We start from the raw sequence: 43,749 nt of genomic DNA on the forward strand, positions 1-43,749 counted from the left end.
TGGCGATGAATAAAAGCCACACAGCAAACATGTGCCTCTTCTGGCACACGACGCCTCAACCCTCGAATGCATGTTATATAAAACTGCATTATAGCCGTTTCAACCTGGAAGGAGCTGATCCCGGACTGACCGCCAAGCTGATCGACGGCCTGCCCGCGCTGCGGTCTTTCTAACCCGGCATCGCAGGCCGCTAGCGGGCAGGCAGGACCCGCGCCCGACTCAGGCGGACAGGTACTTCTCGTTTTCGTTGGGCGGCAGGTTGACGAAGTTTTTGTCATGTCCCGCCACGATCCGCTGCCTGATTCCTTATCAAAGGCTCTTTGAACAAGGCCGTGAGCCCACGGCTAATCTCACTGGTGTCTGCGCAGGCGGCCAAATCGAAAACCGTCTGATACCGCGGCGCGGACCATCATCATTTCTCCGATCGTCTCATGCGTCATGAGGCCGATGAGATGATCAGCACCGTCTACAACGGCGATGGCTGGCACATTTCCCTGCTGCATCAATCGTAGGCTCTCTTCCAGGCTCTTGCGATGATGGATTTTTGGAATATCGACGCGCATCGCGCTTGCGACCGGCATGTTGGGGCCTTTGTCCTTCAAGCCACGGATCATGTCGTCACGCGTCAGGAGACCTTCAAAATGGCCGGCAGAATCAACCACTGGAAATTCGCGTTGCGTTGTCGCAAGCAGCATCTCGATTGCCTCGTCGATACTCGCCGAACGATCGAGCCTTGCGAATTTGGTGACCATGACATCGCTGATCAGAACGCTGCCGGAGATCTCACGGATCTGCGCATTCTGCGCCTCTGCCGCCGCGGCGAGATAGACGAAAATACCGATAAAGATCAGCAGCGGGTTATAATAGAGACCGATGAAACCAAAGACGAACGCAAGCCCCTGGCCGATCACAGCGGCAATCTGCGTCGCACGCGACCAGGTAAGATGCGAAGCGAGAGCGGCACGCAGCACCCGTCCCCCGTCCATCGGAAAGGCGGGGATCATGTTGAAGAATACCAGAAAGATGTTGACGCCGGCGAGCCTCGTGAAGAAGCCGATCTTCGGGTCGTCGACTTCGATGATCTGCTCCACGCCCACCGATGCGCCGAGCACGAGAACGATCAGCCCGGCAATCGCCAGATTGACCAGCGGACCGGCGATGGCAATCAGCAGTTCCTGATGTGGTTCTTCGGGCATGCGCTCAAGACGGGCGACACCTCCTATTGGCAGCAAGGTAATATCCGGCGTTTTGATCCCGAAGTAGCGTGCAGCGACAATATGGCCGAACTCATGTAATACGACGCAGGCAAAGACGGATAGGATAAAGGCAATGCCCTCCCACGCCGCCGGCGCGCCGCCGACCCGATAATGCGCAAGCCATATCCAGACGAGCAGGAGCGCGAAGGTGATATGAACGCGTATCATCGTGCCGCCGACCGTCCCGATCTTGAAGGACCAACCCATCAGGCACTTCCTTCCGTTCTCACCCGCTGCCGGCAGCCTCGCGCGGCCATTCAAAGCCGCGAATACGCGTCCGCAGCGATGCAAGCGCCGAGATATCGCAATGTATACGAAAGTCGTTGTCAGACATCTGCAGGAAACACGCAGCGGCAGTTGAAGTTCCGCATGAAGGACATATACGACAGTCAGGCATGCCCAGTCTGGCCAGCGCAAACAGCCACATGGAGAGATAATGGAAATACTGGCCATCGCTATCTGGCGCCTCGCACATGCGATAGCCGCGTGGCCCCCCTCTCCGGACCTTAATCCCATCGAGATGGCCTTCTCCAAACTCAAGACGCTGCTGCGAAAGAAAAGGCCAGAACTTACGACGACTTGTGGAAAGCCGTCGGAAGTCTGCGGACCTGTTCACACGGAACGACTGCTGGATCTATTTCAAAGAAGCAGGGTGCGTTGCTTGTTAATCGCCCGATGCTCTAGTTGGTGTGTCCGTCCTGGCGGCCAGGAGATGAGCTAGTTCCATCGGGAAGGGGAATATAATCGTTGAGTTCCCTTCTGCGGCAATGACGTTCAATGCGCTTAAATAGCGCAACTGCATGGCCAGAGGCTGCCGGGCCAGGATTTCGGCCGCTTCCACCAGCTTCGCCGCGGCCTGCTGCTCGCCCTCGGCATTTATGACTTTCGCACGCCGCTCGCGTTCGGCCTCTGCCTGGCGGGCAATCGCACGGATCATGGACTCGTTGATGTCGACATGTTTGATCTCGACGTTGGCGACTTTGATACCCCACGCGTCAGTTTGAGTGTCGAGCATTCTCTGGATATCTTCGTTGAGCCTGTCGCGCTCCGCGAGCATCTCATCGAGATCGTGCTTGCCGAGCACCGAGCGCAACGTCGTCTGGGCAAGCTGGCTCGTGGCTGTCATGAAATCCTCGACCTGAATCGCCGACTTTTCAGGATCGATGACCCTGAAATAAATCACCGCACTGACGCGGACAGAGACGTTGTCATGAGAGATGACGTCCTGGCTGGGTACATCGAGCACGCGTGTCCGCAAATCGACCCGCACCATCTGCTGCACGTAGGGAACGAGCAGTATCAATCCGGGGCCCTTTACGCCGGTGAATCGGCCAAGTGTGAAAACAACGGCACGCTCATACTCGCGCAGGATCTTGACCGCACTCGCGATGATAACCAGCAACAGGATGATCCCGACGACATAGAAGATAAAATCTCCAAACATGGTCATGCGCTTTTCTCCCTGCCTTCCAGCGGCCGTTGATCTCCGAGCGGCTTGCGGGCAACCTCCAGCGTTAGCCCCTCTCGAGCGATGACCGTCACATCCACTCCAACTGTGAGCCGTTCGGCGGAGACCGCCCTCCAGCGCTCTCCATGGGCGACGATGTAGCCAGTGGTGTCCGTCCAATCGGAAACTTTGCCGGAAATGCCGATCATCTGCTCCGCACCCGTCACGACGGCGTGCCGGCGGGCGGTGAACGCAAGCCGAGCGACAATGAAGCTGAACGCAAGGCCTGAAATGCCGACGCCAACCAGGACTGGCCAGCTCACTTCCAAATCCGGCGCATCCGTATCGAAGAGAATTGTTGCGCCAAGAACGAGCGCGACCGCACCGCCGAGGCCGAGGATGCCGAACGTCGGCGTATGCGCTTCCGCACCGAACAGCGCGACAGCAAGAACGACGAGGCCGACTCCTGCGTAACTTACCGGCAGCATGGCCAAAGCATAAAGACCGAGTAAAAGACAGATGCCGCCGACTGTTCCAGGGATCACCGCACCGGGCGTAAGAAACTCGAAGATCAGGCCGTAGATACCAATGATCATCAGGATGAGTGCCACGTTCGGATCGGCAATGACCGAGAGCAGGCGCGTCCTCCAATCGGGCTCGACGTTTTGGACGATGAGACCGGTTGTATCGAGCTGTATGTCCGCCTCTCCCACGCGCACCGTATAACCATTGGCTTGCGCCAACAGATCATCAACTGTGGTTGCGGTGAAATCGATGACTTTTGCACGTTGGGCAGCAATCGATGAAAGGCTTGCGGCGTCGCGCACCGCCCGTTCTGCCCAGTCGGCATTGCGATTGCGAAGCTCAGCCAGCCCTCGAAGATAGGCAGCCGCGTCGTTCACTGCTTTTGCCTCTGGGGCGTTGCGCGGCTGTTGCTGCTTGCGGTCACGGTCGTCGTCACCGTCGAACCCGCTCCCACCGAAGGCAATGGGCGTTGCCGCACCCAAATTGGTGCCTGGCGCCATGGCGGCGATATGGCTGGCATATAAAATGTAAGTGCCAGCGCTGGCCGCACGTGCGCCACTCGGGGCTACGAAACTCGCGACAGGCACGGACGAGGCAAGGATTGCGCGAATGATTTCCCGCATTGACGTATCGAGGCCGCCGGGTGTGTCCATTTGCAGAACGACCAGCGTCACTCCGCGTTCGTTGGCAAGCTCAAGGCTGCGTTTCACATAGTCGGCCGACGCCGGGCTGACGGCGCCATTCAACCGCAATAACAGGGCGACGCGCTCCGAACCCGCTGTCGGTGCGGCGGAAAATAGGGATGCCGAACCCAAAATGAGTGCCAGAGCGAAGATTCGAATTGCTTGTCGGCAAAACCTCCAGGATCGCACCATCGCGCGATAACTATTCATAGTTTCAAGTATACGCCAGAATCACCAAAAGATAAGCGGAAGCGTCTTGGCCACCCGCGGCTATCGCAACGCGCGCATGAGACTTTGGAGGCCCGTCGGTCGCCACCAAAGTCTCACGCGCGTCTCGAGACCTCAGCGTGATCTTCATGTCTTCGCAATATTGATTTGAAACATCAATAAGGAGGGCGTAGACTTCGAATATCAGAGCCTGAGTAATAAAAGCGATGGTTGAATCGTGATTACTGCCGCTCAGCTGCGGGCCGCCAGGGCCCTTCTCGGTATCGACCAGCGGCAGTTGGCCGGACTGGCCGGGATTTCGGTGCCGACCATCCAGCGCATGGAGTCAAGCGCCCATGTGGTTCGCGGCAATGTGGACTCGCTCATGCGGCTGCTCGAAGCCTTGGATACCGCTGGCATCGAGGTAATCAACGAGGGCGCGGTCAGCGAAGGTGGTGGGCGCGGGGTCCGGCTGAAGGCAACCGCCAGCGTCGAGCCCATGCAGCGGAAATCCTCCAAAATACCGGGAACCGTGCGCGCACCGAGGCCCCACCCATGACGCCGGCGGTCGTCATGCTGTTATGTGCGACGGCTTTTTTGGGAACGGCGATCCTGGCGATCCTGGCTGCGCGGTCCGGCCGCACGACACAGGTGATCTATGGCGCAAGCCTTGTTGTTTCGAGTATCGCCTTTGCGACCGCGCTCGTCCAACTTGCTGCGGCGATCTCTCCCACCTCGACGTCAACGCTCACCCTCCCCATTGGCTTGCCGTGGCTGGGAGCCCATTTCCGGCTCGACGCGATTGCCGCCTTCTTCCTTGTGGTCGTCAATCTCGGGGGCGCCCTCGCCAGTCTCTACGGGCTCGGCTACGGCCGTCACGAACGTGCGCCGCAACGGGTACTGCCGTTTTTCCCGGCCTTTCTCGCTGGCATGAACCTCGTAGTTCTGGCGGACGACGCCTTTACCTTCCTGCTCTCCTGGGAATTTATGTCGTTGGCCTCCTGGGCACTGGTGATGGCGTACCATCGCGACGCCGGCAACCGGAAGGCAGGTTACCTCTATATCGTCATGGCGAGCTTCGGTACCTTGGCCCTGCTCCTCGCTTTCGGCCTGCTCGCCGGCCCCGAAGGCAGTTACGATTTCGCCGCTATGCGCGCTGCCGAGCACACGTCATCTACAGCCGGCATTGTGCTCATTCTCCTGTTGCTCGGCGCCGGCTCGAAGGCAGGGCTCGTGCCATTGCATGTCTGGCTACCGCTGGCACACCCGGCCGCGCCGAGCCATGTTTCGGCACTCATGAGCGGTGTCATGACCAAGGTCGCAGTCTACGGCTTCATCCGGGTTGTCTTCGACCTGCTCGGCACACCGACGGCGTGGTCAAGCGTTGTCGTGCTGGTTCTCGGCGGCGGGACCGCGGTGCTGGGCATCCTGCACGCACTGATGGAGAAGGACCTCAAGCGCCTTCTTGCCTACAGCACAATCGAGAATATCGGCGTTATCTTTGTCAGCCTCGGGCTTGCACTCGCCTTTGAGGCGAATGGCATGGGATTGGCGGCGGCATTGGCGCTCACCGCCGCCCTGTTTCACGTTCTCAACCACTCGTTCTTCAAGAGCCTACTCTTCTTCGGCGCCGGCGCCGTGCTGGTGGCGACGGCCGAATCGGATATGGAGAAACTGGGCGGGCTCATCCATCGGATGCCGTTTACCAGTTTTGCGTTTCTCGTCGGCTGTATGGCAATCTCAGCGTTGCCGCCATTTAACGGCTTTGTCTCGGAATGGCTGGCCTTCCAGGCCGTTCTTCAAAGCCCCGAGCTGCCGCAATGGGGGCTGAAGATCATCATCCCGGCTATCGGTGGCTTGCTGGCATTTTCGGCAGCACTCGCAGCTGCCTGTTTCGTCAAGGCATTCGGCGTGACCTTCCTTGGACGTCCAAGAACGCTGGTGGCCGGGCAAGCACGGGAGGTCGACCGCTTGTCGCTTGCCGCCATGTTCGTGCCGGCCGCATTGTGCCTTCTCGCCGGCATTCTGCCTGGGGTCGTCATGGACAGTCTCGCCCCCGTGACGCTCGCCCTGATCGGCACCAGCATGCCGGTACAGATGGGGGTCCCATGGTTGTCGATCGTACCGATCACTGAGACCCGCAGTTCCTATAATGGCCTGCTCGTTTTCCTGTTCACCGCGTTCTCGGCGTCGCTTACGGCCTATCTCGTCCACCGCTTCGCCTCGCGGGCTCTGCGGCGGGCACCCGCCTGGGACTGCGGCTTTCCCGAGGCCGATCCTGCAACGCAATATACTGCCGGCAGCTTCGCCCAGCCCATCAGGCGGGTTTTCGGGACGCTCGCCTTCCGGGCGCGCGAACAGGTTGATATGCCAGCGCCGGGCGATCTGCGGCCGGCGCGTCTTACCGTCGTATCGCGTGATCTGATTTGGGATGGGCTTTACGTGCCTATCGTAGGCGCCGTTGCGTCTATCGCAGAAAAGCTCAATCACCTGCAATTCCTCACCATCAGGCGCTATCTGAGCCTGGTCTTCCTGGCGCTCGTCTTCCTGCTCCTTGTGCTGGCGCTATGGTCGTGATCTCCGCCCTCCTCGTCCAGGCAGTCCAGATGGCAGCGGTCGTGTTGCTGGCACCGCTGCTGACCGGCTTCATCCGCAAGGTCAAGGCGCGATTGCTGCGCAGGCAGGGGCCATCCGTTGTCCAGCCCTACCGCGACATCCTGCGGCTTCTGCGCAAGGAAGTGGTACTGGCAGAGAATGCGTCCTGGCTGTTCCGGGTAGCCCCTTATCTGATTTTCGCTGTCACCTGGGTTGCTGCGGCGATCATTCCGACCTTCGCGACAGGGCTCATGTTCAGCTGGACCGCAGACCTGGTCGCCATCATTTCCCTGCTTGGCAGCGGGCGCTTCTTGCTGGCACTTGCCGGCATGGATGTCGGCACCAGCTTCGGCGGCCTCGGATCGAGCCGCGAGGTTATGATCGCGACGCTTGCCGAGCCGGCGATGCTGCTCATCATCTTTACGCTTGCGCTTGTCGCCGGCTCGAGCCAGCTTTCTACCATCGCCGCCTTCATGACCTCTCCACAGGTGGGGTTACGGGTTTCGCTTGGCATCGCGCTGATCGCTCTGATCATGGTGGCGATTGCCGAAAATGCCCGCATCCCAGTCGACAACCCGGCAACACACCTTGAACTCACCATGGTGCATGAGGCCATGGTGCTAGAATACTCCGGCCGTCATCTCGCGATGATCGAACTGGCCGCCTCTCTCAAGCTGCTGCTCTACATCTCCCTGATCGCCTGCATGTTTGTCCCCTGGAAACTCGCGGTCCCAGGGGCGGGCCCCGCCGCATATCCGGTCGGCCTGCTCGCCTACCTCGCCAAGCTTGCGGTCGGCGGCATGCTGCTTGCCCTGTTCGAAACCGCCACCGCCAAGATGAGGATCTTCCGGGTGCCGGAGTTTCTGGGTGCGGCACTCATGCTTGGCCTGCTCGCCACCCTCCTGCTGTTTGTCTCGAGGAGCCTGTGATGAGCGGTCTTGTTTTCGATATTGCCCACATGCTTGCCGGTGGTCTGGTGCTGGTCAGCATGATGATGCTGTATCAGGATCGCCTTTACGCGCTGCTCAACGTCTTTGCGCTGCATTCGCTTGTGCTGACGCTGTCGGTGGCCTGGCAAGCTTTCGTCCAGGATGCTCCACATCTCTACCTGACGGCGGCGATTGCGCTTGTCTTCAAGGCCGTCATCATCCCCGTGGCGCTCCACCGCATGATCCGGCAACTCGGCATCCACCGTGAGATCGAGACCGTCGTCGGCATCGGCCCGACAATGCTGGCCGGTATCGGACTTGTCGCACTGGCGATGGTGGTCATGCTGCGCGTCACGCCTGAAGCCAATCCTTTGGCGCGCGAAGATCTTGCCTTCGCGTTGTCAGTTCTGCTGCTCGGGCTGCTGGTGATGGTCACGCGCCGCAATGCCGTCAGCCAGGTCGTCGGGTTCATGTCGCTCGAGAACGGACTGGTGCTCGCTGCGACCGGCGCAAAGGGCATGCCGCTGGTCGTCGAGATCAGCGTCGCCTTCTCGATCCTGATCGCCTTCATCGTCATCGGCGTCTTCCTGTTTCGCATCCGCGAACGGTTCGACACCGTCGATGTCCGTGCGCTCGATGATTTCAAGGGAAGAAGGCGGAAATGAACGCTTTCTTCCCCGTTCTGGCCTTCGATGCTGTCACGGCCGTTCTTCTGATACCGGTCGTTGCGGCGGCCATGCTGGCGCTCCTGCCCGGCTATCGGCTGACGGCCCGGCTGAACGTCGTCGCGAGCCTGCTGACCCTGCTTGCTGCTCTTTCGCTGCTCGTGACCACAAGGCCGATACCGGGACTGTATCTCCTCGTCGACGATCTCAATATCGTCTTCATCGTCCTCAACGCCTTCGTCGGTTTCACCACCAGTATCTTCAGCGCCAGCTACATCGCACATGAACTGGAAACCGGCCGGCTAACGCCCGCGAACCTTCGCTTCTATCACGCCATGTATCAGACCATGATGTTCGGCATGAACCTCGCCTTCGTGTCGAACAATATCGGTCTGATGTGGGTCGCCGTCGAGCTTGCGACGCTGACGACCGTGCTGATGGTTGGCATCTACCGCACGCACGAAGCGCTTGAGGCCGCATGGAAATATTTCATTCTGGGAAGCGTCGGCATCGCCTTTGCGCTGTTCGGCACCATTCTCGTCTATATGGCGGCACAGCCAGTCGTCGGCGAAGGCTATGACGCCATGGTCTGGACCTTCCTGATCGAGCACGCTGCCGCCTTCGACCCTGCTCTCCTCAATGTCGCCTTCGTGTTTCTGCTGCTCGGCTATGGCACCAAGGTCGGTCTTGCGCCGCTGCATGCCTGGCTGCCCGACGCGCACGCCGAGGGGCCGACGCCGATCTCGGCGGTGCTCTCCGGCCTCCTTCTGAATGTCGCGCTCTATGCCGTTCTGCGCTTCAAGATACTGCTTGCCGCCAGTCCCGAGGCGATCGCCCCCGGGCCGTTGATGATGACGATGGGGCTCATATCGCTCGTCTTCGCCGCGTTCATGCTCTATCGCCGCCGCGACATCAAACGCCTGTTCGCCTATTCCTCCATTGAGCATATGGGCATCATCGTCTTTGCCTTCGGCTTGGGCGGGCCGATCGCCAATTTCGCCGGGCTGCTGCACATGGTCATGCACTCGCTCACCAAATCGGCGATCTTCTTTGCCGTCGGCCACATCGCACAGATCAAGGGAACGCAAAGGCTTTCCGGCATTCGCGGCCTCACCGAAACGCATCCGGGACTCGGCTGGGGGCTGGTGATCGGCGTCGTTGCCATTGCCGGCCTGCCGCCGCTGGGAATTTTCATGAGCGAGTTCCTCGTCGTGAGCTCCACCTTTGCCCGTCAGCCCCTGCTCGCCCTTCCGCTCGTCTTCGGCCTTCTGATCGCCTTCGGTGCTTTGTTGCTGCGGCTCACCGGCGTTGCCTTCGGACAGCCGCGCGGCAGCACCGCGCCGGCCGAGGCTTCCTACATACCGATGTATTCCCATCTGGCGCTGGTGCTGGGCGCAGGCATTTACCTGCCGCCGCCGCTGGTCGCCTGGTTCCAGCATATAGCCAACCTTCTTCGATGATAGGGAGAGCCGTTCGATGCCAGCGCTGACCGATCTCATTCTGGAAGGCCATCCGGTTCAACACCATCGCCCCTGGCAACGCGCGACCGTCGATCCAAAGGTCTGGGCATCGGCAACGGCGGCACTCGCGCAAGGGCGCTGGACCTTGCTTGGGCTTTGGGGCGAAACCGCCGCAGTCCACATGGCGCTGCTGGAAGAGCCAACGGGCATGATCGGCGTCATCACTCTGGAAGGACTGGAAGGCGGCTATCCCTCTGTCGCGCAATACCATCCGCCGGCCCTCCGGCTAGAGCGCGCCATCCACGATTTGGTTGGGTTGGTCCCGCAGGGTTTGCCCGATCCGCGCCCATGGCTCGATCACGGCCGCTGGGGCCTGCAGTTTCCACTGGGCGACCGACTTCCCCCTCCACCCGAAACCGCTCCTTATGCGTTCCTCCGCGCAGAGGGTGACAGCCTGCACCAGATCCCGGTCGGGCCGGTGCATGCCGGCATCATCGAGCCGGGGCATTTCCGCTTCACGGCCAACGGCGAGACGATCGTCCGTCTCGAAGAGCGCCTCGGATATGTCCATAAGGGAATCGAGGCGCTCATGACGGGCGCAAGCCTCGACCGGGCGGTGCAACTTGCTGGACGAACGTCAGGAGACAGCACGGTCGCCTATGCCTACGCGTTTTCGCGGGCGGTCGAGGCCGCCGTGCAGCTTGAGGTGCCACCGCGCGCCATCTGGCTGCGCGCGCTGATGGCCGAGGTCGAACGGCTGGCCAATCATCTCGGCGACATTGGCGCCATCTGCAACGACGCGGCCTTTCCACTCATGCACACGCATTGCGGTGTGCTGCGCGAGCGCTTGCTGCGCGCGGCCGACATCGCGTTTGGCCATCGCCTGATGCGGGACCGCATCACGCCCGGCGGCGTTACCGCCGATCTGGAGCACAAGGGAGCGGCTGCTCTGCGGGCTGTGGCCACCGAGATCGGGCAGACCTTCCCGGCACTGGTCGAACTCTACGACAATACCGCCTCGCTTCAGGACCGAACGGTTGGCACCGGTATCCTCAGTCCGGAACTTGCCCACCAGTACGGTGCCGGCGGCTATATCGGGCGGGCCTCCGGGCGCGGATTCGACGCCCGGCGCGCGCTTGGCTACCCGCCCTATAACAGCCTCCTCTTTGAGGTCCCGGTCCTGGGCGAGGGCGATGTCAATGCCCGGGTCTGGATCCGCATTCGCGAGGTGGAACAGTGCCTGTCGCTGATCGCGCAGATCCTGGATCAACTGCCGGCTGGTCCGGTATGCATCGATATTCCGGACATTGCTGAAACACACGAAGGTCTGGCCCTTGTGGAAGGTTTTCGCGGCGATGTGCTGGTCTGGCTCCGCCTCGCCGAAAACGGCAGGATCGACCGATGCCATCTGCGCGACCCGTCCTGGTTCCAATGGCCGCTTTTGGAAGCTGCGATCGAGGACAATATCGTCGCCGATTTTCCACTCTGCAACAAATCGTTCAACTGTTCCTATTCCGGTCATGATCTCTGAAGGCAGGCACTCATGCGCAGACTCCTCTTCGAAAGCCTGATCCGCGCGCCCCTGACCGAACGCGCTCCTTCCCGCTCGGACGCTGCTATGGAAGAGCTTGCGTCCGCCATCGACAAGGCTGCTCGCCGGCATCTCGGCCGCAGCCTGTCGATCCGCGCCGTCGACGCCGGCTCCTGCAATGGCTGCGAACTGGAGATGCACGCTCTTAGCAATGCTTTCTACGACATCGAGCGCTTCGGGATTCGCTTCGTCGCCTCGCCGCGACATGCCGATGTGCTGCTGGTCACCGGGCCGGTAACCGGGAGCATGCGCGAGGCCTTGGAGCGGACATATAACGCCACGCCTGATCCAAAATGGGTTGTCGCTTTGGGTAGCTGCGCGCGCGACGGCGGCTGCTTTGCCGATAGCTATGCCGTTGTAGGCGGGGTTTCGGCAGTCATACCGGTAGATCTCCATCTTCCAGGCTGCCCGCCATCACCGACAGACATCCTCAAAGGTTTGCTCGCGCTGCTCGAACATGTGACTATGGGAACCCGCGCTTCGTGATGGCAATCTCCATTGGTTCGACTTTTCCAAGCTGGGCTTATCGCAATAGGGGCTCGGTTCGTCGCCGCGACAATAACGGTGCTTGTGGCTGTTCGATACCGGATCAATCCACCAACTTCACGACGTCGGTCGCGCAAGAGCAGGCTCAATACCTCCGAAGAAGATCTGACTACGCGCTGGGGCGTAGACGCCGAACCGACAGTTATATCCTCCAGATTTGGCCATCTGACATCGGCGCCTTCGACTACTGGGACTCCCCCTCGCATTCGCCGCGGCCGGCTCCGTCAGCTCTTCGGAGCGGCGATGCTCTCCCTCGGGATAAGGCTGCTGCGGATGACGGTGCGCACCGCCGCCTCATTCTGCGTCTGGCCAATGGCGCCGAGCAGGAGATCCACCGCCGCGCGTCCCATCTCTTCCACCGGCTGCTTGATCGTCGAGAGCGGCGGAGAGCAGAATTCGCAGACCGGGGAGCCATCGAAGGAGACGACGGACAGATCACCGGGAATTCTCACGCCTCTCCGCTGGACACGGCTGACAAATGAAATGGCCATATCGTCGCTAGTCGCGATGACTGCCGTCGGCTTTTCGGTCAATTTGGCGAAATCGTCCGCCGCCTGGACGCCGATGTCGAAGCCGTGCTGATAATCGAGATGACCGCCCGAGCGACGCACCGAGCCCTCGGACAATCCAGCCGCCTTGAGCGCCTCGAGCACACCGCTATAACGCTCGACATCGTGATAATTGCCTTCAGGCCCTGCAAGATAGAAGAACCGTCTATGACCCAATCGGATCAGTTCGGCGGTGACGTCGCGCACAGCCTCGCGGTCGTTCGTGATGACGCTCTGCAGGCCTGCATCGCTCATGTCGAGCAGCATCGACACGATCGGCAGACCGGAATTTGCCAGCGAGCGCCCGTCGACCTCCGGAAGCTTCGATGACAGGATGATGGCCCCCCGCACGCTGCCGCCAAAGGCGAGGTCGAGAATATGCCGTTCGGAAATTTCGTCGCGATCGAGGTTGGCGATCATCAGGTTGTAGCCGCCCTGGATCAGCGACTTGTTGATGCTCTGCAGCACCTGCGGAATGATCTGGGAGGCGCCGTAGTAGAGCGATCCCGGCAGGATGATCATGATGATATTGGATTTGCCGACCCTGAGGCCGCGCGCCATAGCGTTCGGCGTGTAGCCCAGTTGCCTGGCTGCGGCATTGATCTTGGCGCGCGTCTTCTCGTTGACCCGTCCGGGATTGGCGAGCGCTCGGCTGACTGTCGATATCGCAACGCCGGCGAGCCGCGCGACATCGGCCATCAATGCACCCGATGGCTCCTCTCCCACCACATCCTTGTTTTTATTCATGTTTATTTCGGTCTCCGGATGCTTCGGTTTGCAACTCTAAGGCAGGCGACGATTTATAGCAAACGTTTGCCAAAAACCGCTTGCTTAAACAACCGGCTTGGCTATTATCTAGACATGGCAAACGATTGCCATTCCTTAATGCGATGAAAATCCATGGCTTATTGGATGCGGAACGGCTCTTCCGCACGCGGGTAGGTCATGCCTCGATAAATGGACAGGTTATGGCTACTGACAGGCTGCGCTTCGGCGTCGATCTCGTGACATTCTTCCATCCCGGCTTCTGGGGCGTCGACAGCCATGATGCGATCGTCGGCTATGCCCGCGCCGAACCGCGTGCCTTCTGGGACAAGGTTCTCGACAGCGTCCAGGCCTCCGGCGTTACCGGTGTCGAGCTGACCTTCTCTCCCTTCAACTGGCAGGACGCGATCAAGACCTACGGTTCCGTCGACGCCTTCGCAGCCGAGCTGGCACGACGCGGCCTGACGCTATGCAGCGGCTTCTTCGCGGAACTGGAGGCGGCGGGCGACTTCGCTGAGCCCGAGGCGCAGCGCGCGCTGATCGACAAGGCGGAACGATATGCCGATTTCCTGAAAGCCTGCGGCAGCGACATCATGGTGATCGGCGCCCCCTTGCGCCAGACGCTCGGCGCCCAGCCAGTGCAATTCCACGATTTCGACCGCGCCAAGGTGATAGCCGATTTCCTGAACCGGCTCGGCGCAACCCTCCATGCCAAGGGCGTACGGCTGGCGCTGCACACCGAGGCGCACTCGATCTTTGCCGCCGCACGCGATGTCGATCTGATGATGCTGCTCACCGATCCGGCCTATGTGCACATGTGCCCGGACACGGCCCACATCATCGTTGCCGGCTCCGATCCCATCCAGCTCGTCGATCGTCATCACGAGCGCATGATCATCGCCCATTGGAAGGATGCGATCGGCCCCATGCCCTCGGACACGCCGATCGACAAACACATCCATGAACGCCACCAGCCCTATTTCTGCAGCTTCGGCCTCGGACGGGTCGATTGGCCGGCCTGGATCCGGCTGCTGCGCGACCGGGCCTATGAAGGCTGGGCCATCCTCGAACTCGATGCCGCGCCCGATCCCGTCCGCGACATCGCCAACGGGCTCACGCTCGTCCGGCAGGCGCTCCTGCCGATCTATCGCTGACAGTCATCGCAAAGACAACAAAACGCCCCGCAAAGAGGGCATTTTCAAGAGGTGGAACGATGAAGAATATGATGAAGCTTTTTCTTGCCGGCGCCGCATTCGCCGGCCTCTTCGCCTCGGCCTATGCCGAGGACAAGCCGACGATCGAGATCATGTCGTCCTGGACGTCGGGAGGCGAAGCGGCTGCCCTCAACGTCATCAAAACCGAGTTCGAAAAGCGTGGCGGCGTCTGGAAGGATTCCTCGATCGCCGGCTTCGGCGCGGCCGATGCCGCCTTCCAGAACCGTATCGTCGCCGGTGACGCGCCCGGCGCCAAGCAGGGCGTCATCGGTCTCGCTGCCGCAGATTTCATCAACCAGGGACTGTTCAATCCAATTGACGACGTGGCCGCCGCCGGCAAGTGGGCCGACGCCCTGCCGAAATCGATCCACGATCTGATCTCCTATGACGGTAAGGTCTACCTTGCGCCGACCGGCGCCCATGGTGAAAGTTGGATCTTCTATTCGAAGGAAGCTTTCGAGAAGGCCGGCATTTCGCAAGAGCCGAAGACCTGGGACGAGCTCTTTGCCGATTTCGACAAGATGAAGGCTGCCGGCATCGTTCCGGTTGCCTGGGGCGGCCAGCCCTGGCAGCAAACCAAGGTTTTCAACATGATCCTGCTCTCGCAGGTGGGGATCGACGGCTTCCTGAAGATCTATGTCGATAAGGACAACAGCCCGGCATCCGTCGAAGGCGTGAAGAAGACCCTTGAGATCCTCGGCAAGCTGCGTGGCTATGTCGATGCGGGTGCAGCCGGCCGCAACTGGAACGACGCAACCGCCATGCTGATCACCGCCAAGGCTGGCGTGCAGTTCATGGGCGACTGGGCCAAGGGCGAATTCACCGTTGCCGGCAAGGAGCCGGGCAAAGACTATGGCTGCATGATCGTGCCAGAGTCGAAGGGCATGGTCTACATCGCCGACGCCCTCTGGTTCCCGAAGACCGGCAAGGCCGAGACCGACAAGGCACAGAAACTTCTCGCCGAAGTCGTCATGGACCCGGCTATCCAGGTCGAATTCGCGCTCAAGAAGGGTTCGGTTCCGATGCGCTCCGACGTCGACAAGTCGAAACTGGACGTCTGCGCCCAGAAGGGTGTCGAGCTGATGGCCGCGGGTGCGATCGTGCCGGATCAGGCGATCGTGCTGACGCCCCAGCAGGTTGGCGCGCTCGACGACTACGTCGACGAATACTGGAGTGGCGGCTCGAAAGATACGGCCTCCGCAGCCGAGAATTTCTTCGCCATCTTCGAGTAGGATAGCGCCTGTGGCGTCGGCCTGATGTCGACGCCACAGCTGCCGGCCGCCGCCTCGCGCGGCGGTGCGAGCCCTGCTTTCCACCCGTCAACGAGCTGGCCGATGTCCATCAAACGCAAGCCCAATCTTTCCGCGACCATCGCCCTTTTGCCGACATGGTCCGTCGCGGTCGTGGTCTTCATCGGCACCATGGGCTGGTCGATCCGCCTGTCCTTCACCAATTCGACGCTTTTTCCGTCCTCGACCTATGTCGGCTTGGCGCAGTATTCGAAGCTCTTCTCTTCCGCCAAGTGGCTGGCATCGCTGCAAAACGTGTTGATCTTCGGCGTCCTATACGTCGCAGGCTGTTTGCTGCTCGGCTTCCTGTTGGCCGCGGCGCTGGACCGCAAGATCCGCTTCGAAAGCGCCTTCAGGACCATATTCCTCTATCCCTACGCCATGTCCTTCGTGGTGACCGGGCTGATCTGGCAATGGATGCTCAATCCGACGCTCGGCATCCAGGCAAGCGTGCGCTCGCTCGGCTGGGAAAGCTTCGTCCTCGACTGGGTGGTCAATCGCGACATGGCAATCTATGCGCTGGTGCTTGCCGGCGTGTGGCAGGGCGCGGGGCTCGTCATGGTCATTGCGCTCGCCGGCATGCGTGGCATCGAAGGCGAGCAATGGAAGGCGGCGCGGATCGACGGCATTCCCGTCTGGCGTATCTATATCTCGATTATCCTGCCCCAGCTCGGGCCGGCGCTGGCCGCGGCCGGCATGCTGCTCGCCATGGGCGTGATCAAGACCTACGACATCGTCGTCGCCATGACCAATGGCGGCCCCGGCAATGCGACGGAGGTGCCGGCGAAATTCATCATGGACAATCTGTTCGGGCGCCAGAACCTTGGCCTCGCCACGGCTGGCGCGACGGTGCTTGTCCTCGGCGTGATCATCGCAGTCGTCCCGTTCCGCTATGCAATGCACATGCGTGGCAAAGCAAAGGGGGCCGCGTGATGACCCGTTCTCATCCGAATGGCCCGAAGCCGGCACAGATCACCGCCGGGCGCATCGGCCTCTATGCCTTCCTTGTCGTCGCAGCACTTTTCTTCCTTCTGCCGCTCTACACCATGGTCGTCACCTCGCTGAAGTCCATGGACGAAATCCGGCTCGGGCAGATCTTTGCCCTGCCAGCCACGCTCGATTTCTCCGCCTGGGCTACCGCCTGGTCGGGCGCCTGCATGGGAACGGTATGCGTCGGCATTCGCAGCGGCTTCTGGAATTCGGTGGCGATCACCCTTCCCTCGGTGGCGCTCTCGGTCTTCATCGGCGCCGTCAACGGCTATGCGCTGTCGCTTTGGCGGCCGCGCGGGGCAAACCTGCTTTTTGGCCTGCTGATGGCCGGTGGCCTCATCCCCTACCAGATTTTCCTCTATCCGATGGTCCGAGCGATGGCGAATATCGACCTCTATAATTCGCTCGCCGGTATCATTCTCGTGCATATCATCTTCGGCCTGCCGCTGGTGACGCTGCTCTTCCGCAACTATTTCGTCAGTGTGCCGGAGGAACTGTGCAAAGCGGCGCGCGTCGACGGCGCGGGCTTCTGGCGCATCTTTTTCGAGATCATGCTGCCGATTGCCGTGCCGATGGTCGTCGTGGTCTCCATGCTGCAGTTCACCGGCATCTGGAACGACTTCCTGCTCGGTCTCGTCTTTGCCGGGCGCGACAACCTGCCGATGACCGTGCAGCTCAACAATATCGTCAACACCACCATGGGCGAGCGGACCTACAACGTGAACATGGCGGCGACGATCCTCACCGCCATCGTTCCGCTTGCCATCTATTTCCTGTCCGGCCGCTGGTTCGTGCGCGGCATCGCGGCCGGCGCAGTCAAGGGGTAACGCTTCCATGCAATCTGCCGTCTCCGTCAAGGATCTGAAGATCGCCTATGGCGACCATACGGTGATCGAGAAGATGTCGATCGATATCGCGCCGCGGGAGTTCCTGGTGCTGCTCGGCCCTTCCGGCTGTGGCAAGTCCACGCTTCTGAACGCCATTGCCGGTCTCCAGGACATTACATCAGGCGAGGTCTGGATTTCAGGCAAGAATGTCAGCTGGGAGGAGCCGAAGGACCGCGGCATTGGCATGGTCTTCCAGTCCTACGCGCTCTATCCGCGTATGTCGGTCCGCAAGAACCTCTCCTTCGGACTTCGGGTCGCCGGCCTGCCGAAGGCCGAAATCGAGGCTCGTGTTTCCCGTACCGCAGCGCTTCTTCAGCTCGACAAGCTGCTCGACCGGCGTCCGGCCGAGCTTTCCGGCGGCCAGCGCCAGCGTGTCGCCATCGGACGGGCGCTGGTGCGTGAAGTGGATGTCTTCCTGTTCGACGAACCACTGTCGAACCTCGATGCCAAGCTGCGCAACGAATTGCGCGTCGAGATCAAGAAGCTGCACCAGCGCCTCGGCAACACGATGATCTACGTCACCCACGACCAGGTCGAGGCCCTGACGCTGGCCGACCGCATCGCCATCATGCGCGACGGCGTCATTCAGCAGCTCGCCTCGCCGGCCGAGATCTACCGCCGTCCGGCCAATCTCTTCGTCGCCGGCTTCATCGGCGCTCCGGCAATGAATTTCGCCGAGGGCCGGATCGAGCGCGGCAACGGCGCGCTGGTCTTCCAGAGCAAGGAGCTCACTGTCGATCTCTCCGGTTACTCCTTTCGAGCGGACGCAGCGGAAGGACCCGCTACACTCGGCTTTCGCCCGGAAAACCTTGTGCTCGATGGCGCCACGAGCGGCCTGCCCACCATTCCGGGCCGTGTGTCCGTCGTCGAGCCGATGGGTTCGGACGCCGTCGTCTGGTTCGACTGGGCAGACCAGAGCCTGTCGCTCCGGCTGATGGGCGATATCACCCTTGAGCCCGGCGATGCTCTGGCTCCCGGGCTCGATATCGCCAAGGCATCCCTCTTCGGCGCTGACGGATCGCGGCTGTAACGCGTCATCCCTTTGTTTTCCCGCAATTCCCGACGCCCTTCGCGCCGTTTTGAGGATTGCTCCAGGACAGGATTTGAAAAGACATGTCTGAGATCGTCTATGATGCGCTGGTGATCGGCTCCGGCGCGGCGGGTTCTTTTGCGGTAAAGGAACTGACGGCACAGGGACTGTCGGTGCTGCTGCTCGAGGCCGGCCCGGCTGTCGGGCCGAAGGATTTCGATCCCGCCCGCAAGAAGGCGCCGGCAAGCAGCATCAATATCTGGGAGCGCGCGCGGGCCACCCTCAAGGGCCAGCCGATCCAGGCGCGCGCAGCCTTTTTCACCGAGCGCTTCAGCCACTTCTTCGTCAACGACCGCAAGAACCCCTATACGACGCCGAAGGGCGAACCCTTTCTCTGGATCCGCGGCCGCCAGGGCGGCGGGCGCCTCCACAGTTTCGGCCGGGTGCTGCTGCGCTGGACCGAGGACGATTTCAAGATCCGCTCGCGCGCCGGAAAGGGCGTGGACTGGCCGGTCTCCTATGACGAGCTGGCGCCTTTCTACGACGAGGTCGAGGCCTATCTCGGGCTCTACGGCAACAAGGACAACGTGGCTACCCTGCCGGATGGCATCTATGCGAAGCCGGCAAGCCTGACGCCCGCCGAACAGATCTTCAAGGAGGCGGTCGAAAACCGCTGGCCGGAAAGGCACGTCGTCTCCTGGCGCTACATTGCGCCCGACGCCGACCGCATGCCGCGACCGCTGCGAGAAGCAAAGGCGACGGGTGAGCTGACCATCCGCTACGACGCCGTCGTTCGCCGCATCACCACGGATGAGAAGACCGGCCGCGCCACCGGCGCGGAATGCATCGATCGCAACACGGGCGCGGTATCGACGGCGCGCGCCGCGACGGTGGTGCTTTCGGCCTCGCCAATCGAGAGCGTGCGGCTGCTGTTGAATTCGGTTTCGGCGAAACATCCGGATGGGCTCGGCAACAGCTCGGGGGCTCTCGGTCGCTATTTCATGGACCAGCTGCCGTGCCTCGCCTTCGGCTCCTTTTCGAAGGCGAAGGGCTGGGCGCCCGACGACTCCGCGCCGACCGACCCGTTCTACAATCCGTCTGGCGGGATCTTCATTCCCCGCTTCGGCGAGGGCGACGCCGCCCGCGGCGATTTCGACTACCAGGGAAGCGTCGGCCGCGCGCCCGTCTCCGGGGACAGAGATGCACGTCTCGCCTTCTTCGGTTTCGGCCGCATGCTGCCCTATGCCGACAACCGCATCACGCTTGACGTCAGGCGCAGGGATGCCTGGAACATTCCCGTGCCGCATATCCGCTGCGTCATGCAGGAGGAGGAGCATGTACTGCTCAAAAGGCAGGAGGAGACGCTGATCGCCATGATCAGGGAGATTGGCGGCGACCTCGAATTCATCGGCTCGCCCACCGGCCTCAAGGAAATGGGCAAGGGCGCCTTTCCCGAAGCCGATGCCTTCAGCCGCTTCATGTTCCGCAAATGGTTCCGCAAGACCATGTGCATGGGCGCCGCAATCCATGAGACGGGCGGCGCGCGCATGGGCGAAAACCGGCAAGTTTCCGTGCTCAATCCCTACAACCAGGTCTGGGATGCCCCGAACCTCATCGTCACCGACGCCAGCGCCTTCCCCGGCAGCGGCATCGCCGGCACCACGCTCACCGTCATGGCCCTGACGATCCGCGCCTGCCGGAATCTTGTCGACCAGTACCGGACAGGACGGCTGTAGCCTCGCTTGGAACGAGGGACCCGGGTAAACCGTTTCAGTCTTCGATCAGTGGTCGTCATATAAACTTCGCACTGACATGCTCCTGTCAACAAAAGCAGGAAGGGAAACACATGTCGCAAACACATCAGGACCAGCTCAACCGTATAAAGGCCGAGATTGCCGATAGCTTCGATGAAGAGCTGGAAATGCAGATGGAGGAAGACCGGCTGGATGATCTGGTCGCCGAAGGAATGTCGGAATCGGCGGAGCAGACGATCGAGCGAAAGACCTACTTCCGCGAACTCTTCCGGCTGCAGCATGAACTGGTGCGATTGCAGGATTGGGTTCAGCATAAGAAGCTGAAGGTGGTGGTGCTGTTTGAAGGCCGGGATTCGGCTGGCAAGGGAGGCGCGATCAAGCGCGTAACCCAGCGGCTCAATCCGCGCGTTTGCCGGACGGTCGCGCTGCCCGCGCCTACCGAGCGGGAACGTCATCAATGGTATTTCCAGCGTTATGTCCCGCATCTTCCGACCGCCGGCGAAATGGTGCTCTTCGACCGAAGCTGGTACAATCGCGCCGGTGTCGAGCGCGTCATGGGGTTCTGCACCCCTGATGAACTCGAGGAGTTCTTCCGCTCGGTGCCTGAATTCGAACGGATGCTGGTCCGTTCCGGCATCGTGCTGATCAAGTACTGGTTTTCGATCACCGACGAGGAGCAGGAATTCCGCTTCAAGATGCGCATCCACGATCCGCTGAAGCAATGGAAGCTCTCACCGATGGATATGGAAAGCCGTGTCCATTGGGAGGAATACACCAAAGCCAAAGAAGAAATGCTGGTACGGACACACACGGAGGACGCACCCTGGTGGGTGGTACAGGCGGTGGACAAGAAACGCGCGCGTTTGAACTGCATTGCCCATCTTCTCGATCAGATCCCTTACGAGGACGTTCCGAAACCGGAGATCCAGTTGCCGGACCGCATCCGTCACGCTGATTACAACAGGGCGCCGGTTCCGCCTGAAATGCTCGTGCCGGAGCGCTATTGACAGCATAGCCCCAACGCGGCCCTAAATCGGAAATCGATTCAGGGTTGCTACGCTACGCCATGGAAGAGCGTGGCGTAGCGTTGGAACGCCGGCGGCCTTCAGGCGGCGACATCAGGCATGCGGTTCAATTCCGAGACGGCGTCATCCGGCAGCACGAGCCCGGCGGCGGCGAGGTTCTCCCTGAGATGGCCGACCGACGAAGTGCCGGGGATCAGCAGGATGTTTTCCGCGCGACGCAGCAGCCAGGCGAGTGCCACCTGCATAGGCGTGGCATTAAGGCGTGCGGCGACATCGGACAGGGTGGAAGATTGGAGCGGACTGAACCCGCCGAGCGGGAAGAACGGTACATAGGCAATGCCGTCGCGCGCGAGATCGTCGATCAGGGCATCGTCGGCCCGACGCGCCAGATTGTACTGGTTCTGCACGCAGACGATCTCGGTGATCCCACGCCCTTCGGTGATTTGCTTGGATGTGACGTTGCTCAGTCCGACGTGACGCACCAGGCCTTGCTGCTGGAGATCGGCCAGCACCGTCAGCGGCGCTTCGATCGACCCTTCGGCCGGGCCGTGCACGTCGAACATGATCCTCAGATTGACGACATCAAGCACATCGAGGCCGAGATTGCGGAGGTTGTCGTGTACTGCCTCTGTCAGCTCTTCGCGCGAGAACGCCGGAATCCACGATCCATCCGCGCCACGTCGGGCGCCGATCTTGGTGACGATAACGAGATCGTCGCGATAGGGATGCAGCGCCTCGCGGATGATCTGGTTGGTGACGTGCGGGCCATAGAAGTCGCTGGTATCGATGTGATTTACGCCGCTCGCGACCGCCTCTCGCAGCACAGCCAAGGCCGCGCCATGATCTTTGGGCGGGCCAAACACGCCGGGCCCGGCAAGCTGCATGGCGCCATAGCCGAGCCGCTTCACGCTGCGGCCGCCGAGGTTGAACGTACCGGACTGATCGATGGTGGACATGATCTAACTCCTTTCAAGAGATGACACCAAGATAGGCCCCAAGATAAGCCCAAGATAAGCATTGTCGGCCCGTGTGAAAATTGGCTACAATCCGCACGGGCTGTGCGGAGTGGCGAACAGTGAAAGCAGATCTGGGTGACCTTAATGCCTTCGTTGCCGTGGCGCGTGCCGGGGGTTTTCGCGAGGGCGCGCGCATAAGCGGCAGCAGCGCCTCCTTCCTCAGCGAAGCGGTGCGTCGCCTGGAGGCGCAGCTCGGCGTCAGGCTGCTCAACCGGACGACCCGCAGCGTTGTCCCGACCGAAGCGGGCAAGGGCTTGCTCGCGCGGCTCGGCCCTGCTTTGAGCGAGGTGGAGTCTGCCCTCGACGTCGTCAACGGATTTCGCGACAGGCCGGCCGGTGCGTTGCGCCTCAATGTGCCGGTCAGCGCGGCGCGGCTGGTGCTGCCGGCCATCGTTCCACCGTTCCTCGCCGCCTATCCCGATATTCGGCTGGAGGTGGTCACCGACGAGAGCTTTGTCGACGTGATCGCGGCCGGCTGCGACGCCGGCATCCGCTATGATGAGCGGCTGGAGCAGGACATGATCGCGATACCGATCGGGCCACGCTTCCAACGCTTTGCCATCGCAGCCTCCCCCGATTACCTCGATCGCCGTGGCCGGCCGCAACATCCGAGCGAGCTGCTTGGCCATGCCTGTCTGTTGGGTCGCTTTTCCAGCGGTGCGATGACGGCTCCGTGGGAGTTCGAGCGCGATGGTGAGATCGTGCGGGTCGATCCGACGGGCCCGCTGATCGTGCGGGTCGGCGGAGCGACCGACTTGGCCGTCGATGCAGCGATATCGGGAACAGGGATCGTCTGCCTCTTCGAGGACTGGTTGCGCCCGCATCTCAACAGCGGCGTGCTCGAGCCCATCCTCGAACCGTGGTGGCAGCGCTTCTCCGGGCCATTCCTCTACTATCCCGGACGTCGGCTGGTGCCGGCGCCGCTCCGGGCGTTCATCGATTTCGTCAAGGCATCAGCCAATCAGGCTTGATGTTTGTCGGCCAGAGGGAACGTCGTTGAGCGCTTCTATGCGTTAGAGTGTGACCTCGGCATTGTCGCCCATGTCAGGTTTGCTGTTCGAGACCGCGGCGGCGGCCATCTTGATATAACTGATGATCGTGCCCGGGCTGTCCCAATATTCGGCCGAAGACGGAGTCATCTTGAGGATGCGGATGGAAGGATCGTCGGGATTGTCCCACCACGCCTTTGCGGGCGTGGCCCATAATTCCCTGATCTTTGCCCGGTCGTTCTGCACCTCGGCCGCCCCCGATACGGAAACATATTTCTGTCCCTTGGTGTCGGCAAAGGCCAAGCAGACGTTTGGCCAGCGGGCGATCTCATCGTCCTTGTGACTGCTGACATCCGTCAGAAAATAGATCGCATTCTCGAGCTGGGCGGTATAGGCGGACATCGGGCGGGCTTTGAGATCGTCGCCGCTGCGGGTCGTCAGCATGCAAAAACCGATCTTGTCGATCAACTCCCATACCCGCGTCGCATCGTCATGCTCTGTCATCGTCATCTCCATCTGTGCAAAAGACGAAGGAACCATCTGCCGAGGCCGATGTTCCGAATGGGCGGTCTATTCAGCCAATTCCCTGAAGGTGATAGAATAACGCAGGCGGTCGACGGGCGCGATGGAATGTTCCCAGAGCGTTCTTGAAGCGCCAGCCATGAGATAGGCCGAGCCGGGTTCAAGGACGAGCGATCGCCGCTGCCATTTGGCATCGTCACGCCGCCTGAGCCTGAAGGTGCAAGACGAGAGCAAGGAGACACCGACGACCCGGCCGAAGACGAATTTGTCCTTGTGCCAGCCGATCGGAGCACCCGGGCCATACTCAGTGAGCGCCTGCACGAGCGCATCGGGCTCGATGCCGGCGAAGCGCGCCACCACTTCGCGAATGGGAAGCAGCACCGACGGCATCGCATCGGCTCTTCTGACACGCTGGCTGTCGAAGTCGTATTTCCAGCCGGAGGAAACCGTCCTGCGCTTGCCCTCAAACCCATGAAAGTCGAAGGCTTTGAAGGCAAGCGTCGGCATTGCCTCAAGAACCGTGCGCTGAAGATCCGGACGAACGATCTCAGCAGAATATCGGAACCCCTCAGGGAGCGTCCGGTCCGCCGCACGAAAGAGATCCTCCTGCACGATGATTCCCACTGCGCTCGTGCCTCAATGGACGCTTGGGGTTTTCATGACCATCGCGAAGTCTTCGGCGACCAGTTCGCTGACGGCGATGAGGATTTCCTCCCGGGAAAAGCCCGATGTCAGAGCGCGCTGGATCAGATCCTGCAGATCCGGGTCCACCACATCGCGGCAATCCTCGAGGCGTTCCTCGGAAACGGTGAGGCTATTGAGTTCGTCCATTGTCTGTCCTTTCGGGGAATGTACCCACTGAAGTCCGGCAAAAGCCGGTTGGGAATGGGTTGCTAGCGGGCAGTGGCGACCCGCTTCGGCCCGGCAAGCAGGCCTTCACGCTGCATCTTCTTGCGTGCAGCCTTGCGCTGACGGCTGATCGCCTGCGCCTTTTCCCTGACGCGCCGTTCGGACGGCTTTTCATAAGCGCGCCGTTCCTTCATTTCACGGAACAGTCCTTCGCGCTGCATTTTCTTTTTCAAGACCCTGAGCGCTTGATCGACATTATTGTCTCTGACGAGTACCTGCATTTCAAGTTCTCCTTGTTTGGGTGGTGCGACGATCGCCGCTCAGCCGAGCTGCTCGGCGATCAGAGCCCGCAATTCGCGGCGGGTGAGAAGGCAGGGAAACGGCTTCCAGCTCCCAGCAACGCGGCGGACAGCCTCGTCATTCTCACGCGGTCTCGCCGCCGCAACCGCGGTGGCTGTATTTATGTGGTTCAAAAAGAAATCCTTTGCCGATCTAGGCCGGCGTCATCGATTGTTTGTGGGATTGCCCGTCACGCAGCCATAACGGCGCGTACCGATGTACAAGCGTTTCAATCATGGGCCAGCAACGGCTTAGATTTCCGCTTGATCGGGTATTTCCGCAACATAGGTATCGGCGCGTAAAATTGCAACGGATGGCCCGGGTGGCATGGCGCGGGCATCGCTAATCGCCTTTAGATATACTCAGTGCCGTTTTATTCAAGTTAACCGGGTATAGTTTTTGTCAAATTTTCTTCAATTTGGCTTGAAAGTGACATTGATCCGCCGAAATGGAAGCAACGGGGGAGATTGGTTTTGAAATTAACCTTCTGTTAAGTAGGCCATTGACTTGTAGTATTAATGGGTTGTTAAAGGAGCCGCTCGCTGAGGTCAAAATTGACCCGCCAATAAACAATTTGAGGAGAGAGCTATGGCTTCGCCGATACATGCAACTGATGATAGTGCAACATTTAAAGAAACCGACGTTATTTCCGGAAATCTGCTTTCCAACGATTCCTCCGACAACGGCCACCTGTTCCTGCGCGCCTTCGATGGCGCGAGCGTTGGCGCCAAGGCCGGCAATAGCCAGGTCACCGAGATCCAGGGCGACTACGGCACCTTCTTCGTCAAGCCCGATGGCAGCTACACCTATGTCCTGAGCGCCGCTGCCAAGATCGGCTTCACCAATGGTGAATTGATCCAAGAGAAGGTCTCGTACAAGATCTCCGACGGCAGCGGTCATACCGATGTCGGCCTGTTCACTCTGAACATCCAGGGCGTAACCCAGGTAAAGCCGATTGCTGTCGACGACCACTACAGCTTCAACGAAGGCAGCGTCATCGGCGGCAACGTCCTGGACAACGACATTGCCGGCGACAACGGTAAGCTCTTCCTCCGTCAGTTCGATGGCACCAACGTCAGCGCCAAGAGCGGCCTCGACGCTGTTACCGACATCGTCGGGGACCATGGCGTCTTCCACGTCAAGCCGAATGGCGAATTCACCTACACGCTGACGGAAGACCTGGCTGCCGGCCAGAACGTCACGGAAACCGTCCAGTACTACAAGATCTCCGATGGCCAAGGCCACACGGATGCTGGCGTTCTGACGCTCAACATCACGGGCACCGACGCTCATCTTGCTTGATCAGCAGCAATAAATCGGTGAGACACAACGCCCGCCGCGCAATCGGCGGGCGTCTTCGTGTATCCGCTTATCACATCAGCCGGTCCGCAAAGCGGCATAATACTTTTTAGCTAGTTCTTATAAATGCCGGCGTGGCGTAGTCTCGATGTTCGGAGGACACGCCGTGACCGAACACATCGAACCCAGGCAGATCGAAACAGACGATCTGACGAAAGTCTGGTCCGTGACGGAGTTTTGTGGGCGTCACCATATAGATGCCGAGGAACAAGCGCTGCTGCTCAAACTCTTCGGGCCGTTCGCGACCGCCTCCGAGCTGATCCACAATGCCAGGCGCGCCCCAAGATTTAGATAGGGGGCGCCCGACCTGGTGGCCTGCTTGGGACCGCCCGTGGGTTCGCGACGCTAGGCTTGCTTTCCGGCCACCTCACGTCCGGCACGTATCACTGCGCCTTTGGTGATATCGAACTTCTTGTAAACGTCATCGATTTTGCCGGATGCTCCGAATTCATGCATGCCGACGAATACGCCGTCCAAGCCGAGATAGCGGTCCCAGGAATCCTGCACGCCTGCTTCGACGGCGACCCTGGCTCGGCTGTCGCCCAGCACCGATTTCTTGTAGGCGGCATTCTGCTTCTCGAACAGCAGCCTGCACGGCATCGAAACCACGGCCGTGCGAATACCCTCGCCCTGCAGCACCGAGCGGGCTTCGACCGCCAGATGCAGTTCCGAGCCGGAGGCAAGGATCGTCAGTTGCCGCTCGCCGCCTTCAGCTTCCTGGAGAACGTAGGCTCCCCTTGCTGAGCAGTTCTCGTCGGACGGGTCGCGGCGTAAAAGCGGCATTGGCTGGCGGGACAGAGCAATCAGTGCTGCCTGTCGCGGCGCATCCAAGATCGCCTCCCAGCACTCGGCCGTTTCGATTGGATCGCCCGGGCGATAGACGGCGAGCCGGGGAATGGCGCGCAATGCGCTCAGATGTTCGATCGGCTGATGTGTCGGCCCGTCCTCGCCCAATCCGATCGAGTCATGTGTCATCACGAAGATCGAACGCACTTCCATTATCGCCGCGAGCCGGATCGCCGGGCGGCAATAGTCGGAAAACGTCAGGAACGTGCCGCCATAGGGAATAAGCCCCCCATGCAGCGCCAAGCCGTTCATCGCTGCCGCCATGCCGTGCTCGCGGACACCATAGTGGAGATAGGATCCGCCATATTCGCCGGGCTTGATCTCGACCTGGCTCTTGGCCTTGGTGTTGTTCGAAGGCGTCAGATCCGCCGAGCCGCCAAGAAGCTCGGGGATCGCATCGAAGAGATGGTTGAGCACGATGCCGCTCGCCTGGCGGGTGGCGAGATCCTTTTCGGAGCCTGACAGTTCCCGCTTTGCCGCAGCAATGGCGGCGCGCCAGCCGGATGGAAGCTCTCCTTTCATCCGCCGCTCGAAATCGTCTCGCTTACCCGGCGAAGCGGTCTGGACGCGGACCGCCCAGGCCATCCGCGCCGACCGCCCTTTCGCGCCGATCTTTCGCCAGTCGCTCAAGAGCGTTTCCGGTATTTCGAAGGGCGGCGACGTCCAGCCGAGGATCTTGCGGGCGCCGGCGATCTCGTCTTCGCCGGGTGCGTCGCTATGGGCCTTCTGCGTTCCCGCCCTGGTCGGGAAACCGAAGCCGATGATGGTTTTGCAGGCAATCATAGACGGCCGATCGGTCACCTTCTGCGCTTCGATGATTGCGGCGCGGATCGCATCGGTATCGTGACCATCGATTTTCTGGACGTGCCAGTTCGCCGCCCGGAAGCGCGCCGGGTGGTCGTCGGATTCGGCAAGGCTGGTCGCGCCGTCGATCGAGATCGAGTTGTCGTCCCAGAAGGCGATGAGTTTTCCGAGTTTCAGATGTCCGGCAAGCGATATCGCCTCGTGGCTGATGCCTTCCATCAGGCAGCCGTCACCCAGAAAGACGTAGGTGTGGTGATTGACCAGGTTGTCGCCGAACGAGGCGTTCATAATCCGCTCGCCGAGTGCGAGACCGACAGAATTTGCAATCCCCTGCCCCAGCGGACCGGTCGTCGTTTCGATGCCGGCGGCATGGCGATATTCGGGGTGACCCGCGGTGCGGCTGTCGATCTGCCGGAAGCGTTTGATCTCTTCGATGGTCATGTCCTTGTAGCCCGTCAGGTAAAGCAGGCTGTAGAGCAGCATCGAGCCGTGACCGTTGGAAATGACGAAGCGATCGCGATCGAACCAATATGGATCGGCTGCATCGAACTTCAGAAACTCGGAGAAAAGCACCGCAGCGATATCGGCCATGCCCATCGGCATGCCGGGATGACCGCTCTTTGCCTGTTGAACCGCGTCCATGGAGAGGAAACGAATGCAGTCGGCGAGATCCCGGAGGCGCTGATCCTTGGGAGCTGGGAATGTCTTCGGGGCTTGTGAGGTGTCCGGCATTGGGAGAAACTCCTCGCGATACGTGGATTGTGAAGGCAGAGACCGTCTGCCTCGCTATCTCGTTCACCGTAGTGCTGTGAGCTCGCCACGGCGAATTTGATGGGTCCAGTTGAACCTAGTGCGGAGTTTCCGGTTGTGGATACCATCTGCGCCAGGAAAGACCGATTTCCGGGACCTGATCGTGTCGAGCCCCTCAATGACCTCGCAGGTCAAGGCAATATTCCTGAATTGCTCCTCACTCTTTGCACAAAATCTGCAATCCGGTCGGGCATCTCCATGCCATGAGCAAGAACGACATTCCGCCCCGCATCACACCGCCCGCTGTGCCGGACCGCCTCCGCAATGACGGATGGTGGCTGACAGAGACGGGTCGGCCTCGAGGGACTCCTTTCGAGGAGATCTCCGTAAGCATGCTCATCGTGACCGAAGGGCGGCATTTACGAGAGGACCAGCAATGGACACTACCAACATTCTGACAGCACCGATGCCCATCAGGCGCTATCCCGGCCGAATAGCCGTACTGCTTGGCCTCGTGGCGCTGGCAGATTTTCTGATCTTTGGTGAGATGCCCGGGATAAACCTTTTCCTTTTTGCGCTCGCCGTCTGCGCCGGCATTCTGCTCCCGGCCATGAAGGGGCTATCGCCTTCGACGGCGGCTCTCCTGCTGGGCTTGTCGCTCCTGGCTTCGGCACCTCTGCTCGAAACACCGTCAGTAATGGGCTTTGCCCTTTGCCTCAGCGCGCTGATGTCTGTGGCTCTCGTCAGCGGCAAGCTCATGCCTCGCAGCCTCAACGGCCTGCCTTTGGTGTTTTCCCGTTTCGCGCTCGTCATTCCCTTGCGGCTTGCCGAGGATGTCGGGAAATATCTTGCGACACCGGCGAATCGTTCCTCCCTCACCGAAGTCCGGCGGAGCGCCGGCCTCTGGGTCATGCCGCTCATTCTCGCATCGGTGTTCTTGCTCCTCTTTGCAGCGGCAAATCCCGTCATCGAGGTCACGCTGCGCAGCATCCGTTTTGACGTTCTGCTGCAGTTCCTCGATCCCTGGCGGATCGGCTTCTGGATAATGACAGCCGCTGTGGTCTGGGCTTTGCTGCGGCCACGCCTGAAGCGTCGATTTGCGAGGCTGCAAGCCGAAAGGGCGTTCATGATCGTGCCGACCAAAAATTCACCGCTCGGCCATGCCTCGCTGTTGCGCTCGCTGCTTCTCTTCAATGCGCTCTTTGCCGTGCAGACGGTTCTCGATCTCGTCTATCTCTGGGGCGGCGCGGATTTGCCCGATCACATGAGCCACGCCGAATATGCTCATCGCGGCGCGTATCCGCTGATTGCGACAGCGCTTCTTGCTGCCGGTTTCGTGCTGCTTGCCATGCGACCCAACGGCCCCGGTGATAAAAGCTCGCTGATCCGCCGCTTCGTCTATGCCTGGATCGGCCAGAACATCCTTCTCTGCCTGTCTTCGATGCTGCGGCTCGAGCTTTACGTCGAGGCCTATTCGCTGACCGAATTGCGTGTCGCCGCCGGTCTCTGGATGGGCATCGTCGCCATCGGCCTTGCCTTGATCCTGCTGCGTATCGTGCTCAACCGATCCAACGAGTGGCTGATCGCCACCAACCTCGCCTCCCTGATCGCGGTCCTCTACATCAGCGCCTTCATCGATTTCCCAGCTGTGATCGCCCGCTTCAATGTCGCCCACAGCCAGGAAATTAGCCAGGAAGGTCTGCCGCTCGACCTCAATTATCTCTCCTCGCTCGGTCCTTCCGTCATTCCGGCCCTCGATCTCTATCTCCTCAAGCTTCCGGATCAGCTGATCGACCAGAGAAGCCAAGCGGTGACAGTTCGGTACTACCTCGCCAGGAATTTTGAGATGCGCCGGCGGGACTGGCGGAACTGGACCTTCCGGGCGGCGCGGCTGGAGAGTTATCTTCTGTCTCCCATTGCAAGATAGAACGAGAACGATAACAACAGGCACGACAACCAAACGCAGGACTGGTGGATGGCGCCGCGCATTCTCGTCGTCGATGACGAACCTCACATCCGCGACGTGATCTGCTTCGCGCTCGAGCGCGCCGGCCTGGCCTGGATGGCAGCCCGCAACGGCACTGAAGCGATGACCGCCTTCCGCCGCGGCGGCATCGATCTCATCATCCTCGATATCGGCATGCCCGACATGGATGGTCTGGAAGTCTGCCGCCAGATCCGCAAGACGTCGGCATTGCCGATCCTGTTCCTTTCGGCGCGTGACGAGGAGATCGACAGGGTACTGGGTCTCGAAATCGGCGGAGACGATTATGTCACCAAACCGTTCAGCCCGCGCGAACTCGTGGCGAGGGTCAAGGCGATTTTGAAGCGTAGCGGCAATGAAGCGGGGCCTGAAAGACGCCACGCCACCCTTGTCGCCGGTGAGCTCAGCCTGGATCGGCGCGGCAGGACGGTCATGTTTGGCGAGAGCACCATCGCAATGACAGCGCTCGAATTCGCAATCCTGGACGCATTGTTGTCACGCCCTGATATGGTTTTCAGTCGCGAGCAACTGATGGAAGCGGCCTATGGCGCCGGTACCTGTGTTGCTGACCGGACGATCGACAGCCATATCCGCAACATCCGGGCCAAGTTCCTGGCGGCCGGCGGTCAGGGGATCATCGCAACCGTTCACGGTATCGGCTTCAAGCTCGGCATCAAAAGCGGGAGGAAGGCCTGATGCCGGCACCGAAAGTCAGGACGAAATGGCGACCGACGCTGGCGCTGATCGTCTACGTCGTGCTTCTAGCGGTTATGGCATTGCCGATCCTGATCGTCATCTGGTTTCGTGCCGTGGAGGCGAGTTCGAACCGGATGGCACCGGCGGAAATCGGCGCCCTCGCCGTCGTCTTCATCCTGACGCTTGGCGTTGCCTATGTGCTGACGCGCACCATCACTGGGCCTATCGACGCTTTGATCGCCCGGACGGAAGAGATCGCCCGCGGCGGCAAGGGAGCAATCCGGCCGCTGGAAAGCTATGGAACGCGCGAGATCGCCGTCCTGTCGCAAAGCTTCCTCGATCTCGCCGGAAAACTGGTCGATCGTACCGAATATGTCCGCTCCTTTGCCGCCCATGTCTCCCACGAGCTGAAATCGCCGCTGACGGCCATCCGGGGTGCCGCCGAACTTTTGCGTGACGATGACGTAGAGAGGCCCATGACGAAAGTGCAGCGTTTGCACTTTCTCGACAACATCGTCGCTGACGCAGACCGGCTCGATGCATTGTTGCAGCGGTTGAGAGAGCTTGCGCAGGCGGAAACGCCGGTGGCCGAGGGCAAAAGCAGCGTCACGGACATCATATCCTCGCTGCGCGGGCGATTTCCCGCTCTGGATATTTCCAGCGCAGGCGACACCGAAATATCGGTTGCTCTTCCACAGGAGGCAGCCGGCATCGTCTTTGCCAATCTTGCCGAAAACGCTCTTCAGCACGGCGCCACGCTCTTGGAACTCAGAGTATCGGCCGACGCCCGAACAGCCGTCATTCTCGTCCGTGACGACGGCACCGGTATTTCCGAGGCAAATCGCCAACGGATCTTTCAGCCGTTCTTCTCAACCCGCCGCGAGCAGGGCGGTACCGGCATGGGCCTCGGTATCGTCCGCGCCATGCTGAGCTCCCATGGCGGTACGATCCGCCTGCTGCAGATGACCGGCGCCGGTGCCGAGTTCGAAATCACCATCCCGGGACCGAGCTGACGTTCCAGAGACTGATCGGAGCTCTGCGCCGAAAGGCGATCCCCGGAGCAAGGCAATATCTCCAAGCGAGTGGATCAGTTTCCAGGCTCTATCGCCGTCAATGCAGCCTGCGCGATGACATCTGCAATGCGTTTGGATAGCGCCGGGTCGGAAGCCGCGCGGGCGAGGGTCACACCGCCACTGAGCATGGCGAGCAGCAAGATCGCCTGATCTTCCCGGCGCCTTTTGGATTGACCCGGTATCTCACCCTCCGGCAAGCCGACAGCAACTTCATCGATGAGACGTTTGAGCTCTGTCGTATAGGCGCTTCGTGTTTCATCGTCTGCGCGCATGACGTCGGGGGAAAGGCTCGGCAGAGCGCAGCTCTCGCCCAGATCGCAGGTTCTTTTATAGCCGAGATAGTAGCCGACGAATGTCGTCAGCCAGTCTTTCGGTTCACTGGCCTTTAGCGCCGCAATTCCTTGCCGCAGCTCTTCGAGGCCCGTCAGCACGGCGGTGCGAAAGGCTTCGCCCTTGGACTTGAAATGTCCATAGAAGGCACCGTTGGTCACGCCAGCCGCCTTGGTCAATGCATCGATGCCCGCACCGCCATAGCCTTCCTTTCTGAAAACCTGTCCAGCCGCCGCAATGACGCGCGTTCGGGTCTCCTGCTTGTGTTCGGCACTGTATCGCATGAATATCCTTTGTAAGAGTGATCACTCTTTATGCCTTGCTAAGAGAGCGATCGATGTGTACGTATAAAGAGTGATCGGTATATATCAAAAGCGGTCACGGTTCAAACAGGGAGATATACGATGCCTATCACACTCACCGTGCCTGAAGGCCTGCTTTCGCAGGAGGCTCAGGCCCAAGCCTTTGCCGGATTGACGGAGGCAGTGCTCGATGCCGCCGGCTTGACCGGCAATGACTTCATGACAGCCAATATTATCGGTACGATCAACGTGCTGCCGCGGAAGCATGTGCTTGCGGCTGGAGAGCCGGTCGCTGCAGCCTTCGTCGAGCTCAAGCTGCCCGAGATAGCGCTGGTGAGCGCTGAAGCAAGACAGTCCTTCTTCGAAAAAGCGGCCGATGTCATCGAACGGGCCGCCGAGGGCCGGCTCAAGCGCGAACACATATGGTCGAACATCGTCTACGCACCTGAAGGGGCCTGGGGTATCGCTGGCCGCAGCTACAACAACGCCGATCTCGTCGGCGCCATCCAGGGTGCGGTTGCCGCCTCGTAACGATCGCGGCGTACGCTCGGAAATCTCAGACTTGACGCAATGCCGGGCCGGCGACACCAAGGCGTCGCGGTCCGGCGCCTTGACGGAGCCAGCCATGCAGCTTGCCAACTATCTGTTCTTTTCCACCGGTTGCGAAGAGGCGCTCGCCTTCTATGCCGAATGCGGGCTTGGCCGGATCACGCAATTGAAGCGCCACGGCGCTGACGGGATGTCCGTTGCGAGCGAAGCCATGCGGGGCAAGGTGATGCACGCTCGTTTCGAAGGACCTGGTATTCTGTTCTTCGCCTCGGACAATCACGATGCCGAGCCGATGCGAGGCTCCGCCCATATCGTGATCACGGACGACCGCGACAGTACCGACAGGCTCTTCGCTCGGCTAGTCGAAGGCGGCAAAATCACGACGCCACTGGCCGTCCAGCCATGGGGGAGCTACTACGGCAAGTTCACCGATCGTTTTGGCGTCCAGTGGATGCTCGATTGCCTATAGCATGATGCCGGAAAGTGTGAGCGGTTTTCGGACGACATCATGCTCTAAGCCTCGCCCCGACCAAGCGGCCGCGAGCACCCTCCCCAATCTCGCGTTCGCGTCTCAGCGCGTCGTATAACCGCCGTCGATAACCAGCACTTCGCCGGTGACATAACTTGCCGCCGCCGAGCAGAGGAACAATGCGGCACCCGCCACCTCCTCCGGCTGCCCGACGCGTCCCATCGGGGTCATGTTGCGCCAGGTCGGAAACCAGTCGGGATTGTCGATGCCGCCGCGCGACAAATCGGTCTCGATATAGCCGGGGGCGATGGCGTTGACGCGGATGTTTTCAGCGGCAACCTCGCTAGCGAGGCTCTTGGTCATCATGTGGACCGCTGCCTTGGAGGTGTTATAGGCGACCTGGTTCTGCGGAATATTGGACACGATGCCCGACATCGAACCGATATTGAGGATGACGCCGCCGCCCTGGCGCCGCATGGGTGCGAGTGCGGCGCGGCAGGCGCGGAAGACGGCGTCGACATTGACCGTCATGATCTCGCGCCAGATGGCATCGGAAAACTCGCCGCTGTCGCCATGAATGGCGATGCCGGCATTGTTGACGAGGATGTCGAGCCGTCCTGTTCGTGAAAGGGTTTCACCGACGAGTTCGTCGGCAGCACTTTCCTTCATGAGGTCAGCGGCGATGAAATCGCAATCGACGCCGGCCTTGGAGAGCCGGCCTTCTGCCGCGGTATTGCGAGTTCGTCCCGTGATGAGGACTTTGGCGCCCGCCTCGCCGAGCGCCTCGGCGATCGCAAGCCCGATGCCGCGCGTGCCGCCGGTCACCAATGCCACCTGTCCGTTCAGGCGAAATCTGTCGAAGATCATGGCCGTTTCCTCTTGAGTAGGCGTTCCGCGATTGTTGAAGCGATAGCACTTTCGTCAGATGTCGGCGCTTTGCGGCAGAATGACAAGATCGCGGATCGTGATGTTGCGTGGGCGCGTCAGCATGAAGAGCACCGCTTCGGCCACTTCGTTCGCCTCCATCAGGCCGCCCGCGGCGAGCGCCTCATCCAGCTTCTCCTGCGGCCAGTCGCTGAGAAGGGCGGTGACCACGGGGCCTGGAGCGACGGCGCCGACGCGCAAGCCATGCTTGGCTACCTGCCGCCTCAGCGTATGGACGAATGCCTGGACCGCATGTTTCGAGGCCGTGTAGATCGGCTCCCAGACGACTGGGATCATGCCGGCAACCGAACTTGTCAGGATGATATCCCCGGTCTTGCGCTCGACCATGTGCGGCAGAACGGCATGCACCGAACGGAATGCGGCGTTGATGTTCAGATTGAGCATCCGGTCCCAGGCATCCGGATCGCCGTCCAGCACCTCGCCGCCGATATAGGAGCCGGCATTGGCGTGGAAGATGTCCAGCTGGCCGGCTTTCTCCAGAATCTCAGGCATCATCCGTGCGACGCTTTTTGGATCGGTGAGATCGATGACCAAGGGGATGGCGTTGGCGTCGAGTTTCGAGCAGATTTCCCGCAACGCTTCCTCGTTACGGTCGACCAGCACCACCCGAACGCCGGCGGCAAGCAAAGCCTTGGCGCATTCCAGGCCGATACCCGACGCCGCTCCGGTGACGGCCGCGACTTTTCCAGACAGATCCTGTCCCATTTTCTTCCTCTGTTTTCTCGGTTGCTTTAGGCTCGGCCGTGCGAAATTCGCGATCGGCGTGCCAGCGAGTCGACGATGACGGCGACGGCAAGGACAGCGCCGGTGATCATGTATCGAAGTGACGATGACAGATCGAGAAGCGTCAGCCCGCTTGCGATCGACTGAATGACGATGATGCCGAGAAGGGCTGAATAGGCACTGCCGCGCCCGCCAAACAGGCTCGTGCCGCCGATAACTGCTGCGGCGATGGCATTGAGATTGACGTCGCCCGTGCCGGCCTGCTGACTTGCCGTCGCCAGCCGTGCGGCGGAGAGCACGCCGCCGGTTGCCGCAAGCAGGGCGCACATGACGAAAGCGCTCGTATAGATGCGAGAGACGTTGATGCCGGAACGACGGGCGGCCTCCCTGTTGCCGCCGACGGCATGCATCGAGCGTCCCCATTTGGTGCGCGTCAGCGCATAATTCATCGCGGCGGTGAGCCCGACGAAAAGCCCAAACATCCACGGAATGCCGCGCGACTGGTTGAGATAAAACGCGACAGCTTCAAGAGCCAGTGTGATGATGACGGCGCGCAGAAGCAGCCCGCGAGCCGATTTCGCCGACAGGCCGGCGGCCCGCCGGCGCGCCGACGTGCGGTAGCTGGCGAAGAAGTAGGCAATTCCGGCAAGTGCCACCAGCAGATAGGCGACCGGGTCCGGCATGACCATGATCTGGCCGAAACTCACCAGCCAGGAACCATAGGGAAGATTGATCGAACCGGTCGCTCCGAGGATATAGAGCTGCAGGCCGAGAACCGCGAGCAGCCCCGACAGCGTCGACACGAAACTCGGCATGCCGAAGCGGTTGAAGACAAACGCGTAGAGCGAGCCGATCAGGGCGCCGACTACCATGGCGGCGAGGACTGCCAGGACCACTGGCCAACCCTGGTTGACCCAGAAGACGCCGACCAGTGCCGAGGCGAAGCCGCTGACGGAGCCGACGGAAAGGTCGATCTCACCCACCATCAGGATGCAGACGATACCCAGCGAGATGACGCCGACCGTCGAGCAATCGAACAGCATGTTGACGAGGTTGCTGCTCGAGAGAAACACCGGATTGAGTGCCTGGAACACCGTCCAGATGATCGCCAGGCCGACAATGACCGGAAGCGAACCGAGATCGCCGGAGCGGATGCGATCCCTAAAGGCGCGGATCGAGCCGGCAAGGCTATCGTCATGGTGCACTCTTTCGTCACTTCGGTCGAGGAGTGCCGGTGCTGCTGCCGATTCATTCTGGATCGTCTTCATCATGGCCTGCCCTCCTCGTTCTGTTGGCTTTGCGCCTTGCGGCGCATCGCGCGGCGGGAGACGGAATTGTTGGATGCGCCGGTGATGGCGCTGACAAGCTGTTCGTTGGATGCGTCAGGCGGCATGGTGCCGTTGTTGCGGCCGAGCCGAAGGACGACAATACGGTCCGCGACGGCACGAACGTCCTCCATATTGTGGCTGATCATGATGACGGCGAGGCCGCGCTCCCGAACGCGCTCGATGAGGTCAAGCACCTCGGCGGTCTGGGCAACGCCAAGTGCAGCTGTGGGTTCGTCGAGCATGATCAGTTTCGGCTCGAGCAGCAGCGATCGGGCGATCGCGACCGTCTGGCGCTGTCCGCCGGAGAGTGAGGCGACGGGTTCGCGCACGCTCGGAATGCGGGCGGAAAGCTCGTTCAAGAGCTTCCAGGCGGCGATCTCCATCGCGACCTCATCGAGCTGAAACGGACTGAGCTCCTTGCCGAGAAAGATATTCGCGACGACGTCAAGATTTTCGCAAAGCGCCAAATCCTGGAAGACGGTGGCGATGCCGAGGTCGAGAGCCGCGCTCGGGCTCGACAGGTTGACCGGTTTGTCTTCGAAGAAGATCGCACCCGAGCTTGGCTGGTGCACGCCGGCCAGGATCTTGACCAGCGTCGATTTGCCGGCGCCGTTGTCACCCACCAGCGCCACGACCTCGCCGGCATACACGTCGAGTTCGATATCGGTGAGCGCCGACACTGCCCCGAAGTTCTTCGATATTCCCCGCAGACTGAGGACAGGCCGACGGGAAGGGTCAGGAGTATGAGAGGTTTCAGACATTGCCTGGCCTTTTGAAAAAGCGAAAATCGGAAGCGCGACCGGCGGCCCAGCCGCGCTTTCCCTTGGCTCGACTACTTGGTGATGCCGAGCTTCTTGCAACCGTCGGCATAGCGGCCGGTGCACAGCTCCTCGGCAGTGTTGATCTTCTTGTCGATGATCTCCGCCTTTAAGTTTTCGGCGGTCACGACAGCCGGTACGAAGAGCTGTGCGGGCGTGTCGTAAAGCGTCATTTCTGCCTTCGGCGTTTCTCCGGCCAGGAGCTTCACGGCGACGTCGGCAGCGGCGGCGGCGACGATTTCGCTCGGCTTGGAGATCGTATTGTACTGATCCCCTGCTATGATCAGCTGCAGCGCGGCGATGGTCGCATCATTGCCGGTCACCGGCGGCACGGGATCGACACCCGCGGCCTTGAAGGCTGCGATGGCGCCGCCACCGGTGCCGTCATTGGCGGCGACCACGCCGACGATCTGTTTGCCGAAACGGGTGATCTGGCCGCCGGCCCATTGCTGGGCGTTGGCGGGCTGCCAGTTGGGCGTGTCGAATTCGGCAAGCGTCTTGTATCCACCGCTCGCCAGACCCTCGTGAATACCGTCCTTGATCAACCCGGCAGCCGCATCGGTCGGCGAGCCGTTGATCTGCAGGATGCCGCCGCCGTCGGTCGGCACGTTCTCAGCCTTCAGATGCTGGACGAGCGATTCCGCGATTGCCTTGCCGATCGCCTTGTTGTCGAAGGACACGTAGAAATCGGCCTTCCCCTTCGGGATAGGACGGTCATAGGCAATGACCTTGACGCCCTGGCTCTGTGCGAGCTGGACGAGCGATGCGGCGGCCGCCGAATCCACCGGGTCCAGCACGATGACCTTGGCGCCTTGCGTGATGGCCGAATTGAACTGTTGCTGCTGTTTTGCAATATCGGCATCGGCGTTTTGATAGAGAACCTTGCACGACGCGCAAAGCTTCTTCATTTCCGCGACGAAGCCCGGGTGATCGTGCTCCTCGTAGCGGGTCGAGCCCTGGTCGGGCATGAGGAATGCCACTGTCGCATCCGAAACGGCCGTTTGCGCAAAGGCGGAAGTACCGCCCAGCAAAGACAGGACAAATACCGCGGCGCCTGCCGCCTGTGTTGAGAATTTCATCATTTCCATCTCCTCCCGTTGAAATAATTGTGTAGGTTCGTGATTGCACTGTTTTCGCTGTGGCCGTTCGGCTGGATGAACGGTCGCGCCTGTCCCGGTGGTTTGACGTTTTTGAGGACAAGCATCTCCGGTCGCGAGCCGCTCATCGCGTGCCCGCGTTCAAGTCAGTGTCAGTTTTCGTTCCTCCTCCTCCTCCTCGTCCTCCCTCGTCCTTTGGACGTGCTCGTTCGGCTCCTCTAGGCCGCCTTTGCCACGTTGATATTGTCACCCAACAACCGCCGGAAACGGGAAGGCGTCATGCCTTTTTCCGCGAGAAACTGCCGGTTGAAGTTGGACAGATTGTTGAAGCCGACCTCGAAGCAGATATCGGTGATCGATGCGTGGTCATCGCTCATCAGGATCTGGCAGGCGAGATTGATGCGCAGGCGTTTCACATACTGTACCAGCGACATGCCGGTATGGCGGCGAAACGCGCGCGAAAAGGCGCCGGTCGACTGTTCGGCGATCGCCGCGAGATCGGCTTCGTCGAAGGATTTCGTCAGGTTCTCCCTGATATAGGCGAGCGCCTTGTTGATGCCGGCCGACATGTAGCCCGATGGATCCGGCAGATAGTTCGGGCTGGCGAGAAGCTGGGAATCCTGCGCCCGGCTGAGCAGGCCGACGATCATCATGAAGAGCTCGATGCGACGCACACCATGGGCCTGCTGCACCTCGTTCATCAGAGGCGCAACCTGCCGGCTCGTGTCGGCGCCGAAGAGCACGCCGCGGCGGCAGGCTTCAAGAACTGGATCGAACGGGCCAAGTTCGGCCAGCACCTTCATCGTGTCGCTGATAAAATTCTCGCTGAACTGGATGAGCTGACATCGAAGCGGAATGCTCGATCCTTTCGGGACATCGCTGATCCAGTTATGGGGAAGATTAGGCCCGGCAAGCACAAGGTTGCCAGGCTCGAACTCGCCGATGAAGTCGCCGACGAAATAGCGTCCCGTTGTCGCCACGACGAGATGCAGTTCGTATTCCGGGTGAAAATGCCAACGAACCGTATGATAGGGATAGCCATGCGCCTTCGTTGCGAAAGATTCGCCTGGCCTGATCTGAATGACTTCCAAGTCAGGTTCCATTGTTTCCTCCGAGGACGGTTCGAAGCCCGCCAGCCAAATTCCCTTTTTGGCTTTATTGTTGAAGCGGAGTGTAATGGGCTCGTGTCACGCCCGCCACCACGATTCCCGGTCAAAACCGATACTTTTTTGACAATTGACGCTGCGCAGCCGTCGTAAAGACGACAGCAATCCGCATTTGCACATTGCCCGGGGCCGGCCTCAAGCGGCCAAGGCTGCAATGACGTTTCTGACCAGCGCAGAAGAGGACAGCCGGCTGGTGGCGCAGCTCGGGGCACCGATTGCGCCAACACGCACGGAAACGCCGCCACGCGCATTGGCGATCGCAAACATCGACTCGTCGGTCAGATCATCGCCGATAGTAATCGGGGAGCGGTTCTTGAACGGGTCGGACTGAAAAAACCGCTCCAGCGCATCGCCCTTGCTTGATCGTGCCGGACGCAGCTCGAATACCATCTTACCGAGTTGCAATGCCCAGTTCGGGCCGGCGAGCTCCGCATAATGATGCATCCGGTCTTCGAGCACCTTTTCATATTCAGGCGCGAGCCGGTAATGGGCGGCAACGGCCGCGCCCTTGTCCTCGATCAAGACGCCAGGATAGTGCTCGGCTTCCGCGGTCAGGGCACGCTTCAGCGCCTGAAACTCAGCTGTCGCCTCGATCGTCTGCATGCCGGCGGCGTTCCTGATTTCTGCGCCGTGCAGGCCTGCTGTCGGAAATGCAAAGGGTTTGAACAGCGCGTCTGCATAGGCAAGCGATCGTCCGGTGACCAATGCCAAGGCACCGCCGAGCTTGTTCGACAGCCGATGAAGTTGTCCAGGAAGCTCCTCCGGCACCTCGATCGCATCCGGTGTAGGCGCAAGGTTGAGCAGCGTCCCGTCGATATCGAGAAACATCGCCCAGTGGTCCGGTTCCTCCAAGACCATTGAAAGCATTTCCTGAGTAGCGGTGTCGTCCTGCACGGCATTCTCCAAACTCTGCAATTATTGAAGCTAGGTCGCTAGTCGACGGGGACAAGGTGGCCTTTCAGACTCCGGAACATACAAGGCTGGTCCGCGTTGTATCTCGCCGCCCGTTCGAGCACTCGCGCCGTAGAAGGTACATTGATGGCCAAAAGCAGTTCCGATCCCCGTGATCAGGTCAATGCCCTGCTGGCACATGGCGCTTTAAATCTGCCATTGGTGACGATCGACGACTACAACAACGAACTGCGTGACAAGGATGGTTTCGTTGGCGACAACGCAAATAAAAAGACGTTCCAACAGAAGCTCGACGATTGGAGAAAACGCATCCGCAAGGTCGGAGACGACCCAATAGGCAAGACCGCGACGGAGAAACTCTCCAAGAAAAAAATCGACGCCCTTTTGAAGGGCGATGATTTGGCGGCGGCGGCGTTGGTCATGGGAGCAGTGGAGGATTTTGCGCAAGACTTTGCCGATGTGATCGGCAAGTTTCTGAAGGATAAACGTTGGGGAAAGACAGAACGCATCGTCGTTGGCGGCGGCTTCCGTCGGAGCCACTTTGGCGAACTAACTATCGCCAGGACGATGGTCATTCTCAAAGCGGCCGGGGTCGACGTCGAAGTCGTGCCGATCGTTCACCACCCCGATGAGGCCGGACTGATCGGCGCGGTCCACCTGATGCCGCGCTGGATGTTCAAAGGTCACGAGGCGATCCTCGCCGTCGATATCGGCGGCACGAATGTTCGCGCTGGCGTTGTTAAATTCGGAAAGGACGACGTGCCAAATTTTGGGGATGCAAGCGTCTGGGAATCCGCCATCTGGCGTCATGCCGACGACGAGCCGAGCCGCACCGCGACCGTCGAGAAGCTGGCCGCAATGTTAGAGGATCAAATCGGCAAGGCCGAGAAAGCCAATCTGAAGCCTGCGCCAATCATCGGCATAGCATGTCCCGGCATCATCAAAGCCGACGGCTCGATCGAACGCGGCGGACAGAACCTGCCCGGCGGAAACTGGGAGAGCGACAGCTTCAACCTTCCCGCCGCACTGATGAAGGCTATTCCTGAGATCGGCGACGACAGCACATTCGTGATGATGCACAACGACGCCGTCGTGCAGGGATTGTCGCAGATCCCTTTTATGAACGACGTGTCGAGATGGGCAGTGCTTACCATCGGCACGGGATTGGGCAACGCGCATTTTACCAATCGCGAGGGAACGAAGGCGCGTTAGTGGAATCCTTGCGCCGCGCAACCCTGCTGTCAAGGAACGCACGAGCGACCGCGATGCGGGCTCGGCCGGCGCCGTGGAGGATTATGGTAAATAGCAGGTAAACAAGAAGGAATTCCCTAGGCGGAAGCGAACTGGTCGATAAGTTCCGTTAGGAAAGATTGCCGCTTTGCGAGACATGGAGTGGGATCTGATCAATCGGGCTAGCGGCAGAACGTGTGCGACAACGGCACCTGCCGATCATACCCGCCGAGACCTGATTCGCCTAGCATGCGCTGTTGTGATCTTTGCGGTTGATGACGCATCGGGATGTCGTCAACCCTGTTCGTGCTCAACTGCCGGCATGTGATTGGACCGGTGGCAGCGGCTTGGCCTGACGATTGATCGGATCTCGGACATACGACCCCCAACTTCCTTAACGGCACCTGCCCCCTCAGCATTCCGCCGACTTAGATCGGCAAGAACATTCAGGCTGCACGCCCCCTCCCCGATGGCGCGCAGCAACAGCGCTGTCCTGGAGTAACACCCACACCGGCAGCTCGGAACTCCGATGCCGCATGATCGGAGACAGCGCCGGTTCGCCGGTGTCGGCAAAGATGTGGCCTTTCGCATGGCAGGCGGCACCTGCGCGGCGCTCTTCGATCTTTGCGCGCAGAAGAGATCCGAGACGGCGAGCGCCGCCGCCGAAGACTGCATTTCAGAGCGGCGCTTGAAAGATGGAGGTCTCCTCCCCTTTCTCGCCTCGCATCGGAAAAGATGGTGATAACGTCGACGGATGGTTCTCGGCAGATCCAAATTGCGCTTAACCTTTGCGCCTTCACGCAATCGATGCGCAGACGAAAGATGGATCATGAACTTCAAGGGAATAAGCGCTCCGCTCAATGCTGGTCGTCTCGAACAGATGCTCGGCCTTGCCCAGTCACGCCGCGATCCTGAAACACAGGACGGAAATGACAAGTCTTCCGGCAATGAACCCGTCCATGGGCTGGAAACCGAAAACTTGCACCATTCGTCCGCTTATAAATGATGATCCGGTAACGACGCTGAGTCGCATCGAAGATGTGCTGCGATACTTTATTATTGGCTTTGATGGATTCGGACACGACCGCCATTGTCAGCTGACAACTCAGCTAAGATTCCGAAATTCCAGATGATTTTTTTGTCGAATCCGGTTTGTTATCCATTGGCTAACCAAGAAATCGCTTGACGGAATCGGCAGACTCACGATCATTTGCGCAAAATGACCCGATTTATCAGGATTTGCGTGA

43 protein-coding genes and 1 pseudogene are annotated in these 43,749 nt (G+C 60.5%); 25 read left to right on the forward strand and 19 right to left on the reverse strand.

Going from position 1 to position 43,749, the window contains the following annotated elements; genetic code table 11:
* Window positions 1-350: 350 nt before the first annotated feature.
* Window positions 351-1,463: a site-2 protease family protein gene (locus N2A41_RS33070; protein ID WP_170277552.1), complete on the reverse strand. Its 1,113-nt coding sequence runs from the start codon at window positions 1,461-1,463 to the stop codon at window positions 351-353.
* Between the two features lie 283 nt (window positions 1,464-1,746).
* On the opposite strand from N2A41_RS33070, the pseudogene N2A41_RS33075 reads away from it, so the two are divergent.
* Window positions 1,747-1,924, forward strand: a pseudogene (locus N2A41_RS33075) (IS630 family transposase); the annotation flags it as partial.
* Here N2A41_RS33075 and N2A41_RS33080 read toward each other — a convergent pair.
* Window positions 1,921-2,706 carry a slipin family protein gene (locus N2A41_RS33080; RefSeq protein WP_170277473.1) on the reverse strand — a complete coding sequence of 262 codons (786 nt, stop codon included), beginning with the start codon at window positions 2,704-2,706 and terminating at the stop codon, window positions 1,921-1,923. The pseudogene N2A41_RS33075 and the gene N2A41_RS33080 sit on opposite strands and share 4 nt — an antisense overlap.
* Entirely contained in the window at window positions 2,703-4,121 is a 1,419-nt protein-coding gene (locus N2A41_RS33085; protein WP_260112071.1) for an NfeD family protein, read from the reverse strand. Before N2A41_RS33085 ends, N2A41_RS33080 begins: the two co-directional genes overlap by 4 nt.
* Window positions 4,122-4,356: 235 nt before the next feature.
* Between N2A41_RS33085 and N2A41_RS33090 the strand changes: the two genes are divergently transcribed.
* Genes N2A41_RS33090 through N2A41_RS33120 form a run of 7 tightly spaced genes read left to right on the forward strand, consistent with a single transcriptional unit; the run spans window position 4,357 to window position 11,844 of the window.
* A complete protein-coding gene (locus N2A41_RS33090) occupies window positions 4,357-4,677 on the forward strand; it encodes a helix-turn-helix domain-containing protein (protein WP_170277471.1) in 321 nt (106 codons plus the stop codon).
* Window positions 4,674-6,695, forward strand: coding sequence for a hydrogenase 4 subunit B (gene hyfB, locus N2A41_RS33095; RefSeq protein ID WP_222384923.1), 2,022 nt, complete (start codon window positions 4,674-4,676; stop codon window positions 6,693-6,695). Before N2A41_RS33090 ends, hyfB begins: the two co-directional genes overlap by 4 nt.
* On the forward strand, window positions 6,686-7,642 hold the full coding sequence (locus N2A41_RS33100; protein ID WP_017968801.1) for a respiratory chain complex I subunit 1 family protein: 957 nt from the start codon (window positions 6,686-6,688) through the stop codon (window positions 7,640-7,642). The genes hyfB and N2A41_RS33100 overlap by 10 nt, the downstream gene beginning before the upstream one ends.
* Window positions 7,642-8,307 (forward strand): hydrogenase-4 component E, encoded by a 666-nt coding sequence (locus N2A41_RS33105; protein WP_026154626.1) that lies wholly within the window; start codon window positions 7,642-7,644, stop codon window positions 8,305-8,307. Before N2A41_RS33100 ends, N2A41_RS33105 begins: the two co-directional genes overlap by 1 nt.
* Window positions 8,304-9,767 carry a hydrogenase 4 subunit F gene (locus N2A41_RS33110; protein ID WP_222384924.1) on the forward strand — a complete coding sequence of 488 codons (1,464 nt, stop codon included), beginning with the start codon at window positions 8,304-8,306 and terminating at the stop codon, window positions 9,765-9,767. Before N2A41_RS33105 ends, N2A41_RS33110 begins: the two co-directional genes overlap by 4 nt.
* A 16-nt stretch (window positions 9,768-9,783) precedes the next feature.
* Complete coding sequence (locus N2A41_RS33115; RefSeq protein ID WP_222384925.1) at window positions 9,784-11,298, forward strand: hydrogenase large subunit; 1,515 nt, start codon at window positions 9,784-9,786, stop codon at window positions 11,296-11,298.
* 12 nt (window positions 11,299-11,310) lie between these two features.
* Window positions 11,311-11,844 (forward strand): NADH-quinone oxidoreductase subunit B family protein, encoded by a 534-nt coding sequence (locus N2A41_RS33120; protein WP_017968805.1) that lies wholly within the window; start codon window positions 11,311-11,313, stop codon window positions 11,842-11,844.
* A gap of 284 nt (window positions 11,845-12,128) precedes the next feature.
* Here the strand turns inward: N2A41_RS33120 and N2A41_RS33125 are convergent, their stop codons facing one another.
* A complete protein-coding gene (locus N2A41_RS33125) occupies window positions 12,129-13,199 on the reverse strand; it encodes a LacI family DNA-binding transcriptional regulator (protein WP_222384926.1) in 1,071 nt (356 codons plus the stop codon).
* A 221-nt stretch (window positions 13,200-13,420) separates the two neighbouring features.
* On the opposite strand from N2A41_RS33125, the gene N2A41_RS33130 reads away from it, so the two are divergent.
* The 7 genes from N2A41_RS33130 to ppk2 all read left to right on the forward strand — a co-directional run bounded on the left by N2A41_RS33130 (window position 13,421) and on the right by ppk2 (window position 21,388).
* On the forward strand, window positions 13,421-14,371 hold the full coding sequence (locus N2A41_RS33130) for a sugar phosphate isomerase/epimerase family protein (protein WP_260112072.1): 951 nt from the start codon (window positions 13,421-13,423) through the stop codon (window positions 14,369-14,371).
* 59 nt (window positions 14,372-14,430) lie between these two features.
* Window positions 14,431-15,663: an ABC transporter substrate-binding protein gene (locus N2A41_RS33135; protein ID WP_260112073.1), complete on the forward strand. Its 1,233-nt coding sequence runs from the start codon at window positions 14,431-14,433 to the stop codon at window positions 15,661-15,663.
* A 102-nt stretch (window positions 15,664-15,765) separates the two neighbouring features.
* Window positions 15,766-16,653: a carbohydrate ABC transporter permease gene (locus N2A41_RS33140; protein WP_260112178.1), complete on the forward strand. Its 888-nt coding sequence runs from the start codon at window positions 15,766-15,768 to the stop codon at window positions 16,651-16,653.
* On the forward strand, window positions 16,653-17,537 hold the full coding sequence (locus tag N2A41_RS33145) for a carbohydrate ABC transporter permease (protein ID WP_260112074.1): 885 nt from the start codon (window positions 16,653-16,655) through the stop codon (window positions 17,535-17,537). The genes N2A41_RS33140 and N2A41_RS33145 overlap by 1 nt, the downstream gene beginning before the upstream one ends.
* A 7-nt stretch (window positions 17,538-17,544) precedes the next feature.
* Complete coding sequence (locus N2A41_RS33150) at window positions 17,545-18,627, forward strand: ABC transporter ATP-binding protein (RefSeq protein WP_170281401.1); 1,083 nt, start codon at window positions 17,545-17,547, stop codon at window positions 18,625-18,627.
* Window positions 18,628-18,710: 83 nt separating this feature from the next.
* Window positions 18,711-20,363, forward strand: a complete 1,653-nt coding sequence (locus N2A41_RS33155) for a GMC oxidoreductase (protein WP_260112075.1) — start codon at window positions 18,711-18,713, stop codon at window positions 20,361-20,363.
* 110 nt (window positions 20,364-20,473) lie between these two features.
* Window positions 20,474-21,388 carry a polyphosphate kinase 2 gene (gene ppk2 / locus N2A41_RS33160; protein ID WP_260112076.1) on the forward strand — a complete coding sequence of 305 codons (915 nt, stop codon included), beginning with the start codon at window positions 20,474-20,476 and terminating at the stop codon, window positions 21,386-21,388.
* Between the two features lie 98 nt (window positions 21,389-21,486).
* Here the strand turns inward: ppk2 and N2A41_RS33165 are convergent, their stop codons facing one another.
* Complete coding sequence (locus tag N2A41_RS33165; protein WP_017968816.1) at window positions 21,487-22,362, reverse strand: aldo/keto reductase family oxidoreductase; 876 nt, start codon at window positions 22,360-22,362, stop codon at window positions 21,487-21,489.
* A 119-nt stretch (window positions 22,363-22,481) separates the two neighbouring features.
* Here N2A41_RS33165 and N2A41_RS33170 point away from each other — a divergent pair, with 119 nt between their 5' ends.
* Complete coding sequence (locus tag N2A41_RS33170; RefSeq protein ID WP_260112077.1) at window positions 22,482-23,393, forward strand: LysR family transcriptional regulator; 912 nt, start codon at window positions 22,482-22,484, stop codon at window positions 23,391-23,393.
* A 42-nt stretch (window positions 23,394-23,435) separates the two neighbouring features.
* Here N2A41_RS33170 and N2A41_RS33175 read toward each other — a convergent pair whose 3' ends face one another.
* The 5 genes from N2A41_RS33175 to N2A41_RS33195 all read right to left on the reverse strand — a co-directional run bounded on the left by N2A41_RS33175 (window position 23,436) and on the right by N2A41_RS33195 (window position 25,255).
* Complete coding sequence (locus N2A41_RS33175) at window positions 23,436-23,915, reverse strand: pyridoxamine 5'-phosphate oxidase family protein (RefSeq protein ID WP_260112078.1); 480 nt, start codon at window positions 23,913-23,915, stop codon at window positions 23,436-23,438.
* Window positions 23,916-23,981: 66 nt separating this feature from the next.
* Entirely contained in the window at window positions 23,982-24,545 is a 564-nt protein-coding gene (locus N2A41_RS33180; RefSeq protein ID WP_441005730.1) for an alpha-ketoglutarate-dependent dioxygenase AlkB, read from the reverse strand.
* Between the two features lie 24 nt (window positions 24,546-24,569).
* Window positions 24,570-24,764 (reverse strand): hypothetical protein, encoded by a 195-nt coding sequence (locus tag N2A41_RS33185; protein ID WP_017968820.1) that lies wholly within the window; start codon window positions 24,762-24,764, stop codon window positions 24,570-24,572.
* A 62-nt stretch (window positions 24,765-24,826) separates the two neighbouring features.
* Window positions 24,827-25,063: a 30S ribosomal protein S21 gene (gene rpsU, locus N2A41_RS33190; protein WP_017968821.1), complete on the reverse strand. Its 237-nt coding sequence runs from the start codon at window positions 25,061-25,063 to the stop codon at window positions 24,827-24,829.
* 39 nt (window positions 25,064-25,102) lie between these two features.
* Window positions 25,103-25,255 (reverse strand): hypothetical protein, encoded by a 153-nt coding sequence (locus tag N2A41_RS33195; RefSeq protein WP_017968822.1) that lies wholly within the window; start codon window positions 25,253-25,255, stop codon window positions 25,103-25,105.
* A 454-nt stretch (window positions 25,256-25,709) separates the two neighbouring features.
* Here N2A41_RS33195 and N2A41_RS33200 point away from each other — a divergent pair, with 454 nt between their 5' ends.
* Complete coding sequence (locus tag N2A41_RS33200) at window positions 25,710-26,423, forward strand: Ig-like domain-containing protein (RefSeq protein ID WP_017968823.1); 714 nt, start codon at window positions 25,710-25,712, stop codon at window positions 26,421-26,423.
* 163 nt (window positions 26,424-26,586) lie between these two features.
* The gene (locus N2A41_RS33205) at window positions 26,587-26,775 is read left to right on the forward strand and encodes a hypothetical protein (protein WP_260112080.1); all 189 of its coding nucleotides are present in this window, start codon (window positions 26,587-26,589) and stop codon (window positions 26,773-26,775) included.
* Window positions 26,776-26,825: 50 nt separating this feature from the next.
* On the opposite strand, the gene tkt is transcribed toward N2A41_RS33205, so the two are convergent.
* A complete protein-coding gene (gene tkt, locus N2A41_RS33210; RefSeq protein ID WP_260112081.1) occupies window positions 26,826-28,862 on the reverse strand; it encodes a transketolase in 2,037 nt (678 codons plus the stop codon).
* Between the two features lie 454 nt (window positions 28,863-29,316).
* On the opposite strand from tkt, the gene N2A41_RS33215 reads away from it, so the two are divergent.
* The 3 genes from N2A41_RS33215 to N2A41_RS33225 are packed head-to-tail and all read left to right on the forward strand — an operon-like array spanning window position 29,317 to window position 32,573.
* Window positions 29,317-30,807: a DUF4153 domain-containing protein gene (locus N2A41_RS33215; protein WP_260112082.1), complete on the forward strand. Its 1,491-nt coding sequence runs from the start codon at window positions 29,317-29,319 to the stop codon at window positions 30,805-30,807.
* Window positions 30,808-30,855: 48 nt separating this feature from the next.
* Window positions 30,856-31,560, forward strand: coding sequence for a response regulator (locus tag N2A41_RS33220; RefSeq protein WP_017968902.1), 705 nt, complete (start codon window positions 30,856-30,858; stop codon window positions 31,558-31,560).
* Window positions 31,560-32,573, forward strand: coding sequence for a sensor histidine kinase (locus tag N2A41_RS33225; protein WP_170277454.1), 1,014 nt, complete (start codon window positions 31,560-31,562; stop codon window positions 32,571-32,573). The genes N2A41_RS33220 and N2A41_RS33225 overlap by 1 nt, the downstream gene beginning before the upstream one ends.
* Before the next feature lie 74 nt (window positions 32,574-32,647).
* Here the strand turns inward: N2A41_RS33225 and N2A41_RS33230 are convergent, their stop codons facing one another.
* Entirely contained in the window at window positions 32,648-33,247 is a 600-nt protein-coding gene (locus N2A41_RS33230; RefSeq protein WP_170259957.1) for a TetR/AcrR family transcriptional regulator, read from the reverse strand.
* Between the two features lie 120 nt (window positions 33,248-33,367).
* Here N2A41_RS33230 and N2A41_RS33235 point away from each other — a divergent pair, with 120 nt between their 5' ends.
* Window positions 33,368-33,796: a Tautomerase enzyme gene (locus tag N2A41_RS33235; protein ID WP_260112083.1), complete on the forward strand. Its 429-nt coding sequence runs from the start codon at window positions 33,368-33,370 to the stop codon at window positions 33,794-33,796.
* Between the two features lie 94 nt (window positions 33,797-33,890).
* Window positions 33,891-34,283, forward strand: coding sequence for a VOC family protein (locus N2A41_RS33240; RefSeq protein ID WP_026154633.1), 393 nt, complete (start codon window positions 33,891-33,893; stop codon window positions 34,281-34,283).
* A 102-nt stretch (window positions 34,284-34,385) separates the two neighbouring features.
* Here N2A41_RS33240 and N2A41_RS33245 read toward each other — a convergent pair whose 3' ends face one another.
* From N2A41_RS33245 to otsB, 7 genes are all read right to left on the reverse strand, one after another.
* Window positions 34,386-35,150, reverse strand: a complete 765-nt coding sequence (locus tag N2A41_RS33245) for an SDR family NAD(P)-dependent oxidoreductase (protein WP_017968829.1) — start codon at window positions 35,148-35,150, stop codon at window positions 34,386-34,388.
* Window positions 35,151-35,204: 54 nt separating this feature from the next.
* Window positions 35,205-35,933, reverse strand: a complete 729-nt coding sequence (locus N2A41_RS33250; protein ID WP_017968830.1) for an SDR family oxidoreductase — start codon at window positions 35,931-35,933, stop codon at window positions 35,205-35,207.
* 26 nt (window positions 35,934-35,959) lie between these two features.
* Entirely contained in the window at window positions 35,960-37,222 is a 1,263-nt protein-coding gene (locus tag N2A41_RS33255; RefSeq protein WP_260112084.1) for a sugar ABC transporter permease, read from the reverse strand.
* A complete protein-coding gene (locus tag N2A41_RS33260; protein ID WP_170277449.1) occupies window positions 37,219-38,040 on the reverse strand; it encodes an ATP-binding cassette domain-containing protein in 822 nt (273 codons plus the stop codon). Before N2A41_RS33260 ends, N2A41_RS33255 begins: the two co-directional genes overlap by 4 nt.
* 71 nt (window positions 38,041-38,111) lie before the next feature.
* Window positions 38,112-39,185, reverse strand: a complete 1,074-nt coding sequence (locus tag N2A41_RS33265) for an ABC transporter substrate-binding protein (RefSeq protein WP_222384941.1) — start codon at window positions 39,183-39,185, stop codon at window positions 38,112-38,114.
* Window positions 39,186-39,412: 227 nt separating this feature from the next.
* Entirely contained in the window at window positions 39,413-40,297 is an 885-nt protein-coding gene (locus tag N2A41_RS33270; RefSeq protein WP_170277447.1) for a helix-turn-helix domain-containing protein, read from the reverse strand.
* A gap of 198 nt (window positions 40,298-40,495) precedes the next feature.
* Window positions 40,496-41,275: a trehalose-phosphatase gene (gene otsB, locus N2A41_RS33275; RefSeq protein ID WP_170255378.1), complete on the reverse strand. Its 780-nt coding sequence runs from the start codon at window positions 41,273-41,275 to the stop codon at window positions 40,496-40,498.
* 123 nt (window positions 41,276-41,398) lie between these two features.
* Between otsB and N2A41_RS33280 the strand changes: the two genes are divergently transcribed.
* Window positions 41,399-42,484 (forward strand): ROK family protein, encoded by a 1,086-nt coding sequence (locus N2A41_RS33280; protein WP_260112085.1) that lies wholly within the window; start codon window positions 41,399-41,401, stop codon window positions 42,482-42,484.
* A gap of 847 nt (window positions 42,485-43,331) precedes the next feature.
* A complete protein-coding gene (locus N2A41_RS33285) occupies window positions 43,332-43,508 on the forward strand; it encodes a hypothetical protein (protein ID WP_260112086.1) in 177 nt (58 codons plus the stop codon).
* Window positions 43,509-43,749 lie beyond the last annotated feature (241 nt).

This window comes from Rhizobium sp. SRDI969, assembly GCF_025152725.1.
Lineage (GTDB): Bacteria > Pseudomonadota > Alphaproteobacteria > Rhizobiales > Rhizobiaceae > Rhizobium > Rhizobium leguminosarum_I.

Bases quoted from the DNA above. Each gene is read 5' to 3' on its own strand.
- N2A41_RS33115 (WP_222384925.1), top strand. From the start codon at position 9,784: ATGCCAGCGCTGACCGATCTCATTCTGGAAGGCCATCCGGTTCAACAC.
- tkt (WP_260112081.1), bottom strand. From the start codon at position 28,862: ATGCCGGACACCTCACAAGCCCCGAAGACATTCCCAGCTCCCAAGGAT.
- N2A41_RS33200 (WP_017968823.1), top strand. From the start codon at position 25,710: ATGGCTTCGCCGATACATGCAACTGATGATAGTGCAACATTTAAAGAA.
- N2A41_RS33265 (WP_222384941.1), bottom strand. From the start codon at position 39,185: ATGGAAATGATGAAATTCTCAACACAGGCGGCAGGCGCCGCGGTATTT.
- N2A41_RS33135 (WP_260112073.1), top strand. From the start codon at position 14,431: ATGAAGAATATGATGAAGCTTTTTCTTGCCGGCGCCGCATTCGCCGGC.
- N2A41_RS33250 (WP_017968830.1), bottom strand. From the start codon at position 35,933: ATGGGACAGGATCTGTCTGGAAAAGTCGCGGCCGTCACCGGAGCGGCG.
- N2A41_RS33240 (WP_026154633.1), top strand. From the start codon at position 33,891: ATGCAGCTTGCCAACTATCTGTTCTTTTCCACCGGTTGCGAAGAGGCG.
- N2A41_RS33185 (WP_017968820.1), bottom strand. From the start codon at position 24,764: ATGGACGAACTCAATAGCCTCACCGTTTCCGAGGAACGCCTCGAGGAT.
- N2A41_RS33155 (WP_260112075.1), top strand. From the start codon at position 18,711: ATGTCTGAGATCGTCTATGATGCGCTGGTGATCGGCTCCGGCGCGGCG.
- N2A41_RS33070 (WP_170277552.1), bottom strand. From the start codon at position 1,463: ATGGGTTGGTCCTTCAAGATCGGGACGGTCGGCGGCACGATGATACGC.
- N2A41_RS33225 (WP_170277454.1), top strand. From the start codon at position 31,560: ATGCCGGCACCGAAAGTCAGGACGAAATGGCGACCGACGCTGGCGCTG.
- N2A41_RS33150 (WP_170281401.1), top strand. From the start codon at position 17,545: ATGCAATCTGCCGTCTCCGTCAAGGATCTGAAGATCGCCTATGGCGAC.
- N2A41_RS33125 (WP_222384926.1), bottom strand. From the start codon at position 13,199: ATGAATAAAAACAAGGATGTGGTGGGAGAGGAGCCATCGGGTGCATTG.
- N2A41_RS33220 (WP_017968902.1), top strand. From the start codon at position 30,856: ATGGCGCCGCGCATTCTCGTCGTCGATGACGAACCTCACATCCGCGAC.
- N2A41_RS33270 (WP_170277447.1), bottom strand. From the start codon at position 40,297: ATGGAACCTGACTTGGAAGTCATTCAGATCAGGCCAGGCGAATCTTTC.
- N2A41_RS33235 (WP_260112083.1), top strand. From the start codon at position 33,368: ATGCCTATCACACTCACCGTGCCTGAAGGCCTGCTTTCGCAGGAGGCT.
- N2A41_RS33230 (WP_170259957.1), bottom strand. From the start codon at position 33,247: ATGCGATACAGTGCCGAACACAAGCAGGAGACCCGAACGCGCGTCATT.
- rpsU (WP_017968821.1), bottom strand. From the start codon at position 25,063: ATGCAGGTACTCGTCAGAGACAATAATGTCGATCAAGCGCTCAGGGTC.
- N2A41_RS33145 (WP_260112074.1), top strand. From the start codon at position 16,653: ATGACCCGTTCTCATCCGAATGGCCCGAAGCCGGCACAGATCACCGCC.
- ppk2 (WP_260112076.1), top strand. From the start codon at position 20,474: ATGTCGCAAACACATCAGGACCAGCTCAACCGTATAAAGGCCGAGATT.
- N2A41_RS33130 (WP_260112072.1), top strand. From the start codon at position 13,421: ATGGCTACTGACAGGCTGCGCTTCGGCGTCGATCTCGTGACATTCTTC.
- N2A41_RS33100 (WP_017968801.1), top strand. From the start codon at position 6,686: ATGGTCGTGATCTCCGCCCTCCTCGTCCAGGCAGTCCAGATGGCAGCG.
- N2A41_RS33105 (WP_026154626.1), top strand. From the start codon at position 7,642: ATGAGCGGTCTTGTTTTCGATATTGCCCACATGCTTGCCGGTGGTCTG.
- N2A41_RS33110 (WP_222384924.1), top strand. From the start codon at position 8,304: ATGAACGCTTTCTTCCCCGTTCTGGCCTTCGATGCTGTCACGGCCGTT.
- N2A41_RS33140 (WP_260112178.1), top strand. From the start codon at position 15,766: ATGTCCATCAAACGCAAGCCCAATCTTTCCGCGACCATCGCCCTTTTG.
- N2A41_RS33260 (WP_170277449.1), bottom strand. From the start codon at position 38,040: ATGTCTGAAACCTCTCATACTCCTGACCCTTCCCGTCGGCCTGTCCTC.
- N2A41_RS33245 (WP_017968829.1), bottom strand. From the start codon at position 35,150: ATGATCTTCGACAGATTTCGCCTGAACGGACAGGTGGCATTGGTGACC.
- N2A41_RS33085 (WP_260112071.1), bottom strand. From the start codon at position 4,121: ATGAATAGTTATCGCGCGATGGTGCGATCCTGGAGGTTTTGCCGACAA.
- N2A41_RS33255 (WP_260112084.1), bottom strand. From the start codon at position 37,222: ATGATGAAGACGATCCAGAATGAATCGGCAGCAGCACCGGCACTCCTC.
- N2A41_RS33215 (WP_260112082.1), top strand. From the start codon at position 29,317: ATGGACACTACCAACATTCTGACAGCACCGATGCCCATCAGGCGCTAT.
- N2A41_RS33165 (WP_017968816.1), bottom strand. From the start codon at position 22,362: ATGTCCACCATCGATCAGTCCGGTACGTTCAACCTCGGCGGCCGCAGC.
- N2A41_RS33285 (WP_260112086.1), top strand. From the start codon at position 43,332: ATGAACTTCAAGGGAATAAGCGCTCCGCTCAATGCTGGTCGTCTCGAA.
- hyfB (WP_222384923.1), top strand. From the start codon at position 4,674: ATGACGCCGGCGGTCGTCATGCTGTTATGTGCGACGGCTTTTTTGGGA.
- N2A41_RS33120 (WP_017968805.1), top strand. From the start codon at position 11,311: ATGCGCAGACTCCTCTTCGAAAGCCTGATCCGCGCGCCCCTGACCGAA.
- N2A41_RS33280 (WP_260112085.1), top strand. From the start codon at position 41,399: ATGGCCAAAAGCAGTTCCGATCCCCGTGATCAGGTCAATGCCCTGCTG.
- N2A41_RS33080 (WP_170277473.1), bottom strand. From the start codon at position 2,706: ATGACCATGTTTGGAGATTTTATCTTCTATGTCGTCGGGATCATCCTG.
- N2A41_RS33175 (WP_260112078.1), bottom strand. From the start codon at position 23,915: ATGACAGAGCATGACGATGCGACGCGGGTATGGGAGTTGATCGACAAG.